This is a genomic window from Actinoplanes sp. CA-252034 (assembly GCF_050956125.1).
In the GTDB taxonomy this organism is placed as follows: domain Bacteria; phylum Actinomycetota; class Actinomycetes; order Mycobacteriales; family Micromonosporaceae; genus Actinoplanes.
The window spans coordinates 419,443-476,159 of the sequence record NZ_CP191846.1; the positions used below are offsets into that span (position 1 = coordinate 419,443).

54 protein-coding genes, 1 pseudogene and 2 riboswitches (2 of these 57 only partly in view) are annotated in these 56,717 nt (G+C 70.5%); of the genes and pseudogenes, 33 read left to right on the forward strand and 22 right to left on the reverse strand.

Going from position 1 to position 56,717, the window contains the following annotated elements:
* From thpR to ACQPZW_RS01975, 4 genes are all read right to left on the reverse strand, one after another.
* Positions 1–455, reverse strand: partial view of an RNA 2',3'-cyclic phosphodiesterase gene (gene thpR, locus ACQPZW_RS01960; RefSeq protein ID WP_433797395.1) — the 5' portion only. The gene continues 85 nt to the left of window position 1, outside the view; 455 of the gene's 540 nt are visible here — the first part of the coding sequence; its start codon is at positions 453–455; its stop codon lies off the left edge, out of view.
* A complete protein-coding gene (gene sepH / locus ACQPZW_RS01965) occupies positions 404–1,462 on the reverse strand; it encodes a septation protein SepH (protein ID WP_433793127.1) in 1,059 nt (352 codons plus the stop codon). Before sepH ends, thpR begins: the two co-directional genes overlap by 52 nt.
* 292 nt (positions 1,463–1,754) lie before the next feature.
* On the reverse strand, positions 1,755–2,882 hold the full coding sequence (serC, locus tag ACQPZW_RS01970; RefSeq protein ID WP_433793128.1) for a phosphoserine transaminase: 1,128 nt from the start codon (positions 2,880–2,882) through the stop codon (positions 1,755–1,757).
* Complete coding sequence (locus tag ACQPZW_RS01975) at positions 2,879–3,985, reverse strand: citrate synthase 2 (RefSeq protein ID WP_433793129.1); 1,107 nt, start codon at positions 3,983–3,985, stop codon at positions 2,879–2,881. Before ACQPZW_RS01975 ends, serC begins: the two co-directional genes overlap by 4 nt.
* 226 nt (positions 3,986–4,211) lie before the next feature.
* Between ACQPZW_RS01975 and pdxH the strand changes: the two genes are divergently transcribed.
* From pdxH to ACQPZW_RS02005, 6 genes are all read left to right on the forward strand, one after another.
* The gene (pdxH, locus tag ACQPZW_RS01980; RefSeq protein ID WP_433797396.1) at positions 4,212–4,835 is read left to right on the forward strand and encodes a pyridoxamine 5'-phosphate oxidase; all 624 of its coding nucleotides are present in this window, start codon (positions 4,212–4,214) and stop codon (positions 4,833–4,835) included.
* A gap of 29 nt (positions 4,836–4,864) precedes the next feature.
* Positions 4,865–6,127 carry an MFS transporter gene (locus ACQPZW_RS01985; protein ID WP_433793130.1) on the forward strand — a complete coding sequence of 421 codons (1,263 nt, stop codon included), beginning with the start codon at positions 4,865–4,867 and terminating at the stop codon, positions 6,125–6,127.
* 10 nt (positions 6,128–6,137) lie between these two features.
* The gene (locus ACQPZW_RS01990) at positions 6,138–7,058 is read left to right on the forward strand and encodes an aldose 1-epimerase family protein (RefSeq protein WP_433793131.1); all 921 of its coding nucleotides are present in this window, start codon (positions 6,138–6,140) and stop codon (positions 7,056–7,058) included.
* Positions 7,059–7,074: 16 nt separating this feature from the next.
* Positions 7,075–7,689, forward strand: coding sequence for a nitroreductase family protein (locus ACQPZW_RS01995; RefSeq protein ID WP_433793132.1), 615 nt, complete (start codon positions 7,075–7,077; stop codon positions 7,687–7,689).
* A gap of 50 nt (positions 7,690–7,739) precedes the next feature.
* On the forward strand, positions 7,740–8,036 hold the full coding sequence (locus tag ACQPZW_RS02000) for a type II toxin-antitoxin system VapB family antitoxin (protein WP_433793133.1): 297 nt from the start codon (positions 7,740–7,742) through the stop codon (positions 8,034–8,036).
* Between the two features lie 176 nt (positions 8,037–8,212).
* The gene (locus ACQPZW_RS02005; protein ID WP_433793134.1) at positions 8,213–9,007 is read left to right on the forward strand and encodes a DUF4230 domain-containing protein; all 795 of its coding nucleotides are present in this window, start codon (positions 8,213–8,215) and stop codon (positions 9,005–9,007) included.
* A 1,515-nt stretch (positions 9,008–10,522) separates the two neighbouring features.
* On the opposite strand, the gene ACQPZW_RS02010 is transcribed toward ACQPZW_RS02005, so the two are convergent.
* Entirely contained in the window at positions 10,523–10,720 is a 198-nt protein-coding gene (locus ACQPZW_RS02010; protein WP_364077355.1) for a PspC domain-containing protein, read from the reverse strand.
* Positions 10,721–11,448: 728 nt separating this feature from the next.
* Between ACQPZW_RS02010 and ACQPZW_RS02015 the strand changes: the two genes are divergently transcribed.
* The 4 genes from ACQPZW_RS02015 to ACQPZW_RS02030 all read left to right on the forward strand — a co-directional run bounded on the left by ACQPZW_RS02015 (position 11,449) and on the right by ACQPZW_RS02030 (position 16,497).
* Positions 11,449–12,741, forward strand: a complete 1,293-nt coding sequence (locus ACQPZW_RS02015; RefSeq protein ID WP_433793135.1) for an ABC transporter ATP-binding protein — start codon at positions 11,449–11,451, stop codon at positions 12,739–12,741.
* A gap of 82 nt (positions 12,742–12,823) precedes the next feature.
* Entirely contained in the window at positions 12,824–13,297 is a 474-nt protein-coding gene (locus tag ACQPZW_RS02020; protein ID WP_433793136.1) for an ATP-binding protein, read from the forward strand.
* A 78-nt stretch (positions 13,298–13,375) separates the two neighbouring features.
* Positions 13,376–14,110: a beta-phosphoglucomutase family hydrolase gene (locus ACQPZW_RS02025; RefSeq protein WP_433793137.1), complete on the forward strand. Its 735-nt coding sequence runs from the start codon at positions 13,376–13,378 to the stop codon at positions 14,108–14,110.
* Between the two features lie 23 nt (positions 14,111–14,133).
* Positions 14,134–16,497, forward strand: a complete 2,364-nt coding sequence (locus ACQPZW_RS02030; RefSeq protein WP_433793138.1) for a glycoside hydrolase family 65 protein — start codon at positions 14,134–14,136, stop codon at positions 16,495–16,497.
* Between the two features lie 56 nt (positions 16,498–16,553).
* On the opposite strand, the gene ACQPZW_RS02035 is transcribed toward ACQPZW_RS02030, so the two are convergent.
* The gene (locus ACQPZW_RS02035) at positions 16,554–17,585 is read right to left on the reverse strand and encodes a coiled-coil domain-containing protein (RefSeq protein WP_433793139.1); all 1,032 of its coding nucleotides are present in this window, start codon (positions 17,583–17,585) and stop codon (positions 16,554–16,556) included.
* A gap of 5 nt (positions 17,586–17,590) precedes the next feature.
* Positions 17,591–17,722: riboswitch (cyclic di-AMP (ydaO/yuaA leader) on the reverse strand.
* 207 nt (positions 17,723–17,929) lie between these two features.
* A riboswitch (cyclic di-AMP (ydaO/yuaA leader) is annotated at positions 17,930–18,147 on the forward strand.
* Between the two features lie 60 nt (positions 18,148–18,207).
* On the opposite strand from ACQPZW_RS02035, the gene ACQPZW_RS02040 reads away from it, so the two are divergent.
* Positions 18,208–19,179 carry a coiled-coil domain-containing protein gene (locus tag ACQPZW_RS02040; protein ID WP_433793140.1) on the forward strand — a complete coding sequence of 324 codons (972 nt, stop codon included), beginning with the start codon at positions 18,208–18,210 and terminating at the stop codon, positions 19,177–19,179.
* Positions 19,180–19,203: 24 nt separating this feature from the next.
* Here ACQPZW_RS02040 and ACQPZW_RS02045 read toward each other — a convergent pair whose 3' ends face one another.
* Both ACQPZW_RS02045 and ACQPZW_RS02050 read right to left on the reverse strand, forming a co-directional pair.
* Positions 19,204–19,974, reverse strand: coding sequence for an ABC transporter ATP-binding protein (locus ACQPZW_RS02045; protein ID WP_433793141.1), 771 nt, complete (start codon positions 19,972–19,974; stop codon positions 19,204–19,206).
* Entirely contained in the window at positions 19,967–20,863 is an 897-nt protein-coding gene (locus tag ACQPZW_RS02050) for an ABC transporter permease (protein ID WP_433793142.1), read from the reverse strand. The genes ACQPZW_RS02045 and ACQPZW_RS02050 overlap by 8 nt, the downstream gene beginning before the upstream one ends.
* A 187-nt stretch (positions 20,864–21,050) precedes the next feature.
* Here ACQPZW_RS02050 and ACQPZW_RS02055 point away from each other — a divergent pair, with 187 nt between their 5' ends.
* From ACQPZW_RS02055 to ACQPZW_RS02075, 5 genes are all read left to right on the forward strand, one after another.
* The gene (locus tag ACQPZW_RS02055) at positions 21,051–21,650 is read left to right on the forward strand and encodes a TetR/AcrR family transcriptional regulator (RefSeq protein ID WP_433793143.1); all 600 of its coding nucleotides are present in this window, start codon (positions 21,051–21,053) and stop codon (positions 21,648–21,650) included.
* Between the two features lie 120 nt (positions 21,651–21,770).
* Complete coding sequence (locus ACQPZW_RS02060) at positions 21,771–22,133, forward strand: Atu4866 domain-containing protein (protein WP_433793144.1); 363 nt, start codon at positions 21,771–21,773, stop codon at positions 22,131–22,133.
* Positions 22,134–22,176: 43 nt separating this feature from the next.
* On the forward strand, positions 22,177–22,803 hold the full coding sequence (gene pnuC / locus ACQPZW_RS02065; RefSeq protein ID WP_433793145.1) for a nicotinamide riboside transporter PnuC: 627 nt from the start codon (positions 22,177–22,179) through the stop codon (positions 22,801–22,803).
* Positions 22,800–23,903 carry an AAA family ATPase gene (locus tag ACQPZW_RS02070; RefSeq protein ID WP_433793146.1) on the forward strand — a complete coding sequence of 368 codons (1,104 nt, stop codon included), beginning with the start codon at positions 22,800–22,802 and terminating at the stop codon, positions 23,901–23,903. The genes pnuC and ACQPZW_RS02070 overlap by 4 nt, the downstream gene beginning before the upstream one ends.
* A 23-nt stretch (positions 23,904–23,926) precedes the next feature.
* Positions 23,927–24,490 carry a hypothetical protein gene (locus ACQPZW_RS02075; RefSeq protein ID WP_433793147.1) on the forward strand — a complete coding sequence of 188 codons (564 nt, stop codon included), beginning with the start codon at positions 23,927–23,929 and terminating at the stop codon, positions 24,488–24,490.
* Positions 24,491–24,494: 4 nt separating this feature from the next.
* Here the strand turns inward: ACQPZW_RS02075 and ACQPZW_RS02080 are convergent, their stop codons facing one another.
* Positions 24,495–24,950, reverse strand: coding sequence for a cysteine dioxygenase (locus ACQPZW_RS02080; RefSeq protein WP_433793148.1), 456 nt, complete (start codon positions 24,948–24,950; stop codon positions 24,495–24,497).
* 345 nt (positions 24,951–25,295) lie between these two features.
* Here ACQPZW_RS02080 and ACQPZW_RS02085 point away from each other — a divergent pair, with 345 nt between their 5' ends.
* The 3 genes from ACQPZW_RS02085 (at position 25,296) to ACQPZW_RS02095 (ending at position 27,781) form a co-directional block, all read left to right on the forward strand.
* Positions 25,296–26,393: a neprosin family prolyl endopeptidase gene (locus tag ACQPZW_RS02085; RefSeq protein ID WP_433793149.1), complete on the forward strand. Its 1,098-nt coding sequence runs from the start codon at positions 25,296–25,298 to the stop codon at positions 26,391–26,393.
* Positions 26,394–26,495: 102 nt separating this feature from the next.
* Entirely contained in the window at positions 26,496–27,065 is a 570-nt protein-coding gene (locus tag ACQPZW_RS02090) for a sigma-70 family RNA polymerase sigma factor (protein ID WP_433793150.1), read from the forward strand.
* Positions 27,062–27,781 (forward strand): anti-sigma factor family protein, encoded by a 720-nt coding sequence (locus ACQPZW_RS02095; protein WP_433793151.1) that lies wholly within the window; start codon positions 27,062–27,064, stop codon positions 27,779–27,781. The genes ACQPZW_RS02090 and ACQPZW_RS02095 overlap by 4 nt, the downstream gene beginning before the upstream one ends.
* 42 nt (positions 27,782–27,823) lie before the next feature.
* Here ACQPZW_RS02095 and ACQPZW_RS02100 read toward each other — a convergent pair whose 3' ends face one another.
* Positions 27,824–28,297: a response regulator gene (locus tag ACQPZW_RS02100; RefSeq protein ID WP_433793152.1), complete on the reverse strand. Its 474-nt coding sequence runs from the start codon at positions 28,295–28,297 to the stop codon at positions 27,824–27,826.
* 83 nt (positions 28,298–28,380) lie between these two features.
* Here ACQPZW_RS02100 and ACQPZW_RS02105 point away from each other — a divergent pair, with 83 nt between their 5' ends.
* The gene (locus ACQPZW_RS02105; protein WP_433793153.1) at positions 28,381–29,394 is read left to right on the forward strand and encodes an NADPH:quinone reductase; all 1,014 of its coding nucleotides are present in this window, start codon (positions 28,381–28,383) and stop codon (positions 29,392–29,394) included.
* On the opposite strand, the gene ACQPZW_RS02110 is transcribed toward ACQPZW_RS02105, so the two are convergent.
* Genes ACQPZW_RS02110 through pseB form a run of 6 tightly spaced genes read right to left on the reverse strand, consistent with a single transcriptional unit; the run spans position 29,381 to position 35,553 of the window.
* A complete protein-coding gene (locus tag ACQPZW_RS02110; RefSeq protein WP_433793154.1) occupies positions 29,381–30,379 on the reverse strand; it encodes a PseG/SpsG family protein in 999 nt (332 codons plus the stop codon). The two genes, ACQPZW_RS02105 and ACQPZW_RS02110, sit on opposite strands and share 14 nt — an antisense overlap.
* Positions 30,376–31,104, reverse strand: a complete 729-nt coding sequence (locus tag ACQPZW_RS02115; RefSeq protein WP_433797398.1) for a cytidylyltransferase domain-containing protein — start codon at positions 31,102–31,104, stop codon at positions 30,376–30,378. Before ACQPZW_RS02115 ends, ACQPZW_RS02110 begins: the two co-directional genes overlap by 4 nt.
* Positions 31,098–32,636, reverse strand: coding sequence for a hypothetical protein (locus ACQPZW_RS02120; RefSeq protein ID WP_433793155.1), 1,539 nt, complete (start codon positions 32,634–32,636; stop codon positions 31,098–31,100). The genes ACQPZW_RS02115 and ACQPZW_RS02120 overlap by 7 nt, the downstream gene beginning before the upstream one ends.
* Entirely contained in the window at positions 32,633–33,445 is an 813-nt protein-coding gene (locus ACQPZW_RS02125) for a hypothetical protein (RefSeq protein WP_433793156.1), read from the reverse strand. Before ACQPZW_RS02125 ends, ACQPZW_RS02120 begins: the two co-directional genes overlap by 4 nt.
* A 3-nt stretch (positions 33,446–33,448) precedes the next feature.
* Complete coding sequence (locus ACQPZW_RS02130; RefSeq protein WP_433793157.1) at positions 33,449–34,573, reverse strand: DegT/DnrJ/EryC1/StrS family aminotransferase; 1,125 nt, start codon at positions 34,571–34,573, stop codon at positions 33,449–33,451.
* A complete protein-coding gene (pseB, locus tag ACQPZW_RS02135; RefSeq protein WP_433793158.1) occupies positions 34,573–35,553 on the reverse strand; it encodes a UDP-N-acetylglucosamine 4,6-dehydratase (inverting) in 981 nt (326 codons plus the stop codon). Before pseB ends, ACQPZW_RS02130 begins: the two co-directional genes overlap by 1 nt.
* Positions 35,554–35,737: 184 nt before the next feature.
* On the opposite strand from pseB, the gene ACQPZW_RS02140 reads away from it, so the two are divergent.
* From ACQPZW_RS02140 to ACQPZW_RS02185, 10 genes are all read left to right on the forward strand, one after another.
* Positions 35,738–35,980: an acyl carrier protein gene (locus tag ACQPZW_RS02140; protein WP_433793159.1), complete on the forward strand. Its 243-nt coding sequence runs from the start codon at positions 35,738–35,740 to the stop codon at positions 35,978–35,980.
* The gene (locus ACQPZW_RS02145; protein WP_433793160.1) at positions 35,977–36,708 is read left to right on the forward strand and encodes an SDR family NAD(P)-dependent oxidoreductase; all 732 of its coding nucleotides are present in this window, start codon (positions 35,977–35,979) and stop codon (positions 36,706–36,708) included. The genes ACQPZW_RS02140 and ACQPZW_RS02145 overlap by 4 nt, the downstream gene beginning before the upstream one ends.
* Positions 36,705–37,919, forward strand: coding sequence for an AMP-binding protein (locus ACQPZW_RS02150; RefSeq protein ID WP_433793161.1), 1,215 nt, complete (start codon positions 36,705–36,707; stop codon positions 37,917–37,919). The genes ACQPZW_RS02145 and ACQPZW_RS02150 overlap by 4 nt, the downstream gene beginning before the upstream one ends.
* Positions 37,916–38,950, forward strand: coding sequence for an acyl-protein synthetase (locus ACQPZW_RS02155; RefSeq protein WP_433793162.1), 1,035 nt, complete (start codon positions 37,916–37,918; stop codon positions 38,948–38,950). Before ACQPZW_RS02150 ends, ACQPZW_RS02155 begins: the two co-directional genes overlap by 4 nt.
* The gene (locus ACQPZW_RS02160) at positions 38,947–40,128 is read left to right on the forward strand and encodes an acyl-CoA reductase (protein WP_433793163.1); all 1,182 of its coding nucleotides are present in this window, start codon (positions 38,947–38,949) and stop codon (positions 40,126–40,128) included. The genes ACQPZW_RS02155 and ACQPZW_RS02160 overlap by 4 nt, the downstream gene beginning before the upstream one ends.
* Positions 40,129–40,151: 23 nt before the next feature.
* Positions 40,152–41,099 carry a glycosyltransferase family 2 protein gene (locus ACQPZW_RS02165; protein WP_433793164.1) on the forward strand — a complete coding sequence of 316 codons (948 nt, stop codon included), beginning with the start codon at positions 40,152–40,154 and terminating at the stop codon, positions 41,097–41,099.
* A complete protein-coding gene (locus ACQPZW_RS02170; protein WP_433793165.1) occupies positions 41,096–43,354 on the forward strand; it encodes a hypothetical protein in 2,259 nt (752 codons plus the stop codon). The genes ACQPZW_RS02165 and ACQPZW_RS02170 overlap by 4 nt, the downstream gene beginning before the upstream one ends.
* Before the next feature lie 74 nt (positions 43,355–43,428).
* The gene (locus ACQPZW_RS02175; RefSeq protein ID WP_433793166.1) at positions 43,429–44,733 is read left to right on the forward strand and encodes a sensor histidine kinase; all 1,305 of its coding nucleotides are present in this window, start codon (positions 43,429–43,431) and stop codon (positions 44,731–44,733) included.
* Between the two features lie 28 nt (positions 44,734–44,761).
* Complete coding sequence (locus ACQPZW_RS02180; RefSeq protein ID WP_433793167.1) at positions 44,762–45,406, forward strand: LuxR C-terminal-related transcriptional regulator; 645 nt, start codon at positions 44,762–44,764, stop codon at positions 45,404–45,406.
* A 71-nt stretch (positions 45,407–45,477) separates the two neighbouring features.
* Entirely contained in the window at positions 45,478–47,679 is a 2,202-nt protein-coding gene (locus ACQPZW_RS02185; protein ID WP_433793168.1) for an MMPL family transporter, read from the forward strand.
* On the opposite strand, the gene ACQPZW_RS02190 is transcribed toward ACQPZW_RS02185, so the two are convergent.
* Positions 47,672–48,031, reverse strand: a complete 360-nt coding sequence (locus ACQPZW_RS02190) for a fluoride efflux transporter FluC (protein WP_433793169.1) — start codon at positions 48,029–48,031, stop codon at positions 47,672–47,674. The genes ACQPZW_RS02185 and ACQPZW_RS02190 overlap by 8 nt on opposite strands.
* Entirely contained in the window at positions 48,028–48,372 is a 345-nt protein-coding gene (locus ACQPZW_RS02195) for a FluC/FEX family fluoride channel (RefSeq protein ID WP_433793170.1), read from the reverse strand. The genes ACQPZW_RS02190 and ACQPZW_RS02195 overlap by 4 nt, the downstream gene beginning before the upstream one ends.
* Before the next feature lie 307 nt (positions 48,373–48,679).
* Here ACQPZW_RS02195 and ACQPZW_RS02200 point away from each other — a divergent pair.
* Positions 48,680–49,506 (forward strand): annotated as a pseudogene (locus tag ACQPZW_RS02200) (hypothetical protein).
* Positions 49,503–51,212 carry a hypothetical protein gene (locus tag ACQPZW_RS02205; protein WP_433793171.1) on the forward strand — a complete coding sequence of 570 codons (1,710 nt, stop codon included), beginning with the start codon at positions 49,503–49,505 and terminating at the stop codon, positions 51,210–51,212. Before ACQPZW_RS02200 ends, ACQPZW_RS02205 begins: the two are co-directional and overlap by 4 nt.
* Positions 51,213–51,253: 41 nt before the next feature.
* On the opposite strand, the gene pseI is transcribed toward ACQPZW_RS02205, so the two are convergent.
* From pseI to ACQPZW_RS02225, 4 genes are read right to left on the reverse strand one after another with little or no spacing between them, the layout of a single operon-like run.
* Positions 51,254–52,270 carry a pseudaminic acid synthase gene (pseI, locus tag ACQPZW_RS02210; RefSeq protein ID WP_433793172.1) on the reverse strand — a complete coding sequence of 339 codons (1,017 nt, stop codon included), beginning with the start codon at positions 52,268–52,270 and terminating at the stop codon, positions 51,254–51,256.
* Complete coding sequence (locus ACQPZW_RS02215) at positions 52,267–52,716, reverse strand: GNAT family N-acetyltransferase (RefSeq protein WP_433793173.1); 450 nt, start codon at positions 52,714–52,716, stop codon at positions 52,267–52,269. The genes pseI and ACQPZW_RS02215 overlap by 4 nt, the downstream gene beginning before the upstream one ends.
* Before the next feature lie 4 nt (positions 52,717–52,720).
* Positions 52,721–53,782: a glycosyltransferase family 2 protein gene (locus ACQPZW_RS02220; RefSeq protein ID WP_433793174.1), complete on the reverse strand. Its 1,062-nt coding sequence runs from the start codon at positions 53,780–53,782 to the stop codon at positions 52,721–52,723.
* 60 nt (positions 53,783–53,842) lie between these two features.
* Entirely contained in the window at positions 53,843–56,290 is a 2,448-nt protein-coding gene (locus tag ACQPZW_RS02225) for a putative bifunctional diguanylate cyclase/phosphodiesterase (RefSeq protein ID WP_433793175.1), read from the reverse strand.
* Between the two features lie 28 nt (positions 56,291–56,318).
* On the opposite strand from ACQPZW_RS02225, the gene ACQPZW_RS02230 reads away from it, so the two are divergent.
* Positions 56,319–56,717, forward strand: the start of a protein-coding gene (locus tag ACQPZW_RS02230; protein ID WP_433793176.1) for an APC family permease. 1,218 nt of this gene lie beyond the right edge of the window; only the first 399 of its 1,617 coding nucleotides appear in the window; it begins with the start codon at positions 56,319–56,321; its stop codon lies off the right edge, out of view.

Genomic DNA, 56,717 nt, shown 5'->3' on the forward strand with positions numbered 1-56,717 from the left:
GGGCCGGAGTAGTCGTCGAGAAGGGCGGCCAGGCGGCGATCGTACCGATAAGTGATCGTGAGATGCGGCCGGAACGGTCGCGCGTCGATCGGGAAGCCGGCGTCCGCCAGAGAGCGCCGGACGTCCTCCCGGAACCTTCCGAGCCACTCCAGGTCGCCGTGCACGCCCGTCCAGGTCACGGCCCCGAAACGACCCGCCCCGGCCAGACGTAGAGGGATCGGCCCGGGCGGGGGCACGTCAGCGAGGGCGGCCGCGACGACCGGCACACCGGATTGCGGCACGTCACCGAGGAAAGCCAGCGTGACGTGCCATTTCTCCGGTCGGCGGGCGGCCTGCGCCGGAAGGTGACGGCGCAGATGGTCGACGGCGTCCTCGGAGGGGAAGAGCGCGACGAAGAGCCGGCTCAGGAGGACTCGCGGGCGGCCGGACCGCCGCCGAACAACACGTCGTCCCAGCTGGGGAGCCGCTTGCGAGGCTTGTTGCCCTCCTCGCCGTCGTTGCTCGCCTGGCTGTTGGCCTGGCCCACCGTGCGGCGCGGGCGCAGCACCGCGAGCGACGGAACGGCCGGCACCTCTTTCGGAAGGTCGGCGTCGTCGTCGAAGGCCGAACCGGAACCGCCGCCGAGCAGCGCCGCGGCGCCGCCGGCGACCGGGCGCCGGGCGGGCGACTCCAGGCTGCGGCCGGACGAGCCCTCCAGCGGACGGTCCAGTGACGCGAGCAGGGCGTCGCGGCTGGCCCGAATCGAGTCGCGGGTCGAGCGGGCGGCGGCCGGGTCCGCGTTGGGCAGACCGTGACCACCACGGGTCGGCTCGGTGCTGCGGGCCGGGCCGGGCAGGCCGTGACCGCCGCGCTCCGGAGCCGGGTCCTGGCCGAGGATCTGGGTGGGCCGCTCGGCGCACAGATATTGCGCCATGTCGTCGTGCGGCGAGACCACCTGACGACCCTTGTCGAGGTCCCAGATCGCCTGCGCGGTGGCCTTGCCGGACGGCCAGGTGGCGACGATGCGCCAGGTGCCGTCGTCACGGCGGAACGCGTCCCACGAGATCTTCTCGGTGTCGATGCCGTGCTGCGCGAGCCGGCTGTCGACCACCTCGGCCAGCGGCTGACCGGAATCGGACGTCTTCAGTCGGGTGCGGCGGGCGTGCTGCGCCAGCATGGCGCGCTCCTGCAACACCGGGCCGGCATAGCGGAGCACCCGGTCGACCGGCACACCGGCGATGCGGGCCACATCCTCCGCGGACTCACCGGAACGGATGCGGGCCTGGATGTCACGCGGAGACAGGGTCGGCGTGCTGGCGTCGGACACCAGCACCGCGACGGCGCTGCCAGGGGTCGCCGGGCCCTCGTGGAGTGCACCAGAGATCCGGTCGTCGATGGGGAGAGCCAGGAGCCGGCCGACCTCATCGGCGAGCACCAGAGCGTGACCGTCCTCGGAAAGGGCGACGAAGCGTACCGGCCGCATGCGTTGCCTCCGTCCCGTCGCGATTGGCCTGGACATCCCGAGAGTCATCCACCCGGGCGCGTTTCGGAACACGGTACGCGCCTTGGTCACCCAATGGGGGTAAGCCACGCCGTCAAGATGCTGACCAGCGGAGATGATCTTCAACCTCCACTGCCAAATTCCCTCGAACCCTTTTAGGGGTACGGCCACCCCGTCGTCAACAGCAATGAGACTCGTCACTACCCATCCGGGCGACGCTCAATCCCACTCCGGATCGTTGCGCCGCCCTCCGGGCGTATGCGGGGGAGACGCCCTACCCCAACCGCTCCACGACATAGTCGATGCAGGTGGTGAGGGCGGTCACGTCGGACGGGTCGACCGTCGGGTAGAGAGCGACCCGCAACTGGTTGCGGCCCAACTTCCGGTACGGCTCGGTGTCGACGATGTCGTTGGCCCGCAACACCTTCGCGATCGCGGCGGCGTCCACACCGTCGGCGAAGTCGATGGTCGCGACCGCGGCGGACCGCAGCGCCGGGTCGGTGACGAACGGCTCGGCGAACGACGACCGGTCGGCCCAGCCGTAGATCGCGGCCGCGCTCTCCGCGCTGCGCTTGACCGCCCAGGACAGGCCGCCCTGCGCGTTCATCCAGTCGACCTGCTCGGCGGCCAGGAAGACGGTGGCCAGCGCCGGCGTGTTGTACGTCTGCTCCAGCCGGGACTGCTCGATCGCGGTCACCAGATCGAGGAACTGCGGAACATACCGCTTCGAGGCCTTGATCTCGAACGCCCGCTCGATCGCGGCCGGCGACATCAGGGCCAGCCAGATCCCGCCGTCGGAGCCGAGCGCCTTCTGCGGGGCCAAGTAGTACACATCGGTCTCGCGCACGTCGACATCGAGGCTGCCGCCGCCGGACGTGGCGTCGGTGAGCAGCAGCGCACCCGGGTCGGCGCCCTCGACCCGGCGGACCGGGACGGCCACACCCGTGGACGTCTCGTTCTGCACGGTGGCGTAGACGTCGACGCCGGCCTCGGCGGTCAGGTGCGACGCCTGCCCGGCGGGCGCACGGTGCACGGTCGGCTCGGCCAGGAACGGCGCGTCGGTGACGGCCTGCACGAACTTGGCGCCGAACTCGCCGAACTCGGCGAACTGCGCCTTCTCCCGGATCAGCCCGAACGTGGCGACCTCCCAGAACGCGCTGGTGCCGCCGTTGGCCAGGATCACCTCGTAGCCGTCCGGGATCGAGAAGAACTCGGCCAGGCCGCGCCGCAGACGGGCCACGTGGTCCTTCACCGTCTTCTGCCGGTGGGAGGTGCCCATGAACGTGCGGGACACCGCGGAGAGCGCCTCGACCCCCTCGGGACGGACCTTGCTCGGCCCGGAGCCGAACCGTCCGTCGACGGGTTTGATCGAGTCAGGGATCCGGATGTCAGTCACGGTCACACATTATGCGGGAGCTGATCCCAGCCCTCGACCTCCTGCGGCTTCCGCGGCTCCGCTCCCACATAGTGGAGACCCGGGCGCAGGATCCGGCCGAGACGCTTCTGCTCGAGGATGTGCGCGCTCCAGCCGGCCACCCGGGCGCAGGTGAACATCGACGTGAACATGTGCGCCGGGACCTCGGCGAAGTCGAGCACCACGGCCGCCCAGAACTCCACGTTCGTCCACAGGTGCTGCTCGGGCCTGCGCTCGTGCAGCTGGGCCAGCGCGGCACGCTCCAAGGCCTCGGCCACCTCGTAGCGCGGGGCGCCCAGGTCCTTGGCGATCCGGCGCAGCACCCGGGCACGCGGATCCTCGGCCCGGTAGACCCGGTGGCCGAAGCCCATCAGCCGCTCACCCTTGTCGAGCGCCTCCTTCACGAACGCGTCGGCGTCGCCGCTGCGTTCAACCGCTTCGATCATCTGCAGCACCCGGGTGGGGGCGCCGCCGTGCAGCGGGCCGGAGAGCGCGCCGATGCCCGAGGAGATGCAGGCCGCCGCGTCCGCCCCGGTGGACGCGACGATCCGGGCGGTGAACGTGGACGCGTTGAGCCCGTGCTCACAGGAGGAGATGAAATACGCGTCGACGGCCTTGACGTGACGCGGGTCCGGCTCGCCCCGCCACCGGCGCATGAACCGCTCCACGATGGTCTCGGCCTTGTCGATGTCCTTCTGCGGGACGGCCGGCAGACCCAGGCCGCGGGCCGCCTGCGCCACGAAGGAGAGCGCGGTCACCGACACCCGGGCCAGATCGCTACGGGCCTGCTCGTCGCTGATGTCGAACATCTGCGACAGCCCCCAGTACGGCGCGAGCATCGCCACCGCGGACTGCACGTCGACCCGGATGTCACCGGAGTGCACCGGCACCGGGAACGGCTCGGCGGGTGGCAGGCCCGGCCCGAACCGGCCGTCCACCAACAGGCCCCAGACGTTGCCGAACGAGACCTGCCCGATCAGATCCTCGATGTCGACGCCGCGATACCGCAGGGCGCCACCGTCCCGGTCGGGCTCGGCGATCTCGGTCTCGAACGCGATGACGCCCTCGAGCCCCGGCTTGAAGTCGGTCACGGCACTCCCTGTGGAACCGAACTGCGGTGGGTGATTCATCTTGCCCGCCGGGTAACCGCACGGTCGACCCGTCGCGATTGTGCTCTCGATGACACCCATCCTGGTTCAACTGACGTTTCGGGGCGGGGGACTTACGGTCGTTTCCGTCCCCCTGGATGCCCCACGGGGCTGCTGAGACGTGAGCGAAGGAGGCGGTGTGGCCACCGAACCGCCGTCACCGGCCGGGATGCGCCGGGATTACAACGAGTGGCCGCCACTCGTCGAGAAGGGCCTCGCCGCCACCTGGACCAGCCAGTTCACGGCCTGGTTCGCCGACGCGACGGCCTTCGGCCTGCCGGAGCCCAACGCGATGATCGTGGCCACGGCCGGCGAGGGGGCACGGCCGTCGGCGCGCACGGTCCTTCTCAAGGGGTACGACGAGGACGGTTTCGTCTTTTTCACGAACTATGAGTCGCGCAAGGGTACGGAGCTGGCGCTTCACCCGTACGCGAGTCTGGTCTTCCCCTGGTTTCCGATGCAGCGCCAGGTGATCGTGGCCGGCCCGGTCGAGCGCGTGACCCGCGAGGAGACCGAGGCGTATTTCGGTTCCCGGCCGCGCGGCTCACAGCTCGGCGCCTGGGCCAGCCCGCAGTCGCGCGTGCTGCCCGGCCCCGAGGCGCTGGAGGAGGGCCTGGCCGCGGTCGCCGAGCGGTTCGGTGACGGCCCCGTGCCGCCCCCGCCGCACTGGGGTGGACTGCGGGTGCGGCCGGAGAGCGTCGAGTTCTGGCAGGGCCGCAGCAGCCGCCTGCACGACCGCCTCCGGTTCCGCGACTCCGGCGACGGCTGGGTCGTGGAGAGGCTCGCTCCTTGAGCCAGGGCGTCAAGGAGCCTCGGTCCTGGATGATCGATACCCGTCCGCTGAGTGTGCCGACGTTCCGGCGGACATGGATCGGCAACGGGGCGTCGTTCTTCGGGTTCCAGTTCACCGCGGTCGCCGTGCCGGTGCAGATGTTCGCCATCACGGGCTCGCCCACCTGGGTCGGGCTGCTCGGGGTCGCGGGTCTCGTACCCCTGCTGATCTTCGGTTTGTGGGGTGGCGCCGCCGCCGATGTGGTGGATCGCCGCAGACTGCTGCTGACCAGCTCGGTGATCACCTGGGTGACCACCCTCGCGCTGCTCGCGCAGGCGGTGGGCGGGATACGCAGCCCGCATCTGCTGCTGGCGCTGACCGCGATCCAGGCGGCCGGGTTCGCGGTGAGCTCGCCGGCCCGGCAGTCGATCGTCCCGCGGATCGTGCCGGAGCCCCTGGTCCCGGCCGCGAACACGCTCAACTACACGGCCACCACGGCCGGTGGGGTGCTCGGACCGCTCGCCGCCGGCCTGATCATGGGCATCTGGTCGACCGACGCCGGTGTGGAGGTGGCCTACGCGCTGGACGCCCTGCTGTTCACCGTGACGTTCTGGGCGACCTGGAAGCTGCCGGCCATCCCGCCGGTGATCTCCCCCGCCTCCTCGTCGGCCCCTCCGGAGAAGCCCAGCGTGGGCCTGCGAGGCATCGCCGTCGGGCTGAAGTTCCTGGTCACCCAGCCGGTGCTGCTGCTCTCGTTCGCGGTCGACCTGGTCGCCATGGTGTTCGCCATGCCGCGGGCGCTGTTCCCGGCGGTCGCCGAGGAGCAGTTCGGCGGCGGCTCGGCGGTCGGCTGGCTGTACAGCGCCATCGCGATCGGCGCGATGATCGGCGGCCTGACCTCGGGCTGGATCGGCCGGGTCCGGCGGCAGGGGCTCGCCCTCATCGCCGCGGTGGTCGTCTGGGGGCTGGCGATCGGGCTGTCCGGCCTCGCCGACAGCCTGTGGCTGATGGTGGCGCTGCTGGCCGTCGCCGGGATGGCCGACCTGGTCAGCGCGGTCTACCGGCAGACGATCATGCAGACCTTCGCGCCCGACCACCTGCGCGGCCGGCTGCAGGGCGTGTTCACCGTGGTGGTGGCCGGCGGGCCGCGGCTCGGTGACCTGCGGGCCGGGGCCACCGCCGACCTGGCCAGCGTGTCCACTTCCTGGGTGGGTGGCGGCCTGGTCGCCGCGGGACTGGCCGTGGTCCTCGGGCTCACCTCGCCCGCGCTGATCCGATACCGGCCCGAGCAGGCTCCGGCGGACGACCGATAGTGTCGCGGGTATGAGCGCAGAGTCAGCCGCCAAATCCGGCGTCCAGTGGTCGATCGAGGCGGACGGCCACCGGGCCGTCCTGGTGGAGGTCGGCGGGACGCTCCGGTCGTACTCCGTGGACGGCGTCGAGATCCTCGACGGATTCGGCACGGACGAGATCTCCCCCGGATCGGCCGGCCAGATCCTCGCGCCCTGGCCCAACCGCATCCGCGACGGGCAGTACGAGTTCGAGGGGCAGTCCTACCAGCTCGCGCTCACCGAGCCGCCCCGGCGTACGGCCATTCACGGCCTGGTCAACTGGTCCCGGTGGCGGGCCGTCGAGCAGACCCCGGCCTCGGTGACCCTGGAGTACGCGTTGCCCGCGCAGGTCGGCTACCCGTGGTCGCTGCTGCTGCGCTCCCGCTGGACGGTCTCGGCCGACGGGCTCCGGTGCGACCAGGAGGTGGTCAACACCTCGGAGGCCAACGCGCCGTGGGGGTATTCGGTCCACCCGTACCTTCGGCTGCCCGGCGTCGCGGTCGACGACACCGTGCTCCACGTGCCGGCCAGGTCCCGGATCCAGGCCGACGCCCGCCTGCTCCCGATCGGCGCCTCCAAGATCGCCGGCACCGAGTTCGACTTCTCCGAGGCGCGCCGGATCGGTGACCTGGTGCTCGACACCGCCTTCGGCGACATCGACTTCGACGCCGACGGGATCACCACGGTCACCCTGGCCGGCCCCGGCGCGGAGAAGCCGATCATGATCTGGGCCGACGACAAGTTCCGCTACTGGCAGGTCTTCACCGCCGACACGCTGCACGGCGAGCGGTTCCGCCGGTCGATCGCGGTCGAGCCGATGACGTGCCCGCCGGACGCCTTCCGGACCGGCCGTGACCTGATCGTCCTGGCGCCCGGCTCCACCTGGGCCGCCTCGTGGGGTGTCCGTTACTGATGGGGCTCTTCCGCTGATGGATTTCGACGAGGTCGTCCGCCGCCGGCGGATGGTGCGCAGCTACGACCCCGATCGCCCGATCACACCCGAGCTGGTCGACAAGATCGTGCGGCACGGGCTGCGGGCGCCGTCGGCCGGATTCAGCCAGGGCTGGAGCTTCCTGGTCCTGACCTCGGCCGAGGACCGCGCCCTCTACTGGTCGAGCACCGCCGACGGCAGCGGCAACGGCGGCTGGCTGGAGCGGATGCGGGCGGCGCCGTTGATCATCGTGGCGCTGTCCAACAAATCCGCTTATCTCGACCGTTACGCCCAGCCCGACAAAGGCTGGACGGATCGGGACGAGGCACGCTGGTCCGCACCCTACTGGGACATCGACACCGGCTTCGCCGCCCTGCTCATGCACCTCACGGCGGTCAACGAGGAGCTCGGCTCGTGCTTCTTCGGCCTGCCCGCGGTCAGGGTGGAGGCGTTCAAGGAGGCCTTCGGGGTGCCGGCCGAGTTTCATCCGATCGGGGCGCTCACCATCGGGTACCCGGCCGCCGACAAGAGGTCACCGTCACTGCGGCGCGGCCATCGTCCGGTGGTCGACGTGGTGCATCATGGCCGGTGGGCTTCGTCAGACGAGATCTGACCGGCCCGCGGGTACGCTGGCATACGGTTCTCACGGAAAGGGCAACCGCCGTGATCTTCAGAGCGGTCCGGGATGGAGCCCCGTACCCCGATCACCAGACCACGCTCAAGGAGTGGGCGGAGATCCCGCCACGCAAGGTGTGGCTGGCCGATCTGATCACCACCAAGCGTGAGTTGGCGCTCGACAAGCTTCTCGCCGAGGACTCGACCTTCTACGGCGACCTCTTCCCGCACGTCGTGGAGTATCAGGGCTACCTCTACCTGGAGGACGGTCTGCACCGTGCGCTCCGGGCGGCCCTGCAGCAGCGCAAGGAGATCCACGCCCGGGTGCTGATCCTCGAGGGCTGACCGGTTCGGCGGGTTACCCACATCGGGAGGCCGGTCATGGCTCTCCGGTCGCGGATTGTTGTACCCCTCCGTGAGGTCGGTCATGGCTCTCCGGTCGCGAATCGTCGTATGCCTCCGTGAGGTCGGTCATGGCTCTCCGGTCGCGGATTGTCGTACCCCCTCCGTACCGTTAGGGCATGGCCGAATCGCCCACCCCCGATCACCCCACCAGCGAGTATCCGGCCGTGCCTGATCGGCCGGCCGCTGCGGAGACCAGCGCCGAGCCTCCCACCAGCCAACTCACGGCCGTCCCCGACCGGCCTGACACCACCCCGCCCGCACCCGGGCCGAGTGGGTTCGCGCGGCTGCTGATCTTCGTCGGTTTCGTCTTCGCGCTGATCGTCGCCTCCTGCCTGGGCCTGCGCGCGATCAATGTGCTGCCCACGTTCGACAACCCGTTCGCCGAGGAGACGACCGACCGCAGCCAGCCGGTGCTGCTGCAGTCCATGCGCGACCTTCAGCGTTACGTTGCGGCCGACGGCACCTTCCAGGTGATCGTCGACCTGCAGGAAAACCGTGACAACATCCCCGATTTCCTGATCAACAGGCGCACCCTGTTCGTCGGTTCCGGCACGGTCGAGACCTACGTGGACTTCAGCACCCTCTCCGGCGACGGGCTCAAGATCGACGAGGAGAAGAAGACGATCGAGCTGACCCTGCCCGCCCCGCAGCAGTCGACGGCCGCGCTCGACATGGAGCGCAGCTACGTGGTGGCCGAGGAGCGAGGCTTGTTCAACCGGATCGGCGACGCCTTCCGCGACGACCCGAGCAAACAGCAGCAGGTCTACCAGCTCGCCCAGCAGCGGATCACCGAGGCGGCCCGGGCGAGCGAGCTGGACGAGCGGGCCCGGGAAAACACGCAGCGCATGCTGGAAAGCCTCTTCGCGCGGCTCGGCTACACCACCGTCACGGTGTCGTTCGCCAGCCCATGAGCGTGACGGCACCGTCTTCGCACGCCGGCCGGTAGCCGAGGGCGTCGCCGCCTTGTCCACCGTCCGGCGGGCGGGGCGTTACTGCCTTGTCCACGGTCCGGCGGGCGGGGCGTTACTGCCTTGTCCACGGTCCGGCGGGCGGGGCGTCGCCACCCTCGGCGTGTCGGCCGGGTTGGTGGGCGTTGCCGCCCGCGGCGTTTCGGTTCGGTTGGTGGGGTGTTGCCGCCCTCCCCGTTTCGGTGGGTCGGCGGGGTGTTGCCGCATGCGGCGGGTTGGTGGCGTGTTGCAGCCTTCCACGCTTTGGTCGGTTGGTGAGATGTTGCCGCCTTCCTCGCGCTCTGGCCTTCCTCGCGCTCTGGCCTTCCTCGCTGCTCTCGGCGTGTCGGCTGGTTGGTGGCCTTGGCGTGTCGGCTGGGTTGGTGAGGTGGTCGCCGCCCTTCACGTGTCGGTCGGTTGGCGGGTGCTGTCGGCCCTGACACGTCGGTCGGTGGACGGGGTGATGCCTCTTGCTGGCGGCGTTGCTGTCTTAGTCCGCCGGTTGGTGTTGCCCCACTTGGTGCGGCGGCATGGGCAGGGGGTGCTGCTGTACTGCCCTGGGCTCGGGGGCGGCGGCGGGTGAAGGCGCTGCGGGTTTCCTTCATCGGCCGACGAGTGGGCCGCGGCCGCTCTGTCGAAGGCGGCCGGCCTAAGGAGGCGGGCCACTCCCCGGACGTCGTTGCCGGGGGAGTGGCCCTTCTCGTTTGGCTCCGGGCATCCCGTCACGGGGGTAGGGGCGGGATGCCCGGAAGTCTCGCGGTCGTCGACGGCTACCCGTTGACAACCGCCAACGACGATGACTGAGGGCTTTCCTCGATAGTCATCCGTCGGCTGGCGCAGCCCCTGGGGCGCTCGCCTCGGTGGTCTCGACCTGTGTAGCGGACGATCTCGGCCCGTGCATCGGGTGAGCCTGGGCTGTGGAGCAGTGATCGTTTGCTTGGGCTGAGGCGATCTTCGCTTGTGGGACGGGTTGTCGTTCCCAGGTGCGGGGACGACGCCCGCTTGTGCCGCGGGGGATCGTCCGCCTGTGGGGCCGCTCGCCTGTGTGACCGTTCGGGCCTTGGTGAAGCGGGCGACTTCGGTTGGTGGAGCGGTGATCGTTCGCCCTGTTGCGACGTGCGCTTGTGCAGCGCTAGCGACTACTCGTCTGTGCGGGGGCACCTATGTCTGTGCGGCCCTGGGAGCCGCTTGCCTGTGCGGTGTGGCCGAGAGGCTCGCCCTTGGTGGGGCGGGCGACGTCCGCCTGCCTGTGCGGCCCGGGCGACCGCGTGCCTGTACGGTGCGGCCCAGCGTTCGCCTTGGTGCGGCGGGCGCCGTTCGCTTGTGGGGTGCGGCCGACGGTTCGCCTTGGTACGGCGGCCGACCCGTGCCTGTGCGGCGGCCACCCGTGCCTGTGCGGCGGCCACCCGTGCCTGTGCGGTGCGGGTGACCGCCCGCCTGTGCGGTGAGGCTTCACTCACCGCACAGGGCGGAGTGGCTTTACTCGCTCGGCATCAGGGCCCAGAGGGCCAGGTAGATCAGGATCTGCGGGCCGGGCAGGAGGCAGGAGACAACGAAGAGGAGCCGCACCATCCCGGGCCGCATCCCGAAACGCTGGGCCAGGCCGGCGCATACACCGGCGATCCGGCGGTTGTGGCGGGGGCGGGAGAACGAGCGGGTCCTGAGGGGGCTGGTCACTTCATCCACTCCTTCGGCGGTGGCCTCGGCTTCCTGCCGTGGCCACTTCGACGGTAGGTACGGGAGGGGCGCCGTCCCTCGTTCCCGAGGTGGATGCCGGCGGTTCGGCTCCCGTAGGGGTTACCCGTACCCCGCCAGGCCTGCTGCTAACCCGAAGCCTCGTCGGCCCTGGTGGCGGGCAGGGTGCCGGCGCCCTAGATCGCCGGGGTCATCGTTGAGCAGGGGTTTCCACACACAGTGTTCGGATCGTCACACCTGACGGTTCCGCCGTATGCCGTGGCTTCGCGCCGCGAAACGGCTCCGGACCCGGTGCGGCGGCCGCGATCCGTCGCTGCGCGGGAGGCTTATGGCTGTGCCTCGTGAGCCGTTGGCGTTGCGTGAGTTCGCCTAGGCCGGATGGCTGTCGAGGATCAGCCCCTGGGGTCGGGCGAGCCGCCGAGTCGTGGGGGAGGCGCCCGTGAGGCGCCTTGTGGCCCGGCGCCGGGTCCGCGTCGCGGTGTAGTGCGTGCATGTGTGGTGCGGTCGTCGGTTGGTGGCCGTACCTCCGAAGAAAGGGTGTGAACGTGCACACCGAAGACCTGCGATGTTCAGGTATCTGTAATTGATTGATCACTATGCGCAAATGGCACTTTCGCCCGATGGTGAACCATCGAAGGCACTCGCAGAGTTAGGGCCCGATCGCCGACCGTCGTGGGCTCGGGGTCGCACTCGATCGCGGGAGGTTGACGGTGTCCACCGTCGCGCTCAAAGACGTCACCAAGATCTGGCCGGACGGCACCTACGCCGTCGACAATGTCAGCCTGGAGGTGCAGGACGGCGAGTTCATGGTGCTGCTCGGCCCATCCGGCTGCGGCAAGTCGACCGTGCTGCGGATGATCGCCGGGCTGGAGGATCCCACGCGGGGGGAGATCCTTCTCAATGGTGAGCCGGTGCTGGAGCTGCCGCCCCGCGACCGCAGCATCGCCATGGTGTTTCAGGACTTTGCGCTCTATCCGCACATGACGGTGTCGGAGAACATCGGCTTCCCGCTCAAGCTGTCCGGCATCGAGACGTTGCCGCGCCAGGACCGGGTGGACGCGATCGCGGGCGCGCTCGGTATCGGCGAGGTGCTCGGCCGCCGGCCCAGTCAGCTCTCCGGCGGTCAGCGACAGCGGGTGGCGATGGGGCGGGCCATGGTGCGTCGACCAGGGATCTTCCTGATGGACGAGCCGCTGTCCAATCTCGACAGCGGTCTGCGGGCCGAGTTGCGGGCCGAGATCAGCAGCATGACCCGTGAGCTGGGCGTGACCACCATGTATGTCACGCACGACCAGGCCGAGGCGCTGACCATGGCCGACCGGGTCGCGATCATGCGCAAGGGTGTGCTGCAGGACCTGGGCACGCCGACCGAGGTCTACCGGCGCCCGGCGACGCTCTACACCGCCGCGTTCCTCGGCTCGCCGAAGATGAACCTGCTGGAGGCCGCGGTCTACGTGCACCTGGACCGCTACATCGCGTTGAGCTTCGGCGAGCAGACGTTGTACCTGCCGTGGAGCGATCCGCGGGCCCGGGCGGTGGCCCGCTATCACGGCGAGCGGATCGTGGTCGGCATCCGGGCCGAGGCGCTCACGCCGGTCACCCCGGACACGCAGGGGCACGTCTTCCAGGGGCGGATCCGATACCTGGAGCACCACGGACACGAGTCCCTGGCATATCTGGACATCGGCGCCACCGCCATCGTGGTGGACGAGATCGGCGCGGCAGTCACCGACACCCGGGGTCAGAGTGGTGGCGCCTTCAAACGGATCGGCGGGGCGCTCCAGCGGCTGACGCGCCCGGGCGCCGCGGAAGTGGCCCCTGAGGGCCCCGGTGGAGTCGCGACCGACCCCGGCCGGCACCACCGCAAGCCGGCTGAGCTGGCCGTCCGCCTCGCGCCGTATCCGCAGGTCTCGCACGGTCACCCGCTCGCCGTCTCGGTCCGGATGGACGCCGTCCACTTCTTCGACCAGCGCGGCGACCGCATCGATGTGGGCTGGCGCTGATCGTTCCTTCGGCGCCACTTCCGGGCGGGTTCCTCGGATGCCTCCCGCCACCGGTCGGCCACAGCGCGTAGGCTGCACCACGGTGGAGGACAGGATCGGCCAGAGCGTGCGTTCGGCTCTCGACGGGGAGCCGAGGGTCGATGCCGCCCCGCCGCGGGAGTGGCCGGTGCTGCTGGACCGCGCCTTCGGCCCGGACGACATCGCGGTTCTGCGGCACGAGGCGATCCGGCTGCTCGCGGCGGCGGGTCTGGCCGGCGACCGGCAGGACGCTTTCGTGCTGGCCGTCAACGAGGTGCTCACCAATGTCGTGCTGCACGCCGGTGGCAACGGCCGGGTGGTCCTGAAGATCGAGGACGGTTCGGTGTGGTGCGTGGTGACCGATTCCGGTCCGGGGATCCCGGGTCCCTATCTGGACGGCCTGCACGCTGCGGAGGCGTTGGAGGTCGGCGGGCGCGGATTGTGGCTGGCGCATCACCTCTGTGACGAGGTCACCACGGCGACCGGGCCGATCGGGACGTCGATCGGACTGCGGATCATCTTGGATTCCGCAGCTTGAACCACTTGTAAACCATCGTGGAAATGTGAAGCTGCCCTTCGCCTCTCGCCCGGGATCGGGTCCGGCTACATTGGGCGCGTGCTCGGACTTCCTTCACAGGTGACCGCTTGCCTATTCGATCTTGACGGTGTGCTCACGCAAACCGCGCTGGTGCACAACGCTGCGTGGAAACAGACGTTCGACGTGTTCCTGAAATCGTGGGCCGATCGACATGAGCTACCTTTCGTGCCGTTCGATTCCGCAGCCGACTACCACAAATATGTCGACGGCCGTCAGCGTGCGGACGGGGTCCGTACGTTCCTGGCCTCGCGGGGCATCACGCTGCCCGAGGGTGACCCCGACGACGCCCCCGATCGGGAGACCGTCAACGGCGTCGGCAATCGCAAGAACCTGCTCGTGCTACAGAAGATCAAAGAAGGCGCCGTTCAGGTCTACCCCGGATCGGTGGAGTATCTGAAGGCCGCCAAGGCCGCCGGTCTACGCCGCGCGGTCGTGTCGGCGAGCGCCAACTGCAAGGACGTCCTGGAGGCGGCCGGGATCGCCGACCTCCTGGAGGCCCGCGTGGACGGGGTCGTCGCGCGTGAGCTGGGTCTGCCCGGCAAGCCCGCGCCGGACACCTTCCTCAAAGGCGCCGAGCTGCTCGGCGTCGACCCGGCGAACTGTGCGGTCTACGAGGACGCGCAGGCGGGCGTGGCTGCCGGACGGGCCGGCGGTTTCGGCATCGTGATCGGTGTGGACCGGGTGGACCAGGCTGAGGCGCTGCGGGAACATGGCGCCGACGTCGTGGTGAAAGATCTAAAAGACCTCCTCTGAAATCGGTTACGAGAGGCACGACCGTGATCCGTGAACGGGCTTACCCCGTCGACCCTTGGCACATCCGGGAGACCCGGCTCGATCTGGACCTGCTGGCCCAGTCCGAGTCGGTGTTCGCGCTCTCCAACGGCCACATCGGGATACGCGGAAACCTGGACGAGGGCGAGCCGCACGGCCTGCCGGGCAGCTACCTGAACTCGTTCTACGAGTTGCGGCCGCTGCCGCACGCCGAGGCGGGATACGGCTTCCCCGAGTCCGGCCAGACCATGGTCAACGTCACGAACGCCAAGCTGATGCGCCTGCTCGTCGACGACGAGCCGTTCGACGTGCGCTATGGCGAGCTGCGCTCCCACGAGCGCTGCCTCGACCTGCGGGCCGGCACGCTGGAACGGGTCGTCGAGTGGGTGTCGCCGGCCGGCCAGGGCATCCGGGTGCGGACCGTGCGGCTGGTGTCGTTCACCCAGCGCGCCGTGGTGGCCTTCCTCTACGAGGTGGAGCCGCTGGACGCGTCCACCCGGCTGATCCTCCAGTCCGAGCTGGTGGCCAATGAGCAGTTGCCGCCGATGAGCAAGGACCCGCGGGTCGCGGCGGTGCTGGACCGCCCGCTACAGGCCGAGGAGATGCTGGAGCAGCCCACCGGCGGCATCCTCGTGCACCGCACCAAGGCCAGTGACCTGCGGATGGCCGCGGCCATGGAGCACCTGGTGGAGACGCCGGGCCGGCACGCCATCACCACCGAGGGCCACCCGGACTGGCTGCGCACCACGGTCGCCTGCCGGCTGGAGCCGGGGCAGAAGCTGCGGGTGGTCAAGCTGGCGGCGTACGGCTGGTCCAGCATGCGCTCGCTGCCCGGTCTGCGTGACCAGGTCGGTGCGGCCCTCGCCAGCGCCCGCCTGGACGGCTGGGAGGGCCTGGTCCAGCAGCAGAAGGACTACCTCGACGCGTTCTGGGACCATTCGGACGTCAAGGTCGAGGGCGACTCGGAGGTGCAGCAGGCGGTCCGTTTCGGGCTGTTCCACACGCTGCAGGCCGGCGCGCGGGCCGAGCAGCGCCCGATCGGTTCCAAGGGCCTCACCGGGCCGGGGTACGACGGCCACACCTTCTGGGACGCTGAAACGTTCGTACTGCCCGCTCTGACCTACACCCAGCCCTCCGCGGCGGCCGACGTGCTGCGCTGGCGGCACTCGACCCTGGACCTGGCCCGGGAGCGGGCACAGACGCTCGGCCTGCAGGGCGCCGCGTTCCCGTGGCGGACCATCCGCGGGCAGGAGTGCTCCGGGTACTGGCCGGCCGGCACCGCGGGCTTCCACATCGCCGCCGACATCGCCGACGCCGTCCGCCGTTACGTGCAGGCCACCGGCGACTACGACTTCGAGCGTGAGGTCGGCCTGGAGCTGCTGGTGGAGACGGCACGGCTGTGGCGGTCGCTGGGCCACCACGACCGGCACGGCCGGTTCCACATCGACGGCGTGACCGGGCCCGACGAGTACACCGCCGTGGTCAACGACAACATCTACACCAACCTGATGGCCCAGCAGAACCTGATGACCGCGGTCGAGGCCTGCAAGCGCCACCCGGACCTGGCCCGGCGGTTCGGGGTCGACGACGAGGAGACGGCCTCCTGGCGGGACGCGGCGGCGGCCGTGCACATCCCGTACGACAAGGAGCTCGGTGTCCATCAGCAGTGCGAGGGCTTCACCCGGCTCCAGGAGTGGGACTTCGAGAACACCCCGCCGGAGGGGTACCCGCTACTGCTCAACTACCCGTACTTCGACCTGTACCGCAAGCAGGTGATCAAGCAGGCCGACCTGGTCATGGCGATGTACATCCGGGGCGACGCGTTCACGCCGGAGGAGAAGGCACGCAACTTCGCCTACTACGACGCCCGGACCGTACGGGACTCGTCGCTCTCCGCCTGTGTCCAGGCCGTGATGGCGGCCGAGACCGGGCACCTGGAGCTCGCGCACGACTACCTGGGCGAGGCCGCCCTGATGGACCTGCACGACCTGCACCAGAACGCCCGGGACGGGGTGCACGTGGCATCTCTGGCGGGCACGTGGATGTCGCTGGTCGCCGGGCTCGGTGGTATGCGGGACTTCAACGGTCAGCTGTCGTTCGCCCCGCGCCTGCCCAGCCGGATCAACCACCTGGAGTTCTCGCTGCTCTGGCGTGGTCTGCGACTGCGGGTGAGCGTGACCTCGGACGACGTCACCTACTCGCTGCGCAACGGCGGCGGCCAGGCCCGGCTCACGCTGCTGCACCACGGCAAGGAGTTGGAGGTCACCCAGGTCCGTCCGGTGACGATGCCGATCCCGGCGGCGGTTCCGGCCGGTCCGGCGCCGGCCCAGCCGCACGGCCGGGCACCGGTGCGGCGCTCGCTGCACTGACCTACGGAGAACGGCCCCCGTCCGCGAGGACGGGGGCCGTTTCGTTGCGCCGGGGCTCAGAGCATCGATACGTGCACGTGGTCGGTGTGGTCACTGACCCCGTGGTAGTTGCTCCAGCCGTTCGCCGGGAACCAGATCTTCTTGTTCCAGATGACGTAGTAGATGCCCAGCGCGTCGGCGTTACGCACCAGGAACGCCATCAGGTTGTTGCCGTACCTGAACTCCTTGTCGGTGTCGAACGTCGAGAACCCCGACTTCTGCAGCGACCAGTCGCAGGCGCGGCCCTTGGGGTGCTCGAACGGCCCACCGTCGCGGTGGCATCCGACGAAGTTGCTGAAGCCGGCCTTCTTGGTTTCCTTGTACATGTGCAGCGTGCGCTTGGTGACGCAGCCGTTCGTGGTCGGGTCCTTCTCGGTGCAGCCCTCGGCCGAGAAGCCACCGCTGGAGTTGCGGGGCGCCGGAGCGGCCTCGGGCGAGTCGGCGACCACCAAACCGTTGGTGACACCCTTGCCGCCGACCAGGGCCAGCGCGTCGGTCGCGGCGTCCTTCTGCTTCTTCATCGCGGCGGCGTCCTGCTGCTGCTGCTTCACCTCGGCGTCGAGCCGGGCCTTGCTCTCGGTGATGGTCCGGAGCGCCTCGTTGAGTTCGCGCAGCTTGGCGTCGTGCAGCCGGTTGATCTCCTCGAGGGAGACGGCCTTCTCCAGGAAGTCGCCCGAGGAGTTCGCGTTCAGCAGGTAGCCGATCGAGCTCAGGTTGCCCGTCATGTACTGCTCTTTGGCGATCTTGTCGACCTCGGGGATCAGCACGTCCCGCCGGCCCTCGGCCTGCTTGATCTGGTTGGCGAGCTGAGCCTGGGCCTTCATCGACTTCTCGACCGCCGCCTTGGCGGACACGTAACGACGGTTGGTGTTCTCGATCACATCCGAGAGAATCGCGTTCTTGTCGTTTCCGTCCTGCTCCTGCTCTTGAGCAGTGGACGAGGGGCCGCCGGGCTCGGCCGAGGCCGGAGACGAGGGTGCCGCGAGCATCACGACAGCCACCAGCGGCGCCAGGGCAAGTATCAGCCACCGGCGGGGACTTGCGGTCATCAACATTCCTTCCGTGTCACCGCCGACCGAGTTAGCTGACGGGTTCGGGACGGAAGCAATCCCTACCGCAAACTGCGGATACACCCCAGTGACCTGGTTCCCCGGCTCGCCTTTCGACGATTGGGCGGTGGCCTGCCGGCAACTCGGGGGCGGTGCCGTCCTGGCAGGACCGGCGGCCAGTTTACCCGAGATATCGCCGTGGATCAGACCCTGGGAACGGTCAAAAGTGTCACCTCGCAACGACCTTCCGTAATTGCAGTCACGGCCTGTGTCGACGCAATTGCGGGGCGTGCGATAACTGTCGATCTGTCGATCGAGTGGGTATGGTCGGTGCGGTTCCCGCACGGGAGCCGCCGCCTAATCGCCGTCAATGGCGAGCCGGGGAACCACTGTGCAACCTATTCGCGATGGTGGAGAGCATCGTCGTGGACCTGCCGAAAGCGAAGCTCCAGGTCGGTCGTGAATAGGTCGCATCCCTGGGGTGAATCCGCCACCCAGCGGTAGGGATCTCCTTCGTCCCGAACCCGTCAGCTAACCCGGTCGGCGGCCGACGGAAGGAAATGCCTGTGCAGCAGAACACTGCGCGGCGAATAGCGGCGTTGCTGGCGCTGCTCATCGCCGCGTGCGGACTGGCCGTCGCCCCGACGCCGGCCACCGCGGCCCCCGGCTGCTCGCCGCTCCCGGCGACTCCGGTGACGACGGCGAGGGTGGCTCCGCGTCACTGATCGACAAACTCGAGAAGGCCTCCAAGGGGTTCGTGGAGGCCAAGGCCAAGCTCAAGACGTCCAAGGAGCAGCAGGCCAAGCTGACCGCCGACCTCAAGCGGATGGACGCCGACCTGGGACCCCAGCAGGACCGGCTCGACCTGCTCGCCACCCAGGCGTACACCGCGGGCCGTGGCGGGCCGATGGCGGCGCTGCTCACCTCCGACTCGGCCGAGGGCTTCCTGGGCCGGGCCGAGACGCTGGCGATCGTGGCCGCCGACCAGAACCGGGCGATCCAGGACCTGAAGACCACCCGGGATACTCAGCAGAAGGCCAAGGACGCCCTCGACATCGCCATCAAGGACCAGCAGAAGCAGGTCACCGTCATGGCGAAGCAGAAGCAGCAGGCCGAGGCCGCTCTGAAAGCCGCGAACCAGGGCAACGACGCCGGATCGTCGTCCGACGGCGGCGACAGCGCCGACGCGGCGCCGGGCCCGAGCGGCAGCGGTTGCAACCAGACCGACCCGACCGGGACGGGCGGCTGCGTCACCTCGACGCTGCTGCACGCCTACAAGGAGGCCCGCGCCGACGGGTTCACCCGGTTCACCAAGTGCTGGCGCACGCAGAACAGCGGCGAGCACCCCAAGGGCCGGGCCTGTGACTTCTCCGCCGAGAAGGGCACCTTCGGCGGCGACGCCACCGGGGGCGACAAGACGTACGGCGACAACCTGGCGAACTACTTCATCAACAACGCCGACGATCTGAACGTGCTCTACGTGATCTGGTACCGCCGGATCTGGCTACCGAGCAGTGGCTGGAAGTCGTACAGCGGGGCGGGTGGCGACCCGTCCAGCGACCACACCAACCACGTGCATCTGTCGGTCAACTAGCGCGGCACACGAGGGGTACGGGGCCTACCTGCGGGAGAAGGCCTCGTACTCCTTCATCACCTCGGAGGTCGAGCCGTCCGCCCGGATCTCGCCGGCCTCCAGCCAGATGCAGCGCTCGCAGGTGTCCCGGATCGACTGCTCGCTGTGGCTGACCAGGAACACCGTGCCGGCCTCCTGGCGCAGCTCCCGGACCCGTGCCTCGCTGCGCTTGCGGAATTTCGCGTCACCGGTGGCCAGTGCCTCGTCGATGAGCAGCACGTCGTGCTTCTTCGCGGCGGCGATGGAGAACCGGAGCCGGGCCGACATGCCCGAGGAGTACGTCCGCATCGGCAGGGTCGAGAAGTCGCCCTTGTCGTTGATGCCGGAGAACTCGATGATCTCGTCCCGTTTCGCCTGCACCTCGGCCGGCGACATGCCCATCGCGAGGCAGCCCAGCTCGACGTTGCGGTCGCCGGGCAGCTCGTTCATCAGGGCCGCGTTGACACCGAGCAGCGACGGCTGCCCGGAGGCGTAGATGGCGCCGCTGGAGACGGGCAGCAGCCCGGCCACCGCGCGCAGCAGGGTCGACTTGCCCGAGCCGTTGGTGCCGATCAGGCCGATCGCCTCGCCCTTGTAGGCGATGAAGCTCACACCCTTGACCGCGTGCACCTCACGGACGTTCGCGTTCTTGGAGCGGGTGGTGAGGCGCTTGAAGCTGGCGAGCGGGCTGGAGCTGACCGAACCGGCCTGGTGGATCTTGTAGACGATGTGGGCCTCGTCGGCGATGACGGTGGGGATGCGCTCGTTGTCAGCCACGGCCGTAGCCCTTCTCTCCACGCCAGAAGTACAGGTAACCGAGGATGCCGACGACCAGGCTCCAGATGGTCGCCTCGATCCACAGGACGGTGGGGGTGTTGGCGAGCACCGCCTCCTCGAGCAGCGCGTGCCGCGCCAGCTCGATGAAGACGAGCAGCGGGTTGGCCTCCACGACCTGGAGCTGCCAGCCGCTCAGCACTTCCCCGAACTTGGTGACCGGGTAGAGCACGGCCGAGCCGTACAGCCAGAAGCGCATGACGAACGGGATCAGCTGCCTGACGTCGCGGACCTTGGAGCCGAAGCGGGCCATGAACAGGCCCAGCCCGAGGTTGAAGATCGACTGCAGGAGCAGCAGGGGCGCCAGGAGCAGCCACTGGAAGGTGATCGGCTCGCCGGTGATCAACACGATCCCCATCAGGACGAAGAGCGCCACGATGAAGTTGCGGATCTCGACCAGCGCGGCGGACAGCGGCAGGCTGGCGCGCGGGAAGTGCAGCGCGCGGATCAGGCCGAGGTTGCCGGTGATCGCGTTGGCGCCGGTCTGGACCACCGACTGGGTGAACTGGAAGACGAACACACCGATGCAGAGGTACGCGATGAAGTTCGGCATCTCCTGGTGACCGCCCAGGACCAGACCGAAGATCACGTAGTAGACCGCGGCGTTGATGATCGGTGTGAGCACCTGCCAGACCGCGCCGAGCTTGGTGTTGCCCAGCGAGGACGTGATCTTCGCGCTGGCGTGTGCGCGGATGAAGTGCCGGTACGCCCAGAGGGTCCGCGAGTACTCCGAGAGGCTGGGAAGCCGCCCGGAAGCGCTCAAGCCGTTGCGCCGGGCCAGCTCCTTGAGGGAGAGGCCGGCGTCGGCCGAGGCGACCGCCGTCTCTGTCATGGGGTGGTGCTCCGATCTGGTCGGCCCTTGGGGCGCGGCGGGATCCGATGCCTGGTGCGAGGACACAGCATGCAGCATGACAGGCCCTCCACCGCGTCGATGGAACGGGTTCGTATCGACGCGGCTGTGACGGTAGCTGACCAAACGGCGGAACGCAACCGTTACGTCGTAGCGCTATAGTGACCGGGTGGCGACGATAAAGCGCGCACCTGCCGGAGCGGCGGTGCTCCGAGGCGACATCACCGTGGCGATTCGCAACGCGGTCATGAAAGAGCTGGCAGAGGTCGGTTACGGCCGGCTGTCCATCGAGGCGGTTGCCCGTCGTGCCGGTGTCGGCAAGACGGCCATCTACCGTCGATGGAGCAACAAGCTCGAAATGGTAATGGAGATAATCTCCGATGTCGCGGAACGAAAAGTTCCACTTCCCGACACCGGGAGTTTCTCCGGCGACCTCTCGTTGCTCCTGATGATCGTCAGCACGGCCCTCCAGCACCGGGTGGCCTCCCAGATCATCCCGGACCTGATGGCCGAGGCGGCCCGTAACCCGCAGATCGCGGAGACGCTCCAGCGTGCCCTGCGGACCCACCAGCAGGCCGTCGGCGAGAAGCTGATCGGCCAGGCGGTGGCCCGGGGCGAGCTGCCCGCCGGCACCGACCCGGACGTGGCCGTCGACCTGATCATCGGGCCCCTCTACTGGCGGCTGGCCGTGGCCCGGGAGCCGATCGAGGAGGATTACCTGGAGAAGTTCACGGTCGCGGTCACGGCGGCGCTGCGGGCCACCGGCTGATCGTCCGCACCCGTTTGCCCACCGGTTCGCTCCCCATCGCAACTCAGGAAAACCAGGGGCGCGAGCCGTCGGTGCCGACCGGAGAGGCCGACCCGCCGCCGAACCGGAGAGACCGACACCATGCCCACGTCCTGTGACCTCCACGTCGATCTCACCGTGCTCGACGCCGCCTCCGTCCTCGCCATCGCCATGGGCGGGGCCGCGGATCCGTACGCCGGCTCCGCGCTCACCCACCCCCTCGTGATCACCGACGCGGCCGTGATCGGCGCCTGGCGCAGTCCGGACGGCGCGGTGAAGCTCCAGTTGCGCCGGGACGGCACCTACGCCGGCGAGGTGGCCGGGCGCCGCCGGCAGGCCCGTGGCACCTACCGGCTCGAGGGGGAGTCGGTCGTGCTGCGCGACGACTCCGGCCTCCAGACGCCGGTGCACGTGCACGAGGGCGAGCTGGAGATGGCCGGCCACCGCCTGCGCCCCACCGCCTGAAACCGGCTTCCCCGGGGGCGTCCGGACCATGGATGCTGACCCCGTGATCGATTGGCTGAACAGTCCGGCCCTGGTGGCCTTCGGCGTCGCGACCTCTTGGGCGGAGGTGCTCGGGTTCCTCACCGGGCTGGTGAACGTCGGCCTGCTGGTGCGCCGCCACATCCTCAACTGGCCGGTCGGCGTCCTCAACGTGCTCCTGCTGATGCTCGTGTTCTGGAGCGCCGGCCTGTACGCCGACGCCGGCCTCCAGATCGTCTACGTGGTCCTGGGCTGTTACGGCTGGTGGGCCTGGCTCTACGGCGGCGCGGACCGGACCCGTCTGGTGGTCCGCTCCACGACCCGTGCCGAGTGGCTCGGCCTGGCCGCCGCCGGGGTGCTGCTGACCGCGGGGCTGTGGCTCTTCCTGGACCGGCTCACCGGGTCGACCGTCCCGCTGGCCGACGCGCTGACGACGGCGCTCTCGCTGCTCGCCACCTACGGCCAGACCCGCAAACTGGTCGAGAGCTGGTGGATCTGGATCGTGGCCGACGTGATCTACATCCCGCTCTACGGCTACAAGGGTCTGTGGCTGACCGCGATCCTCTACGTGGCCTTCATGATCCTCTGCGTGCTGGGTCTGCGGTCCTGGCGTGCCGTCGAGCGATCCCAGCGGCCGGCGGTGCGGGCGTGAGGTATGGGCACGGCCTGATCGTCGGCAAGTTCTACCCGCCGCACGCCGGGCACCATGCGCTCATCGACGCGGCCGCACAGGCCTGTGAGCGGGTCACCGTGGTGGTGGCGCCGTCCTCCCGGGAGAGCATCCCGCTGGCCGACCGGCTGGCCTGGCTGCGGGCCGAGCACGGGCCCCGCGTCCGGTTCGCCGGCGTGCTGGACGACCACCCGGTCGACTACGCCGATCCGGCGGTCTGGGAGCTGCACATGGCGGTCTTCCGGGCGGCGGCCGGCACCGACCGGGTGGACGCCGTCTTCTCGTCGGAGGCGTACGGGACGGAACTGGCCCACCGCTTCCACGCCGAGGCGGTGCTGGTCGACCCGGACCGCGGCCGGATCCCGGTGTCGGGGACGGCGATCCGGGCCGACCCGGTCGCGCACTGGGACCGGCTCCGCGCGGGCGCCCGGGGATGGCTGGCCCGGCGGGTGATCGTGGTCGGCGCCGAGTCGACCGGCACCACCACGACGGCACGCGCCCTGGCCCGGCATTTCCGGCTGCGCGGCGGGGTCTGGGCCGGCACCCGGTGGGTTCCCGAGTTCGGCCGGGAGCTGACCGAGCGCAAACTCGCGGACCTGCGCAAGGACCGGCCGGAGGCGACCGTCTTCGACGTGACCTGGGATCGCGCGGACTTCCGGGCGGTGGCCGCCGAGCAGAACGCGGCGGAGGACGCCGCCGCCGGAGCGGGCTCGCCGGTGCTCTTCGGCGACACCGACGCCTTCGCCACCACGATCTGGGAGGAGCGCTATCTGGGCAGCTCCTCGCCGGAGGTCCGCGAGTTCGTCCGGTCTCCCGATCTCTACCTGCTCACCGACTGCGCGGGCGTGCCGTTCGAGGACGACGGCCTGCGTGACGGCGAGCACCTGCGGCAATGGATGACCGATCGGTTCCGGTCCTGCCTCGCGGCCGGCGACACCCCATGGCAGGAGCTGACCGGGGGTACGGCCACCGCTTGCGCACCGCGGTGGAGGCGGTCGACGCCGTACTCGCCCAGGGGTGGACGTTCGCCGAGCCGATACGGCCGGGGCGCTAAGGACGGGCCGGGCCCCGCCGATCGGTGAGGGACACCGACCCCGGGGGATTGATGCGGCACACCAGGATCGCGCTCGCGCTGGCGGCGGCCTCGCTGACGCTGGGCGGCTGCGCCGCGCTCGGAGCCGGTGGCGACAAGGCCGGTGACTCGTCGGCGACGGCCGGTGCCGGCAAGCAGTGGATCCTGGTCGACCAGGGCAGTCCGACACCGTCTCCGGCGGCGACCGTCGGCAGGCCGACCGCCACCGCCGAGGTGTCGCTCGCCGCCCCGTCCCCGGACCCGAGTTGCACCAGGATCTGGCCGCGGACCGAGCCGGTGATGATCCCGGTCGAGGTGACGCCGGGAGCCGGGTCGCTGACCGTGGAGTGGCCGACCCAGGGCGGCTCGAACTACCGGGTCACCGCGGTGCTCCAGGGCGTCGTGGCGGGCCCTCAGCCCGAGCCGGTGTGGCAGGACGTGCCGGCCGCGACCGGATGCTCGGTACGTGCCACGATCACCGGGCTGACCTCGGGAGCGGCCTACATCGTCTGGCTGGACGCGCCGAACACCGGCCGCGAGCGGGACGGCACCCGGCACCTCTACAGCGGCCGCTCGGGTGTGGTCTACCCCCGGTAGCGGGTCACCACTGGGAGCCGGCGCGCTCGACGGTCAGGACATCCAGGCGGTCCGGGCCGAGACGGTACTTGGTCATGGTGGTGAGCGCCGGGCCGTAGACGTGCACGCTCACGGCCGGCCGGCTGGAGCGGTTCTCGATGCGGTGGATGTGGTGGCTGCCGAACCGGCGGCCGGCCCCCTCGCCCAGCTCGCGGGAGACGACCCGGGGCGCGCCGTCGCGAACCGCCACGGTGTCCTCGGCGAGGGTCCCGGCGTGCACGTGGAAGGCGCCGGCCGAGCCGCCGTGGTCGTGGATCTCGGTGCCCTGCCCGGGCAGCCAGGTGAGCAGCCAGACCTCGTGGTCGTCGGCCACGGCGAGACGGTGGTACCACCGTTCGACCGGATCGAACCGGGGTGTGACGGCCCACGCGGCGGCAGCGGCCGAGAAGCGCTGAGCGATGGCGAGGTGATCGAGCGTCACGGTGGCCTGCCTCCTCTATAAACCCTATAGACGTGATAGGTTTTATCACATGATCGACCGCCGTGTCTGCGGAACCCCGGATGTCTTGTCGACGGAAAGAAGCTTGTCGAGCTTTGCCTCTTTCTGGAGAGGGTGCGAAAAACTTCGTTCCGCAACCATGGCGACACACTGGGTGCATTAAATCGGTCGATGTGTCACCAGATCGGCCTAGCCCGATCGTCCGTTCCGCCGAAATACGCTGCTCAGACGGTCCCTACCCAATAGTGAACGCTATAGGGTGACCCTCGCGCCCGGAAAGGGCCGCCGGAGGCCCCCCTCCGTTGTCCCGACAACGAGGACGGACACGTGTTGAAGTCTCGCCGCGGGCTGCTCGCCGCCGGCATATCCGCAGTCGTGATCGGCACCATCGGGGTCGTCTCGACTCTCAACGCGGGCGCCGAGGAGATCCCGGAGAGCCCGGCCCCCGCCGCGGCCCCGGCCGAGGTGGAGGAGTCGGCTCCCACCCCGCCGGCCCGTCTTCCGTGGGGCGCGAGGCCCGAGGCCATCCAGACCGGCCGGGACGGGGCGAGCAGCAAGTCGCTCAAGGCATCCGGTTTCGACGCCGCCGCTCCCGACGCGAGTGGCGACGAGGCCGAAGAGGCGTACGCGCCGAAGGGCCGCACCTCCCGTAGCGGATCCCTCAAGCGGGAGACGACCCACGTCGTGCCGCCGGCGCCTCCGGGGATCAACTCGAAGGCGGCCGCCGACGCGACGGTGGTCTACCACTACAACGTCGCCTCACAGGACGTCGTCACCCAGGGCGCCTATGCCAACCTGACCATCCACAAGCCGACGCTGGCCAAGAACGACTTCCACACGCTGGCCGAGGTGGCCGTGGTGTCGAGCAAGGACAAGATCGACCAGGTCGTCGAGGTGGGCTGGACGGTCGACCGGGTCGTGAACGGCGACGACGACCCGCACCTGTTCGTCTACTCCTGGGTCGACAACGTGCCCCAGTGCTACAACGGCTGCGGCTTCGAGCAGTACAGCAAGAACATCCGGCCCGGCGACACGCTGCCGTTGGACGCCACGAAGCGGTTCGGCGTCGAGTTCCACGACAACGCCTGGTGGATCGCCTACGACTCCGAGTGGGTCGGTTACTTCCCGGCCAAGCACTGGACCATCGACTTCTCCAAGACGACCCTGGTCAAGGTCTTCGGTGAGGTGGCCGCGGACAACTTGGAGCCGTGCACCCAGATGGGCAACGGCGTCATCGGGAAGGCCGAGAACACCACCGCCGCCCGGATCGGCAGCATCTCGCTGATCGGGACGACGACGGCGGTGGAGCCCACCTTCTACACCGTGGGCTCCACCGAGTACACCCTGGCGAAGCTGAGCGCACGGACGTTCAGGTACGGCGGCGGACCGGACCTGGAGAAGCGCGCGGATTGCAAGGCGTCCTGATCGACGTCCTCGTGGCTCACTGATGCCCGGTCCTCGAAAGAGGGCCGGGCATCGACCTTTTCCAGATTTGCGGGCCACGCTTGAACCGGTCCACATGCCACGATGTACATCCGGGTGGCCGGGCCGAACCCGAGGGGAGAGCTGGCGCCGATGAAGCGACGGGTGAACCCCGACGAGCAACTGATGACCGCGCTCTACACCGAACACTATGCCGTCCTGATCAACTTCGTCTCCCGGTACGTGAACGACCGGCACAAGGCGGAGGACCTGGTTCAGGAGACGCTGTTACGAGCTTGGAAGCACATCGACCACCTCGACCCGGAACCGGGACGGACCAGGTCGTACCTGCTCACCATCGCTCGCAACGTGGTGACCAACGCCTGGCGCGCCGAACAGCGCCGGCCGAAGCTGGTCGCCGATGAGAACGCGGTCAACTCGGTGCCGTCGGCAGACAATGTCGATCAGATGGTGGAAGGCTGGCTGGTGGCGGAGGCGCTCGAACGCCTGTCGCCGGAACACCGGGCGGTGATCCAGCAGATGTACTACGAGGGGCAGAGCGTGGCGGACGCGGCGCGAAGACTTTCGGTGCCCGAGGGCACGGTGAAATCGCGCGCGTATTACGCCGTACGCGCGCTGCGTACCGTCTTCGAGGAGATGGGGATGCTGCGATGAGCGACCTCGACGACCACCAGACACTGCACCGACTGCTGGGTGGCTACCTCCTGGGCGGTCTGGACGAGACGGACACCGAACTGCTCGACGCCCACCTCGCCGACTGTGCGGAGTGCCGGGCCGAGCTGGACCGGCTGTCGTCCGTACCGGAGATGCTGCAGAAGATGCCGGACGCGCGTCACCTCGGAGGTGGCGCGGCGCTCGCGGTCAGTCCGGCCGCCAGGCCGAGCTCGCAGAACATCGAGACTCTGCTCAGCCGGATGCGGGCGGAGAAGTTCAAGGAGACCCGGGTCAACCGGATGCGGTGGCTGTCCGTCGCCGCGGTCACGCTGTTCGCGGCGGCCGGTGTCACCTACGGGATCTTCGCCAACGGCAACCCACCGAACGATCCCGTGGCGCAGCCGACCGCAAGCGTGCAGCTGATCGACGCGCGGTTCCAGCCGGCACCGGGGAGCGGCCTGACCGGCGAGGCGAAGCTCACCCCCAAGAAATGGGGTGTCGAGGTGTCGCTCGACGTGACCCGGATCAGCGGGAACGGGCCGTTCCTGTGCCTGGTCCGCAACCGGAGCGGGCAGACCGAGCAGGCCGCGGTCTGGGGTGGCACCCCCGACGGCGAGGCGAAACTGACCGGCGCCAGCTCGACCCAGGCCACCGACGTCGAGGCGATCCTGATCACCGACAAGGACGGGAAGGTCCTCGGCACGGCGACGGTCTGACGGCGGGACCCGCTTGCCGGGCGGGTTCCCGCCGAGTAGTGATCAGGCGGTGTACCGGTAGGGGACGGCCGCGGGCTCGTCGACGAGCGCGTGCCGGGTGGCGAGCAGAGCGGCCCGGGCCGCCGCGGCCGCGCGCGCCACGGCGCTGGGGCGGGTCCGCAGCAGGGTCTCCATGCGGGCGGTGAGGTCGTCCCGGCTGAACGGTTTGGGCAGGAAGTCGTCGGCCCCGGCGTGCAGCGCGGTCATCACCTGGTGACGGTGCACGTCGGCGCTGATCACCATGATCGGCAGCAGCTCGGTCTCCGGGGAACTGCGGATCTGGCGGCACAGCTCGATGCCGGAGCCGCCCGGCATGCGCACATCGATCAGGGCGACGTCGATGCCGCCGTCGGAGAGGCGGGCCAGGGCGCCGGCCGAGTCGGCGGCGGTCACCACGTCGTAGCCGATCCGGCGCAGCGCGAGGGTCAGCAGTTCTCGATGGTCGACCTCGTCGTCGGCGATCAACACGGTGGGCACGGGTACCTCCGAGAATGTGGCGGACTGCCGTCACTACTGTTCGGCAACCCGGCGGGGCCACTGAGCGCGAATAGGGTGGGGGTATGCGTGCTGCCGTATTCGCCGAGCCGGGTCCCGCCTCCGTCCTGCAGATCGTCGACCGTGAGCTGCCGCTTGCCGGTGCGGGGGAGGTGCGTGTCCGGATCGTGCTCTCCGCGGTGAACCCGACCGACACCGGCACCCGGGCGGGCCGTGGCGTGCCCGACGGGGTGGCTCCACCTCGGGTGCCGAACCAGGACGGCGCGGGTGTGGTGGACGCTCTCGGGGTCGGCGTGACCGATCTGGAGCCGGGCGACCGGGTCTGGGTGTGGGACGCCGGGTACGGCCGGGAGAACGGCACCGCCCAGGAGTACGTGGTGCTGCCCCGGCACCAGGTGGTCCGGATGAACGACGACGTCCCGTTCGAGGTCGGCGCCGATCTGGGCATTCCGGCGCTCACCGCGCACCGCTGTCTGACCGTCGCGGCGGACGGTCCGGCCCGGCTCGCGCCCGGCGCTCTGGACGGCTGGACCGTGCTGGTCGCCGGGGGTGCGGGCGCTGTCGGCAACGCGGCGATCCAGCTGGCCAAGTGGTCCGGCGCCACGGTGATCACCACGGTCAGCTCGAAGGAGAAGGCGGTCCTGGCACTGGCCGCCGGTGCGGACACGGTGATCGACTACCGGGAGGAGGACGTGGCCGCCCGTGTGCGTGAGGTCAGCCCGGAGGGCCCGCGTCTGATCGTCGAGGTGAACACCGACAATCTCGACACCGACCTGGACGTGCTCGCACCGGGCGGCAACATCGCGATCTACGTGGGCGGGAAGTTCAGCGTGCCCAGCTTCAAGGCGATGGTGAAGAACGCGAGCCTCGACTTCGTGCTGACCTACACCACCACGCCCGAGGAGAAGGCGAACGCGGTCGCGGCGGTCGCCGAGGCGGTCAACACGGGAGCTTTCCGGGTCGGTGACGATGCCGGGCTACCGATCCTGCGCTTCCCGCTGGAGCGGGTCGCGGAGGCCCACGAGGCCGTCGAGAGCCATGTGGTCGGCAAGGTCGTCATCGACGTCACCGCACCCTGAGCAGGGCGTCCGCCACCCGCTCGACACCGCGGCCGTCGACCGCTTCCCACCCCCGGACGGCGAGAGCGGTCCGGTCGCCCGGCTTCAGCAGCAGACGTCGCAGCGTGGTCACGGCGTCGTCGTCGAACGCGCCGAGACGGCCGATGCCGGCCGCGTAGCCACGGGCGACGGTCCGCTCGTACCCCTGGATCTGATTGTCGACGACCTGGACCAGCGCGGCGGCCCGCCCGAGGCAGAGCAGCTCCCACGTCGAGGTGCCGCTGGCGCTGACCACCAGATCGGCGCCGGCGAGCAGCTCGGGAAGGCGGTCGGTCGGGTCGATGATCTCGAACCGCTGGCCCTCACCCGCCGGGACCGCGAGCAGTTCGGCGCGCAGGCTCGCGTCGGCGGCGACGACGGTCGCGTCGAAGGGCGCCGCAGCCTCCGAGAGCAGCCGGGCGACCTGCGGCGCGGCACGGTAGGCGTCGGTTCCGCCGAAGAAGGCCACAACCTTGGGGGTACGGTCGAACGAGCTCACCGGCGCCGCAAGAGGCCGGAGACGCCGCACCGACGAACGCAGCAGCGCATAGTCGAGACCGGCCAGCCGCACGTCACCGACGTCGAGCACGGCATCGAGGTTCTGGTCGACGTAGATGTCGGCGTCCTGCCCACGTGGGTCACCGTCCACGATGGCCAGCACGGTCGTCCCCGCCGCCCGCACGGCCTTGCTGTGCGCCGGTGGCAGCGTGTACGAGTCGACGACCAGCGCGTCCAGCCGGAGCCGCCGCACCGCCGAGACCAGCCCGATCTCGTCGAAGGGCGCCGGATGCCAGGGCAGGCCGCGCTGTTCGAGCTGCGCCCCGGCCCACGCCACCCCGCCGAGGTCGCTGAGGAAGTGCACGTCGACACCCCGGCCGACCAGTTCCTCGGCGAGTGCCACACACCGCACGAGGTGTCCCACTCCGGTGAGCGCCCCGGCGTCACACCGGATCCCGACAGCGGTCACGCCTGCTCCAGGTCCTTCTGCATGATGTGCGCGTTGAGCTCGGCCAGCGCGGGCTGCCCGCCGAGCCAGTCGGCCACCTCCCGGACCGCGATGGGCGCGTCGCCGAAGTGGTCGACGATCGCCTCGATCAGCTGCCAGTCGTCCTCGGTGTCCAGGGTGAGCCGCAGGTACGACATGTCCGGCTGCACGGTCAGCCCGATCAGGTCGAAGTCGGCGGGGTGGGTGTAGACGTACGACGTCACGTGGGTGCGGTGGTGGTCGTACGCCAGCTTGTCGATCTCCTTGAGCACCGCGGCCCGGATCACCTCGACGTCCAGGCCGCGCGGCAGCGTCCGGGTGATCGACGTGGTCAGGTAGTCGACACCGGCGGCCGCGAACACCCGGTACGCCCGGGCGACGAGCCGCGGGTCGAGCAGCGGGCAGTCGGCGGTGAACCGGAGCACGTCGTCGACGGTCCGGGTCTCCAGCACGCCGAGGAACCGGGTGAGCACGTCGTCGACCGGCCCGCGGTAGCAGTCCACCCCGATCGCCGCGCACTCGGCCTCGACCGCGTCGTCGTCGGGCAGGATCGTGGTGGCCACCACCAGGTCGTCGACGACGCCGCTGGCCCGGGCGGCCCGGACCACCCGGTCGAGGACGGTGCGTCCGCCCAGGTCGCGCAGCACTTTGCCGGGCAGCCGGGTGGAGCCCATCCGGGCCTGGATGATGCCGAGGGTGCTCATGATCGTCCTTTTCGGATGCGGTTGCGGGCGGCGCGGGCCAGGACGAGCCCGGCTTTGGCGGCGCGATAGCCGAGGTTGCCGCTGAACGCGGCGATCTGTGTCTTGGCGCGGCCCAACTCGGCCTCACGCTTGTCCAGCTCGATCTCGAAGAACCGGCACCGGTCCTCGGCGTCGGCGAGCCGCTGCCGCAGCGTGTCGAGCTGGATCTCCTGCTCGCGGCGGCCGTGCGGGCCGTCGGCGCCGGGTGCCTCGGGCGCGGTGTCGAGGCCGGCGGCCCCGGCGAGCACGGCGATGAGGCGGGCCAGGTCGGTCACGCCGGGCCAGGGGTGGTGATATCCGCCGGTGATCAGCGTGTGCGCGAACCGGGCCAGCACGTCCGGCTGGTCCGGCACGGACGGGTCCAGCGGGGCGTACCGGTCGCCGTCCACCAGCACGTTGCCGGCGGCGACCATCGGCAGTTCGGTCATCCAGCCGGTGAGCAGCCGGCGCAGCGCCGGCAGGTCGTGTTCGAGGGCAGCGGTGAGCAGCCGCTCCTCCAGCAGTCGTCCGGTCGGAAGAGGCACGGCCGTCATCGGGGATCCCGGCCGGCTCTCCGTGCCGTCTCCGGTAGCCGGCGACAGCACCGGCGACCAGCCGCGAACGACGCGCCGCAGCCAGCCGCGGTCCGGGGTGCCGATCAGCTCGGTCACCGACCCGGACGGGCCGGCCGTCAACGCCTGTGGCAGGGACATCGCGGCCTGGCCGGGGCGGGCGGCCCGTTGGGCGACGACCAGCCAGGCGGGCGCCAGCTCGGCGCCGATCCCACGGCGCACGGCCGCGGCGGCCAGGCGGCGCGGGTCGCTCAGGACGGGTTCGTCCGCGTAGACGGGGGAGACCGCCGCCGCGGCCAGAGCAGCCAGCGCGTCGAGTGGTCCGTGACGCAGCGTCTCCGGCGTGGCCAGTAACGACGGGCTCTGCGGGAGCGGCCAGGCGGCGGCCAGCGCGGTGACCGGCAGGCCTTCGGCGGCGAGTGTGGCGGCCAGCCGGTCCGGACGGCCGGGCGCGTCGCCGAACTCGCCGATCGGGCGCCACGCGTCCCCGGAGCGGGCCGCGGTCGGTGTTCCGGCGGCGACGAGCCGGTGCACGCCCAGCTCGTTCTCGACGGCGAGCAGGAGTGTGCCGCCGGGCCGCAGAGCGCGGGCCAGGATCCGCACCGACTCGGCCCACGCGAGCGGGGTGTCCTCCGGGGAGCAGAGCCGGCCGACGCCGTCGAGGGCGACCACCACGTCGTACCGGTCGGCGTCGGTGAGCTTGGACAGGGTGCCGCAGAGCACCGTGACGTCGGGGATCGCGGTGGCCTCGGGTTGCGACCGGACCAGGCAGGTCACGTCGCGGCGCTCGGCCAGCGCGCCGATCAGGCCGATGTCGTGCGGCCCGGCGACCAGCACCCGGATGCCGGTGGGCAGGCGTTCGAGCAGGTGCCGGAGAAGGACGCCGCCCGCGGGTGGGTGCTCCTCGGAGTACTCCGGCATCTCGCCGCCGATCATCCGGATCATGCGGACGCCCAGCCCAGCATCGCGCGCAGCTCGGCCGGGGAGGCCAGCCAGCCGTCGCCCAGCTCGGCGAGCACGATCTCCCGGGCGGTCATGGAGTTCGGCGCGGCGCCGTGCAACTCCGGCCACTCGCGCCGGATCCGCTCGGCCGTCGGGGTGTCCTCCCGGTCCAGGTACATCGGGTCGCCGTAGACCGCGGGCTCAGCACCGGCCGCGGCGCCGTAGAAGATCGCCGTGCTCAGCCGGTTGGACGCCACCCGGCGGTGTCTACGCAGCTCAGCGAGCTGGCCGCGCAGGAAGTCGGCGTCGGTGCGCATCCGCATGTACCCGCGGTAGCCGTGGCAGATGACCCGTCCCGCCCGTTCGTAGAGCGCCCGGACCCGCCTGTCCTCGTACTCGTTCCAGTACAGGCAGAACGTGATCGGCCCGTCCTCGGTCGCGCTGATCTCGTCGATCAGCCGGTGATGGTCACCGCTGACCTTCTGCCCCTCCCATCCGTGGAACGGGTACCAGATCGTCCCCTCCCGTTTCTCCGCCGCGGTGTCGTCCGGTGTGGACCGCAGCAGGTAGAGGAAGGGGGAGCCGATCACGGTGGCCTGCGGGCGGCCCATCGACCAGGCGCGCCGGCGGGTCCGCTCGGACCACACGAAGATCGTGCTCCCGGGCGCGTACGGCGTACCCCCGCCGAGACCGTCGACCACGTTCCACCCGTGCTGCAGGTAGCCGTCGATCCGTGGCGGGGTGGCCGGGTCCAGTCCGCAGTATCCGGCGAGCACGTGCGCGTGACCGTAGAAGTGGTTGCCGTGGTGCACCCGCTAGCTCCCGAGGATCCCGCGCAGTGTGTCGACGACGCGATCCTGGTCGGAGTCGCTCAGGTCGTAGAAGAGCGGCAGCGACAGCTCCTCGGCGTAGAAGGCCTCGGCGACCGGGCACATGCCACGCCGGTACCCGAGGTCCTCGAAGACCGGGTGCCAGTAGACCGGGATGTAGTTGACCTGCACTCCGACTCCGGCGGCGCGCAGCCTGTCGTACACCTCACGCCGGCGGCCGTCGAGGATGCGTACCGGATAGAGGTGACGCATCGGGTCCACATCGGGACGCCCCGCCGGGGGCCGGAGGCCGGGAACGTCGGCGAGCGACTCGTCGTAGCGTGCCGTCAGGTGCGCGCGGCGCGCCTTGAAGTCGTCGAGGCGGCGGAGTTGGGCGGAGCCCAGCGCGCACAGCACATCCGGCAGCCGGTAGTTGAGGCCGAACTCCTGCACCTCGTAGTACCAGCCACCCTCGTCGGTACGGCGCAGGCGTTGCGGATCACGTACCGATCCGACGGTCCGGAAGTCCCGCAGGCGCTGGACCAGCTCCGGCCGGGTGGAGACGACCGCCCCGCCCTCGCCGGTGGTGAGGTTCTTGGTCGGGAAGAACGAGAATGTGGTGAGGTCGGCGAGGGTGCCGACGGGACGCCCGCGATAGGTGGACCCGATCGAGTGCGCCGCGTCCGCGATCAGGATCGCGCCGGCACCGTCGGTGATCTTCCGTAGCCGGTCGTAGTCGGCCGGCACACCGGCGTAGTCGACCGCCGTGATCACCCTCGTGCGGGGGCCGGCCACGGCCTCGACCGCGACCGGGTCGAGGTTGGCGGTGTCCTCCTCGATGTCGGCGAAGATCACCTTCGCGCCGAGCATGGCCGCGCCCGACGCGGTGGCCACGAACGTCATCGGCGTGGTGATCACCTCGTCACCGGGCCCGACCCCGGCCGCCGCGTAGGCCGCGTGCAGCGCCGTGGTCCCGTTGGTGACCGTGACGGCCGGCGCCCCGGCCACCGCCTCGATGTCGGCCTCGAACCGTGCGACCCGCGGGCCGGTGGTCAGCCAGTCACTGCCCAGGGCGGCGACGACCGCCTCCACGTCGCCGGCGTCGATCGACTGTCGTCCGTAGGGCAGCATCAGTCCTCCGCGAGGAGGTCGCGCATCTCGTCGACCGAGAGCCACAGGTCGTTGTTGTCCGAACGGTAGTTGAAGCCGTCCGGAACGTCCTCGCCGCCGGGCGGGGTCTCGTAGCCCCAGCTCGCGACGACCGGCTGCACCACGTAACGGTCCTTGAACCGCAGGGTCCGGCGGCTGTCGTCGGCGGCGATCATCTCCTCGTGCAGCTTCTCGCCGGGACGCATGCCCATCTCGTGGGTGCCCGCGCCCGGCGCGACCGCCTCGACCAGGTCCATGATCCGCATGCTCGGGATCCGCGGGACGTAGAGCTCGCCGCCCTGCATCACGTCGAAGGAGTCGACGACGAATTGGACCGCCTGGTCCAGGGTGATCCAGAACCGGGTCATCCGCTTGTCGGTGATCGGCAGGCTCTTGCCCTCTTCGGCGAGCTTGCGGAAGAACGGCACGACCGAGCCGCGGGAGCCCATCACGTTGCCGTAGCGGACCACGGCCAGACGGGTCGGGTGGGTCGCGGCGTAGTGGTTGCCGGCGATCACGATCTTGTCGGCGGCGAGCTTGGTCGCGCCGTACAGGTTGATCGGGCTCGACGCCTTGTCGGTGGAGAGCGCGACGACCTTCCTGACCCCGTGGTTGATGGCCGCGTCGATCACGTTCTGGGTGCCGTTGATGTTCGTGGCCACGAACTCCGACGGGTTGTACTCGGCTGTGTCGACCTGCTTGAGGGCAGCCGCGTGCACCACGTAGTCGATGCCGTGCATGGCCCGGTCCAGGCGCTTCTCGTCGCGGATGTCGCCGATGAAGAAGCGCAGACGCGGGTCGTCGCCGAACATCTGGCGGACCTCGTACTGCTTCAGCTCGTCGCGGGAGAACACCACGATGCGGGACGGGTCGAGATGCGTCAGCGCGTACTTCAGGAAGGCCTTGCCGAAGGAACCGGTCGAGCCGGTGACAAGGATCGAGGAGCCGGCGAGTTCAGACACGAGATTCTCCGGGGGGTTCAGCGGGGTTACGAGGCGGAAGCATAAACAGCTCGGAAGGCATTTCCATCGAGCGCGGAGAAATGCTGCGTGCAGTTCATTCTCAGTTCAGCCGCGATTGGTCGTGGCGACCGGGAAGCTGCGGGATCGTAGTCCTCCTCTGAACAACCCACCCTGGAGTAATACCGTGACTGAGCTGCAGAGACTACGCGAGGCGTTCCGTACCGCCCTCGATCTCCCGGCGGACGAGCCCGTGGACGACCTGCGCTATCAGGACAACGAGAAGTGGGATTCCCTCGCGCACATGTCACTTGTCGCCGCCATTGAAGATGAATTCTCGGTAATGCTCGACACCGACGACGTCATCAATATGTCCAGCTTTGCGGAGGCCGCGCGAATCCTCGGTAAATACGGGGTGGACGTCAAGTGAGCGTCGCCCTGGTCACCGGGGCGTCCCGCGGAATCGGCCGGGCTGTCGCACAGCGCCTCGCCGGGCAGGGCTACGACCTGGTGCTGCACGGCCACGACCCGGAGCGGATCGCCGCGACGGCCGGGGAGATCTCCGCCAAGTTCGGTGTCACCGTCGTGCACGCGGCCGGTGACATCGCCGACCCGGCGACCAGCAAGGCACTGGCCCGGCTCGCCTTCGAGACCTTCAAACGGCTCGACGCGCTCGTGGTCAACGCCGGCACGCACGCGGCCGGGATGCTCGGCATGACGCCGGACGCCACGGTCGAGCGGCTCTTCGCGGTGAACGCGGCCGGTGCGGCGTACACCCTGCAGAACGCGGTCCGGCTGCTCGCCCGTGGGCAGAGCCCGGCAGTGGTCCTGACCGCCTCGATCACCGGTGACCAGGGTGTCGCGGGGCAGGCCGTCTACGCCGCCTCCAAGGCCGCGGTGGCCGGCCTGACCAGGTCCGCGGCGAAGGAGCTCGGCCCGCGCGGCATCCGGGTCAACGCGGTCGCACCGGGCTTCATCGCCACCGACATGCTGGACACGCTGGACGAGGCCGGCCGCGCCGACCGGATCGCGCACACCGCCCTCGGCCGTCTCGGCACCGCCGACGAGGTCGCCGACGTGATCGCCTTCCTCCTCTCCGAGCAGGCGCGATTCGTCACCGGCCAGATCCTCGGGGTCGACGGGGGACTGACACTGTGAACCTGCTCCACCCCGCCGCGCGGGTCGTCGACGCGGCCACCGGCTCGGTTCTGACGCCCGCGCTGATCGACGCGGCCGCCGACGACATCGCCGGGCAGCCGATCGTCTTCCTGCCGATGCGGACCACGCTGGAGGCGGTGGCCCGCTATCTCGCGGCGCTGCGCCTGGGCAAGCCGGTCCTGCTGCTCGACCCGGATCTCGACCACACCTCGCTCATCGCCCGCTACACCACCGGCGACGTGCACCCCGACCTGGCACTGCTGCTCACCACCAGCGGCTCCACCGGCGATCCGAAACTGGTCCGGCTCTCCCGGGCGGCGGTGCTCGCCAACGCCGGGCAGGTGGCCGACAGCCTCGGCGTCACCGGCGACGACGTCGCGATCACCACGCTGCCGCTCTTCTACTCCTACGGGCTGTCGGTGCTGCACTCGCATCTGCTGCGCGGGGCGACCGTGGTGCTCGAGCGCACCGGGATCATGCGGAAGGACTTCTGGGCCGCGGTCGACGAGCACGGGGTCACCTCGCTGGCGTTCGTGCCGTCGCAGTACGAGATGTTGCGGCGACTCCGCTTCGACCCGGCCCGGTACCCGTCCGTGCGTACGCTCACGCAGGCCGGCGGCCGTCTGCGCACCGACCTGGTGACCGACTTCGCCGCCCGGATGGACGCCGTCGGCGGCCGGATGTTCGTGATGTACGGGCAGACCGAGGCCGGGCCGCGGATGGCGTGCCTGCCGCCCGACCGGCTCGCCGACAAGCTCGGCTCGGTCGGCCGGGCGATGCCCGGCGGGGCCTTCACCATCGAGGATGGCGAGGTCGTCTACCGCGGGCCCAACGTCATGATGGGGTACGCCGAGACAGCCGCCGACCTGGCCCGAGGCGACGACCTCGCCGGCGTGCTGCACACCGGCGACCTGGGCCGCCTCGACGACGATGGGTTCCTGTCCATCACCGGCCGGCGCAAGCGGATGGCCAAGGTCTTCGGCGTCCGCATCAACCTCGACGACGTGGAGCGGCACTTCCCGGTCGCGGCCGTGGCCGGTGACGACAGGCTGCACGTCTTCACCACCGACGTCGATGTCCGCGCGCTGCGAAGCAAGATCGCCGAGTGGCTCGGCACCCACTTCACCGGGGTCGACGTGCGCACGATCCCGTCCCTGCCGCTGCTGCCCAACGGCAAGACCGACTATCGGGCGCTGGAGGCGTCGTTGTGAGTGTCTTCACACTGTCCCAATCGGACAAGGAGAAGCTCCTCCTGCCGGAGCTGGTGGATCTCGTCGAGCATCATCGGCGGCACTGCGCTCCGTATGATCGGATCCTCGCCGCATCGCGCGTATCCACCCTGTCCACCATCTCCGAGTTGCCGTGGCTGCCGGTCCGGCTCTTCAAGACCCTGGAACTGAAGAGCATCCCGGACGACGAGGTCTTCAAAGTGCTGACCTCCAGCGGTACGACGGGTGAGGTGAGCCGGATCCATCTGGACAAGGCGGCCGCCGCCACCCAGACCCGGCAGCTCGGCGCCACCCTGCAGACCGTGCTCGGCCCCAAGCGCCTGCCGATGCTGATCGTCGACACGAAGTCGATCCTGAAGGACCGCCGCTCGTTCAGCGCCCGCGGAGCCGGTGTGCTCGGCATGGCGACCTTCGGCCGGGACCACGTCTGGGCGCTCGACGACGAGGGCGCGGTCGACCTCGACGGCCTCCGCGGCTTCCTGGAGAAGCACGGCGACCAGCCGTTCCTGATCTTCGGGTTCACCTACCTGGTCTGGCTGCACCTCTACGAGATCGCCCGCGAGCACGGCCTCGACCTGGGCAACGGCATCCTGATCCACTCCGGTGGCTGGAAGAAGCTGGTCGACCGGGCCGTCTCCCCGGAGGAGTTCCGCAGACGGCTGGCGGCCGTCGGGCTCACCCGGATCCACAACTTCTACGGCATGGTCGAGCAGATCGGGACGATCTTTCTCGAGGGTCCGACGGGTGGATCGCTGTACTGCCCCGACTTCGCGGACGTCGTGGTTCGCGACCCGGAGACCTGGGCGGAGCTCCCGCCCGGCAAACCGGGCCTCCTCGAGGTGGTGAGCACGCTGCCCACCTCGTACCCCGGTCACGTGCTGCTCACCGAGGACCTCGGCGTCGTGCACGGCGTCGACGACGGGGACTGGCCCGGCAAACGCTTCTCGGTCCTCGGCCGGCTGCCCCGCGCCGAGGCCCGGGGCTGCTCGGACACGTATCGGAGTGCCGCATGATCTTCCGCTTCGGGGTCGAGGGCGACCTGACCGCGCCGTCGGCCGACCGGCTCACCGTCGGTGACCCGCGAGTGGTCGACTTCCTCGCCGCGCTCGCCCGCAAGTTGCTCGCGCCCACGGTGGCCCGGCGTTTCCCGGAGTTGGGCTCGCTCGGCTACTTCCTGCGGCCGGCCGAGCTGAGGCGGTCGGTCGAGGCGATGGCGACCCGGCCGGACGCCCTGGTCTTTCCCCGGGGCAACGTCTTCCACCTGCCACCGGCCAACGTGGACACGATCTTCGTCTACTCCTGGGCGATCTCTGCGCTGGCCGGCAACCACAACATCGTCCGGATCTCGTCGCGGTCCGCCGGCGCGGCCGAGGTGATCCTGGAGGCGCTGAACGAGGTCGACGCGGACCCGGTGATCGCCCGCACCCAGCGGATGATCACCTACGGTCACGACGACACGGTCACCGCGGCCCTCAGCAGATGGTGTGACCTGCGGGTGATCTGGGGCGGCGACCGGGCCGTCGACACCATCCGCAAGCATCCGTTGAAGCCGTCGGCACGAGACCTGACCTTCCCCGACCGTACGTCGTGGGCGGTTCTGTCCGCGCCGGGCTGGCGGGCCGCCGACCCGGACGCACGCCGGGCCGCGGTGGTCGGGTTCGCCAACGACGCGTACTGGTTCGACCAGGCCGCCTGCTCCTCCCCGCGGACGGTCTTCCTGATCGGCGGCGGGGACACCACGGGCATCCGGGCCGAGTTCCTGGAGTTGCTGCTCGACGTCGTCGACCGGCGCGGCTGGACCGTCGACCCGGCGATGGCGGTGGAGAAGCGGGTCAACGCGTACGAGCTGGCCGCCACCGGCGCCGCCACCGCCCTCGACTTCCCGGACAACCGGCTGACCGCGGTCACCCTGGCCGGCGTGGAGGCGGCGCCCCGGCGCTGGATCGGTGCGGGCGCGTTCCCGTTCGCCGAGGTCGACTCCCTCTCCGACCTGGTGCCGGCGATGAACCGGCAGGACCAGACCGTCAGCCATTTCGGTTTCACCCCGGCCGAGCTGCGCGCCTTCGCCACCGAGCTGGGCGGTCGCGGCGTGGACCGGATCGTCCCGTTCGGATCGGCGCTGACCTTCGGCGCGATCTGGGACGGCTATGACCTCAAGCGCGAATTCACGAGATTGACGACGCTGCAATGACTGCTTTGTCAGTAGTGATCCCTATGTACAACGAGGAAGCGGTCATCCCGGCCCTCGTCGCACGGCTGCGGCCCGTGCTCGACTCCCTCGACGTCACCTACGAGGTCGTCGCGGTGGACGACGGCAGCGCCGACGCCACCGCCAGGCTCGTCGAGCAGCACCGCCAGGACTGGCCGGAGCTGCGGCTGATCCGGCTCCGCCGCAACAGCGGACACCAGGCCGCCCTCACCGCGGGCCTGCACCGGTCGTTCGGCGAATGGGTGGTCAGCATCGACGCCGACCTGCAGGACCCGCCGGAGACGATCCGCGACATGCTGCGGACGGCCCGGGAGGAGAACGTCGACGTCGTGTACGGCGTACGCAGCGACCGGACGACCGACACCGTGTTCAAGCGGAACACCGCCGGCCTCTACTACCGTCTGATGCGCCGGATCGTCGGTCCGGATCTGCCGTCGCAGGCCGGTGACTTCCGCCTGGTCAGCCGCTCGGTCGTGGACGTGCTGCGGCGCATGCCGGAACGCGTCCCGGTCTACCGCCTGCTGATCCCGTCACTCGGCTTCTCGTCGGGCTCGGTCGGCTACACGCGGGAGCGGCGTGCCGCCGGCGAGACGAAGTACCCGCTGCGCAAGATGGTCGCCCTCGCCTGGGACAGCACCGCCGACTTCACCGCGGCCCCACTGCGGCTGGCCACCTGGCTCGGCATGGCCGCCTTCGTCGCGTCCCTGGTGGCCATGGTCTTCGGTCTGGTGGTGTGGGCCAACGGCACGGTCATCCCGGGCTGGACCTCGCTGTTCCTGGCGGTGCTGCTGTTCGCCGCGGTCCAGTTGATCTGCCTGGGCCTGCTCGGTGAGTACGTGGCCCGCATCTACCGCACCCTGCAGAGCCGTCCCGCCTTCCACGTCGGGTCGGACTCGTCCGAGACACCCGTCCCGGTCGTCCCGGCCCAGCGCACTCCGGCCGCCACGCCGTGACCCGTGCCGCCCTGGGGCGGTTGCTGCCGTGGTTCTTCCCGGCGGCCACCGCCTTCGCCGTCCTGCACTTCTTCGGGACCCCGGATCGCCAGATCGCCCTCTACGCGGTGTATTTCCTGGCCGCCGTCGTCGTGCCCGGCACCCTGGTCTTCCGTGCCCTCCTCGGTTCCCGCGGCAACTGGCCGGAGGACCTCGGCCTGGGCGCGGCCACCGGTCTGCCGGTCCTGCTGGGCGGCTGGGCGCTGGCCGCCGCCACGGGGGCGCAGCAGCTGCTGATCGGCTGGCCGCTGCTGGTCATCGGAGTCTTCGCGCTGGTCCCGCGGCTGCGCCGGCACTGGCGGATCAGCGAGCCGGACCCGCTGCCGATCGTCTGGTCGTGGGCGGTCGCCGCGGTGCTCACCCTGGTCGCGCTGTGGGGCGTGTCGGTGTTCGAGACGAATCCACTCCCGCCCGCCACCGGGGTCATCTACCAGGACCTCTACTACCACCTGGCGCTCGTGCACGAGATGACCCGCACGATGCCGTTCCAGGTGCCTCAGCTCGCCGGGGACGAGCTGCGTTACCACTACCTCTCCGACGCTGACATCGCCACGGGCAGCATGATCACCGGGATCCCGCCGGTGAACGTACTGCTGCGGCTCTGGATCCTCCCGGTCACGGCGACCGCGGTGGTGACCTTCGCGGCGGTCGGGCGCACGGCCGCCGGGCGCTGGCAGGCCGGGGCGATCGCGGCGGCCCTCGGATTCGCCGGCCACGCCCTCACCCTGGGCAGCCCGACCGGCCCCGTGAACGGCGGGCTTCCGGTGTCGCTGGTCAGCCCGTCGCAGACGTACGCGATGCCGTTGATCGGTCTCTTCACCCTGGCCGCTCTGGAGGCCCTGCGTGGCCGGTCGCTGCGCTGGGCGTGGGCGCTGTTGCCGGTTCTCGCCCTGATCTGTGCGGGAGCCAAGTCGAGTGTGCTGCCGCCGCTCGCGGCCGGTGTCGGCCTCGCCGGGGTGGTGCTGTTCTGGCGGCGCCGGCGCATCCCGTGGCCGGCCGTGGGCCTGCTCGGCGCGATCGTCTTCGGGATCCTGCTCGGTCAGAGGCTCTTCGCCGGTGGCGGGGCGAGCACCCTCGCCGTGCAGCCGCTGCAGGCGCTGCACTGGGTGAAGCCGTACAACACGACGCTCGGCCGCAACGACGGGCTCGGCCTGGGCGGGTTCCTGCTGCCCGGCATGGAGCGGGCGTCGGTGGCCGGCTGGCTTTTCATCCTCGGCCTGGTCGGGTGGTGGGCGCTCATGCAGGCGCCCCGCCTGATCGGCCTGCTGCTGCCGCCCGCCGGGCCGGAGGGTGCCGTCGACCGCACCGATCCGGGACGCTGGCTGCTCGGCGGCATCATCGTGGCCGGCGCCGGTGGACTGTGGACCTTCGCGCACCCGTCGCTGAGTCAGGGCTACTTCTACACCGGCGTCGTCCCCGCCGCGGCCACCCTGACCGCGTGGGCCCTGGCCGATCGGGTCCGGAACTGGTGGATCGCCCTGGCCGGAGCGATGGCCGGCGCGGCCTGGCAGCTGTTCGCCCCGACATTCGGCGCGCCGGCCCGGCCGTCCGTCGCCGGGTGGGCGTGGGCGCTGGCCGCTCCGGTGCTGACCACCGCCGCGGTGATGGTCGTGGCGATGCTGATCGCGGTGGCGGTCTGGCGGTCCCGGGCGGTCCGGGCGCTACCCGTCCTGCTGATCGCCGCGGTCGCCGGGGGCAGCGTCGCCAACGCGGCCTACCAGATCGGCGGGAGCGCGGTCACCGTCCCGCCGAAGCGGACCACCGTCACTCCCACGACGATCACGGCGGCCGAGATGCGGGCCGCGCTGTGGCTGGACGAGCACGCCGGGGCGGAGGACCTGGTCGCCACCAACGTGCACTGCTCACCGATGGGATCGCCGGTCCGGTGTGACGCCCGGGGCTTCTGGGTCGCCGGGCTCGGTGGGCGACGGGCCTTCATCGAGAGCTGGGGATACGCCGACGAGGCGGTGGCCGCGCACGGGCGGGACGGGCTCACCTACACCCGGCAGCCGGCGCCGGACCGGGGGCGGTTCGAGCTCAACGAGCGGGTCTTCCGGGACGGCGCCTCGGCCGATGTCGCCCGGTTGCGCGACGAGTACGGCGTACGGTGGCTCTTCGCCGACAAGCGGGCCGGAGCCGTGTCGCCGAACCTGGCCGTGGTCGCCGAGCTGCGGCACTCGGGTGGACCGGTGTCCGTCTACGAGCTGACGCGATAGTCGGGTTAACCCTACCGCCGGGCGGGCGGTCTACGGGATCGCCGGGGAGGCGCCGAATGCCTAGCGTCTACGACATGACCACCGCATACGCCGACCCGGCGCCCACCCGTAGCCCTGCCCGGCGCTACCTGCGCCAACTGGGCATCGACACCCAGTACGTGCTGCTGGGCTTCCCGATCGGCCTGATCACGCTGGTCCTCGGGATCACCGGATTCGCCGCGGGCATCGGCACCGCGATCATCTGGATCGGCCTGCCGGTCCTGGTCGGCACGCTGATGATGGCCCGCGGGTTCGCCATGGCCGAGCGCGCCCGGATCGGCCCGGTCCTGGGCCTGAAGAGCACGCACCCGATCTACCGGACCAACCGTGGCCAGGGCTTCCTGCGCCGCACCTTCGGGCCGCTGGGCGACGGGCAGACCTGGCTCGACCTGGTCCACGCGATCTTCCGGTTCATTCCGAGCACCATCGGCTTCTGCTTCGTCGTCGTCTGGTGGGCGTTCGCCCTCGCCGGTCTCAGCTACCCGCTCTGGGACTGGACGGTGCCGAACCCGCCGGACAACCGCGGGCTGCACGAGCTCCTCGGCTTCGAGGACACGATGGCGATGCGGATCCTCTTCAACTTCGCCGTCGGCGTGTTCTTCGCCGGGACCCTGTCCTGGGTGGTCCGCGGTGTCGCGCTGATGGAGGCGTGGTTCGCCCGGGCACTGCTGGTCAGCGTGTACGAGCTGCGCCGCCAGGTGGCCGATGCCGAGCAGGCGCGCGACGTGGCTCAGCTGCAGAAGGCGGCCGCCGTGTCGGCCGAGGCGGTGGCCCTGCGCAAGCTGGAGCGCGACATCCACGACGGCCCGCAGCAGCGGCTGGTCCGCCTCGCCATGGACCTGGGCCGGGCCGAGCAGCAGTTCGCCGCCGACCCCGACCGGGCCCGGGAGATCGTGGCCGAGGCGCTCACCCAGACCCGGGAGACCCTGGACGAGCTGCGCGCCCTGTCCCGTGGCATCGCCCCGCCGATCCTGGTCGACCGGGGCCTGCAGGCGGCGCTGACCGCGCTGGCCGGCCGGTGCACGATCCCGGTCGACCTGGACGCGCCGGCGATGGAGCGACTGGACCCGGGTGTCGAGTCGACCGCCTACTTCGTGGTGGCCGAGGCGCTGACCAACGTCGCCAAGCACAGTCACGCCAGCGAGGTGCAGGTCAGCGTGCAGCGGATCGCCACCGGCCTGATCGTGACGGTCGCCGACGACGGGGTGGGCGGGGCCAGCCTGGCCAAGGGGCACGGCCTGGCCGGCCTGGACGACCGGGTGCGGGCGGCCGGGGGAGTCCTCGCGGTGGACAGCGCGGAGGGTGAGGGGACCCGGCTCACGGCGGCACTGCCCCTCTGAACGAAAGAGGATCTGACAGCATGGGCGCATGCGGGTGGTCATTGCCGATGATGCGGTGCTGTTGCGAGAGGGCCTGATCCGGCTCGTCGAGGAGAACGGGCATACCGTCGTCTCGGCTGTCGGTGACGGGCCCTCGCTCGTTCAATCGATCAAGGAGCATCGTCCGGACGTCTCCATCGTGGACGTCCGGATGCCGCCGTCACACACCGACGAGGGGCTGCGGGCGGCCGTCGAGGCGCGGACCGCGGTGCCGGGCAGCCCGATCCTGGTGCTCTCCCAGTACGTCGAGGTGTCGTACGCCGATGATCTGCTGGCCGACCGCCGTGGGGCGGTCGGCTATCTGCTCAAGGACCGGGTGTCGCTGGTCGCCGAGTTCCTCGACAACCTCCGGCGGGTGGCCGAGGGCGGCACCGTGCTGGACCCCGAGGTGGTCGCCCAGCTGCTGGTCCGGCGCCGGCGGGACGACCCGATGCGCAGCCTCACCCCGCGCGAGCGTGAGGTGCTGACGCTGATGGCCGAGGGCATGTCGAACACCGCGATCGCCCGCAAGATGGTGGTCACCGACGGTGCGGTGGAGAAGCACGTGCGCAACATCTTCACCAAGCTCGGCCTGCACCAGGACGAGGAGCAGCACCGACGGGTCCTGGCGGTGCTGGCCTACCTCCAAACGTAGGGCTAGCCCTACCGCGGACCGGGGTGTCCGCCGTATCGATCGGCCACTTCGGAATCCATAGCGTCTTCCCCATGGAGAACAGGGAAAACGTCAAGGGAATCGCGGCTCGTGTCGCGATCTGGAGTGCCCGCCATCGGGCGCTCGCCATATTCGGCTGGATCGCCTTCGTCATCGCGACGGTGGTGCTCAGCGCCCAGATCGGCACCCGGCAGGCGGACGAGGGCACCGCCGGGCACGGCGACTCGGGCGACGCCGACCGGATCGTCGCGGCGGCCGGCTTCCCCGAGCAGCCGGCCGGCGAGATGGTGCTGATCCAGAACCGGGCCGGCACGGACCGGGTGGCCGCTGCGGAGGAGGTCACCCGCGTCCTCGGAACGGTGCGGGACGTCACCGACGTGCAGGCGCCGATCGACTCGGCGGACGGCCGGTCCACGCTGATCGCCTTCAGCATCGCCGGCGACCCCCAGACCGCGGAGGAGCGGGTCGGTCCCGCCATGGAGGCGGTCGCCCGGGTGCAGAGCGCCCACCCCGATCTCCACATCGCCGAGGCCGGCGGGGCGAGCGCCGACCAACTCGTCACCGAGGAGCTGGAGGGCGGGCTCAACCGGCTGGGGATGCTCTCCATCCCGGTGACGCTGGGCATCCTGCTGGTGGCCTTCGGCGCGGTGGTCGCGTCGTTCCTGCCGGTCCTTCTCGCGATCATGTCGGTGGTCGCGGCGATCGGCCTGATGGCGGCGGCCAGCCGGTTCGCTCCCGCGGTCGACGAGACGACGCACGTCATGCTGCTGATCGGCCTGGCCGTCGGTGTCGACTACTGCCTGTTCTACATCCGCCGGGAGCGTGACGAGCGCCGCCGGGGCGCCGACCCGCACCAGGCGCTGATGATCGCGGCGCAGACCTCGGGCCGCTCGGTCTGGGTCTCCGGCCTGACGGTCATGATCGCGATGGCCGGCATGTTCTTCACCCAGGACGTCGTCTTCGTCAGCTTCGCCGCGGGCACCATCCTGGTGGTGGCCACGGCCGTGCTCGGCTCGCTGACCGTGCTCCCAGCGCTGCTCTCGGCGCTGGGCGACCGGGTCGACGCCGTCAAGATCCCCGGGCTGTACCGGCGCAACAGTGACGGCCGGGTGTGGAACGCGCTGCTCAACGTCGTACTCGCCAAGCCGTTGATCTCGGCGATCGTCGCCATCGCCGCGCTTGCCGCACTGGCCTACCCCGCGCTCGATCTGAAGACCCGGGGCCAGGCCGTCCAGGACATCTCGCCGGACGCTCCGGTGGTGCAGACGTTCCTCGCCATCGGCGAGGCCTTCCCGAGCAAGACCACGCCGGCCCAGATCGTGGTGAAGGACGACTCGGTCGGGACCGCCGAGTTCGAGCAGACGCTCACGGCGTTCAAGGCGGCCGTCGCCGGCAGTGGCGGGAAGCTCGTCGAGCCGGTCGACGTCGAGATCAACCCGGCCGGCACCGTCGCGGTCGTCTCGGTCGGACTGGCCGGCAAGGAGAGCGACGATGTCGCGGTCGACGCGCTGAACCTGCTGCGGGACCGGGTCGTGCCGGACACGTTCGGCCGGATCGGCGGCGCCACGGCCCTGGTCACCGGCTCCACCGCGGGTGGTGTCGACTACAACGACCAGCTGTCCAAGACCCTGCCGCTGGTGTTCGCCTTCGTCCTCGGACTGGCCTTCATCCTGCTGCTGGTGTCGTTCCGGTCGGTCGTGGTCGCGGTCACCGGGTTGCTGCTGAACCTGCTGTCGGTCGCGGCCTGCTACGGCATGCTGGTCTACGTCTTCCAGTACGGGAACTTCGAGGACCAGCTCGGCTTCGTCTCCGGCGGGGGCATCACCAACTGGATCCCGATGTTCCTCTTCGTGATCCTCTTCGGGCTCTCGATGGACTACCACGTCTTCGTGGTCAGCCGGATCCGTGAGGGTCACGACCGGGGGCTCTCGACCCGGGACGCGGTCCGCGAGGGCATCGGCCGGACCGCCGGCGTGATCACCAGCGCCGCCGTGGTGATGGTCGCGGTGTTCGCGCTCTTCGCCACGCTGCCGCTGACCGCCACCAAGGAGCTGGGCGTCGGCCTGGCCGCGGCGGTCCTGCTGGACGCCACGATCATCCGGGCGGTGCTGCTGCCCGCGGTGATGACGCTGCTCGGCCGGGCGAACTGGTGGCTGCCGAAGTGGCTGGGCTGGCTGCCGCAGGTCGCGCACGAGCCGCCCGCGCAGGTCACCACCGCCCGCACGGACGAGCGGGAGCCGGCCCTCGTCAGCTGAGCATGTGCCCCAGGGCGCCGCCGATCACGGCGGCGCCCATTCCGGCCGTGATGCTGAGCAGTGCGTAACCGCCGGCGGCGAGGATCTCCCGGCGCCGGGTCAGGGTGAGGATCTCCCAGCTGAAGGTCGAGTACGTGGTGAGCGCCCCGCAGAACCCGGTGCCGAGCAGGGCCACCGCTCCCGGCGCCAGCGGCAGTCCGAGGACCAGGCCGAGGACGAACGAGCCGGCCACGTTGACGGTCAGTGTGCCCCAGGGGAAGGCCGCCCCGAACCGGGCCCGCATGACGCGGTCGGTCAGGTAGCGCAGGGGCGCACCGACCGCCGCGCCGAGGGCGACCAGCAGGGCGGTCATCGGGCCACGGCGCTTCCGGCGGCGACCGCCACGAGTGCGCCGATCAACGTGGCGACCAGGTAGACGAGGCCGGCCCGGGAGACCTCGGCGATCGCGGTGGAGAACGTGGTGTAACCGCCGAGGAATCCGGTGCCGAGCAGCAGGCGCGGCAGCGGCCGGCGGGTGCGGGTGTAGAGGACCCCGATCAGGAAGCAGCCGGACACGTTGATCACCCAGGTGGACCAGGGGAAACCATCGGGAGGGTACGGCCAGGCGCTGGCGAGGCCGTAGCGGGCGAGGGCGCCGAGCACTCCACCGGCGGCGACGGCGGCCAGGTCGACGGGGCGCACCTCGGTATCCATCACCCGGGACGTTAGCCGACGGTCGGGTGGCCGGCCGGGGGGACGTGGCGGCGCCCACCCCGGCCGGTTCCAGGCGCTCCTGCTGGGGAGCGAGCCTGTCCGTCCACTTTAGATCACGATCTTGATAGTCCGCTGTGCGGCCCGGGTGGGGGCGCCAGCCTGAACTCTGGCTGTCGAGGTGGTGACTTCGTGATTGTCTGCCGGCGGAATCGATCTCAGAATGCTTTCAGAGGCTGACAAAACCGGCACATTCGTCGTCGAAAAAGCTGATAACGTGCGGCTCCGCACGCGGATGGAGCGGAAGACGATGCACCACGCCAATCACCACTACGGGCACTCGCACATCCTGGCCCGCTACTGCGGGATGCCGGAGCCGCTGCATCCGCCGAGGATCCAGGGCTACCTCCAGCACGGCTGGAACATCGGGGACGGCTTGGCGCCCGGTACGCCGTACGTCTCCGGCACGCCCCTGCTGGTCTGGTCCGAGGAGACCCGCCGCCGATCCTGGTCGCAGGGCCGCCGCGACGTGGTCGTGGTCGGCGCCCCGTTCGCCTACCTGGTCGAGATGACGCCCCCGGCCACCGAGGCCGGCGAGGGGACCATCTTCTACCCTTCCACGGGTGGGAGGGCCAGCAGGTCCACGGCGACCACCAGCGGCTCATCGACGAGGTGAAGGCGACCGAGAGCGGCCCGATCACCGCCTGCCTGTACTGGAACGAGTACCGCATGCGCTCGGTCCGTCACCTGTACGAGCGGGCCGGGTTCCGGGTCATCTGCCACGGCTACCGTGGCTTCTGGTGGCGCGACCACAACCGCGACTTCCTCGTCGGGCAACTCGCCGAGCTGCGCCGGCACCGCCGGGTCGTCTCCAACAGGCTGTGCAGCGCGATCTGGTACGGGCTGCTCGCCGGCCGGGAGGCGGCCGTCTACGGCGACCCGATGGTCCTGGACAACGCCGACATGACCTTCGGCGGCGAACCCCGCCTGCACCGCCAGTGGCCGGAGCTCTACGGCCGGGAGACCGACTTCGAGACCTGCCACCGACTCGCCCGGATCCAGCTGGGCGCCGACGAACTGGCCGGCCCGGACGAGCTGCGCAAGCTGCTGGGCTGGCCGAAGGAAGGGTACGTGTGATCCCGGACCGTCCGGACCTGGCCGCGGCGCTCGCCGCCCCACCCCTGACCAACCTGGTCCGTGCGGGTGGTGAGATGTTCAACTGGAGCGACCGGACCGGCCCGCGCAACGCGCTGCTCGGGCACCTGGTCGCCGAGTCGAGCGGACCGGGCCGTACCGTGCTGATCGCCGGGCCGCACCCGGCCGAGCTGGTCGCCGCACTGGCCGCCGGCGGCGCCGAGGTGACCTGGGCTCTGCGCTCGCTCGCCGACGCGGAACGGGCCGCCGGCGCGCACCCGGCGATCACCGTGGTGTCCGGCGCCTTCGGCAAGATCGATCTCACTCCGGGGTACGACCTGGTGGTCGCCACCGACGGCGTGCGGCGTCTCAACTCCGCCGAGGGCGAGCAGCTCTCCACCGGTGAACTGCTCGACCGTCTCGCCGGCGCGCTGCGCCCCGGCGGCACCCTGATCCTGATGCACGACAACCAGCTGGGCGTGCACCACACCGTCCGGCTCGACCCGGGCAGCCGGTTCCGTGACGACGCCGCCTGGCACCCGGACGAGGCCGACGCCGGCCCGCCGTCACGTGCCCACCTGACCGCCCACCTGACCGGGGCCGGACTGGCGATCGACGCCGCGTACGCCGCCTTCCCGGAGCCGGGCGCCCCGGCCGTGCTGGTCGGTGGCGACGCGCTCGGCGACGTCGGGTCCCCGTCGCGGCCCTGGCTGGCCACGGTCCTGGCGCAGGCGTACACCACCGCCTTCCGCGGCCGTCCGGTGCTCAGCGACCCGCGCAAGCTGATCGGCCGCGCGCTGCGGGCCGGCGCCGAGGACACCGTGGCCGGCGGCTGGCTGGTCGTGGCCCGCGCTCCGGGTGCGGGCGACCGGCCGCGGCACCGGCACGACGTGCTGGTCGGCGATGTGAACGGGGTCTACGCCGTCGGGGCGGACGGCCCGCGGATGCTGGCCCCCACCGAGGAGTCGTACGAGATCCACGGGCTGCGCCGGGTCGAGGTGATCCAGCCGGTCGCCGGATACCAGTGGGAGGAGCGGCTCCTGGAGCTGTGCGCCGCCGCCGACGTGCGCGGGCTGCGGCAGGAGATCGCGCGGTACGAGTCCTGGCTCGGCGCCGGCCCGGTCGCCGGCCCGGAGGCGCTCGCCGACTTCTCCGGTATCGGGGTCACCGGTGACGGACCGGTGGTGCTGTCCGCACGCTGGGAGCCGGCCGAGCCGCTCCCAGCCGATCTCGTCCTGGTGCGCACGCTGTGGCAGTTCGCGGTCCGGCTGATCACCTGGGGCCGTCCGCATCCGTGGCCGATCACCGCGAGCGCCGCCGACCTGGCCGCGATCCTGGTCGGGATGGCCGGTCGGAGCCTGACCGACGAGGAGCTGCGGTCCGCGATCGACCTGCAGGTGGCGATCGACGGCGCCGAGTTCGGCCTCGACCAGGCCGGCCTGCAGGCGCAGCGACTGGCCCTGCTCGCCGTGCGGCCGGGCACCGCGCCGGTCGACGTGGCCGGCTATCACGAGCTCACCGAGGCGCTCTGGCGGCAGCGGTACGAGGCCGGTCACCTGCTCGCGATGATGGAGTGGAACGAGCAGATGATCCAGTCCCGGGACGCGGCGCTCAGCCGGATGGACTGGGAGCTGCAACTGCTCCGGCGTGGCTGGGGCGCTCGCGGGATCATGCTGGCGAAACGGGCGTACAAGAAGGTCAAGAAGTAGCGTGAGGGGCGGCCGCGGCCGCCCCTCACGGTTTCAGTTCCTCAGATCAGATCCCAGGTCAGCGGTGTGCCCTTGGCCGCGTCCACGGTGAAGGCCCGGCCCAGCACGGTTCCGATCAGGTCCGGCTCGAGCCCGCCGGTCGGCCGGATCGAGCGGACGTTCTCCTCGGTGACCGGGTCGCCGGCCCGCACGTCGGTGACCACGTAGAGCGAGCGGCGGAACCGCAGGCTCTCCCGCTCCGCCTCGGTCGGGCCGATCGCCGTGGTGCCGAGCGCCTGCCAGGCCCGCTCCGACTCGGTGACCAGCAGCTTCAGCTCGGCCTGGTCGAGGGAGAACGCGGAGTCCACGCCACCGTCGGCCCGGTCCAGGGTGAAGTGCTTCTCGATCAGCACCGCGCCGTAGGCGACCGCGGCGATCGGCACCCCGATGCCCATCGTGTGGTCGCTCAGGCCGATCGGCAGTCTCAGCGCCTCGGCCAGCACCGGGATGCGCCGCAGGTTGGTCTCCTCCGGCGGGGCCGGGTAGGAGGCGGTGCAGCTCAGCACGGTGATGTCGGTGGCGCCGGCGCCCTGGGCGGCCTCGACCGCCGAGGTGATCTCACGGAGCGTGGCCATGCCGGTGGAGATGATGAGCGGCTTGCCGGTCGAGGCGGCCAGCCGGATCAGCGGCAGGTCGGTGATCTCCGAGGACGCGATCTTGTACATCGGCGCGTCCAGCTTCTCCAGCAGCTCGACCGCGGTCCGGTCGAACGGGCTGGAGAACGGCGTGATGCCCCGCTCCCGCGCGCGCTCGAAGATCGGCGCGTGCCAGTCCCACGGGGTGTGCGCCCGCTCGAACAGCTGGTAGAGGTAGTCGCCGCCCCACAGGTCGTGCCCGGCGGAGATCTGGAACCGTGGGTGCTTGACGTCCACGGTCATGGTGTCCGCGGTGTAGGTCTGGATCTTGATGGCGTCGGCGCCGGCCTCGGCCGCGGCGTCCACCAGGGCCAGCGCCCGGTCGAGCGAACCGTTGTGGTTGCCCGACATCTCCGCGACGATGTACGGCTTCCTGTTGCTCATCTGCTTCTCTCCGTCCAGACGACCGTCTTCGGCACGCCGTCGACCAGCCGTTCGTATCTGCGTGTCTCGCGGAACCCGAACCGCCGGTGCAGCGCGAGGACCTGCGTGTTCTCGGCGAGCGTCTCGCCACCGAGGGTGTCCAGGCCGAGCGGGCCGAACGCGTGCTCGACGGCCTCGGACTCCAGCCGCATCCACGCGGGCAGCAGGCGCCGGCCGAGACCCTCCACGTCCAGGTAGAACGACCAGGTGGAACCGTCGAAGATCACCACTCCGGCCGGGACGCCGTCCTCCTCGTAGATCAGGACGTCACCACTGCGCCGAGCCCACCAGGCGGCGTGCTCGTCGGGCCGGATCTCGTGGGTGGTCAGGCTGACGGCACGCACCGACGGGTGGTTGCGCCAGGGAAGGACCAGGTCACGGTCGGAGTCACGGGCGGGTCGAAGCACGCCGTCAAGGTATGGAGGTGGTCTTGACCCGCTGTGGCGCGGAGGGGATGTCCGGGGAAACCGCAGGTGTCCGTTGGGTGCCCCGGCGACGCAGGCCGGCCACCCGGTATCCGGCGCGCAGGGCCGCGTAGAGGGTGTAGCTGTTCGCCGCGACCAGGCGATGCTTGAGTCCCGCGGCGCCGGCCGGCGGGAGATAGCCGGCCGGGCGGTGCCTGCGGTACAGCGCCGCGATCTCCCGGAAGAACGCGCGACGGCGGCTCGGGTGCATCCGGTTCTCGTTGCCGGCCACGACGAGCAGGTGGCTGATCATCAGGGTGAAGACGCGGATGCGCAGCGCGGGGTCGACGCCGGCGTCGTCCAGCCAGGCGTAGAAACGGTCCCACTGCCCGAACGCCTCGAAGTGCCGGTCGCTGCGGGTCGCGGTGATCGCGCCCTCCCGGCCGATGCGGTAGTGATAGCAGACCCGGTTCAGCACGTCGAGGCGCTCGGCGGCGATCAGGACCGGGTTGCTGAACGGGACGTCCTCGTACCACCCGGCGGGGAAACGCAGATCGTGCTTGGTGAGGAGATCGCGCCGCATGATCCGGTTCCAGGCGGTGTGCTGCAGCCCGATCAGCCGGAGCCGGTCGGGCGTGCCGGCGAGCAGGGCCGAGCTCGCGTCGGTCTGCAACCGGCCGTCGTGGTGCAGCCGCAGATGGTCGATGAGCAGCACGTCCGGCTCGGTCTCGTCCAGGCGCTCCAGCACGGCCCGCACCGAGCCGGCCGGCAGGACGTCGTCACTGTCGACGAACCACACATGACGGCCGCGGGCCTCGGCCAGGCCCGCGTTGCGAGCCAGACCGAGGCCGACGTTGCTGCTCAGGTGAAGGACCCGCAGGCCGTGGTGACGAGCGGCGTACGCGTCGAGCATCGCGCCGCAGTCGTCCGGTGAGGCGTCGTCGACCGCGATGACCTCGACCGCCGCGTTCTCCTCCGGGGTCAGACCGGCGCGGATCGAGTCCAGGCACTGGTGGAGGTAGTCCTCGACCGCGTAGACCGGCACCACGACGGTCAGCACAACGTCCATGGCGACCACCGTCGACCCCGCACGTTAACCCGAAGGGAACCGCAGTCGTCGCGAGCGGGTCTACTGGGGGTCGGCCACACTCTCGAGGACGGCCGCTCCCTCGGGGTCGCCCTTCTCCTGGTCGGCCTTCTCCGGGTCGGCCTTCTCACCGGTGTCGGTCGGGAACAGCAGCTCCTGCATCGCGTCGCTGGTCAGCGGCTCGGCGAAGTAGTAGCCCTGGCCCAACTCGCAGTTGCCGTCGGCCAGCTCACTGAGCTGCCCGGCGTCCTCGATGCCCTCGGCGACGGTGGAGAGCTGCAGCGCCTGGCCGAGCTGGATGATCCCGAGCGTCAGAGCCGCGGCGGCCGGCACGTCGCCGACGTCGTCCACGAAGGACTTGTCGATCTTGATGATGTCGACCGGGAACCGGCGCAGATACGCCAGCGACGAGTAGCCGGTGCCGAAGTCGTCGATCGCCAGCCGTACGCCCAGGGCCTTGATCGCGTGCAGCCGCTCCAGGGTCTCCTGGCGGTGGTCCACCAGCAGCGACTCGGTCAGCTCGATCACCAGGCGGTGCGCCGGCAGCCCGCTGTCGGTCAGTGCCGCGCCCACCACCTCGGGCAGGTCGGCACGGTCCAGTTGCACCGCCGACAGGTTGACGCTGACCGTCAGCCACTGCTCCATCTTGCGCTGCGCGTTCCAGTGGGCGGCCTGACGGCAGGCCTCACGCAGCACCCACTCGCCGATCGGGACGATCATCCCGGTCTCCTCGGCCAGCGGGATGAAGTCCAGTGGCGGGATCATCCCGCGCTCCGGATGCTGCCACCGGACCAGCGCCTCCAGCCCGGAGATCTCCCCGGTGGCCAGCCGCACGATCGGCTGGAACCGCAGCTGGAACTCGTGCCGGAGCACGGCCCGGCGCAGGTCCGCCTCCATCTCCAGGTGCTTCTGGAAGGACTCGCGCATCGACGGCTCGAAGATGGCGTACTGGTCCTTGCCCTTCTTCTTGGCCTCGAAGAGCGCCAAATCGGAGCGGACCAGCAGCTCCTGGGCGTCGAGCTCGCCGGGCGCGCCGAAGGCAAGCCCGATGCTGCAGGTCACGAACGTCTCGCGGCCGTCCAGGTCGAACGGGTCACGCATCGCCGAGACGATCCGCCGGGCCACCGGCAGGGCGGCCTCCAGCGAGCCGGTCTCGGGCAGCAGCACGGCGAACTCGTCGCCGCCGAGCCGGGCCGCGGTGTCGTCGGTGCGCAGGCAGTCCCGCAGCCGGTCGGCCACCAGGGCCAGCAGCTGGTCGCCGGCGGTGTGCCCGAGCGAGTCGTTGATCATTTTGAACCGGTCGATGCCGATCAGCAGCGCGGCGACACCGCCGGGCCGGGCCGCGCCGAGGGTGTTCTCCATCCGGGTGACGAACAGCGAGCGGCTGGCCAGCCCGGTCAGCGCGTCGTGGAACGACGCGTTCATCTCGCGCAGCGTCCGCGCGTCGGCGACCGCGAGGCCGGCGTGCTCGGCGAATGCCAGCAGCATCTCCTGCGAGGCCTTGTCCCACGTGCGCGGCTCGGTGTGCGACCCGGCGAACATGGCTCCGACGACCACGCCGTTCTCGTGCACCGGCACGGCGATCATGCTCTTGATCCGGTTCGCCACCATCTCCGGCACGGCGATCGGCGAGTTGGTGTAGTCGTCCACGGCGACCAGCTCGTCGCCCATGATCGCGAGCCCGGCGACAGCGAGGGACGTGACCGGGATCCGCTGCATCCGGGCCAGCACCTCGTCCGGGATGCCGGACCCGGAGACCAGGCTCATCCGGCCCGGCTCGTCGCTCTCCAGCACGGCCAGGCCGGCGATGTCGACGTTCAGCAGGTCGGCCACGCCGGCGGTGACCCGGTCCAGGATCCGGCGCAGCGGCTCCCGCCGGGCGATCGCCCGCTGCACCGTGCTCAGCTCGTCGAAGAGCCGCTGCCGACGCTGCAGGGAGTCGATCAGGCGGTTGTTCTCCTCGGCGTGGAGGCGCTCCGCCTCGACCAGGTGCAGCGCCTGCAGGCTCAGCTCCAGCACCCGGGCCATGCCGCGGAGCAGGCACACCTCCTCGTCGGTGAAGGCGCCGGAGCGGCGGCCGAGCACCAGCATCCCGGAGGAGGTGCCGCCGAGCGGCGCGACCGCGAGCGAGTAGACGACCTCCCCGGCGCGCAATGTCGCGGGACGGCCGACCTGGTAACCGGCGGTGAGCGCGTAGACCGGGATCTCGTCGGCGGGCAGACCGACCGCCGCGGCTATTCCGCCGTCGATCGTCAGTACCGCGAGATCGGCCCCGAGGGCACGCGACGCGCACTCGACAGCGGCATGCTGGGCGGCAGCCTCGTCGGGTCGGTCGGCTACGACGGCGAGGAACTCCGTCAGTTGCTGAGTGGCGAGCACGTGGTTGCAGTCGGCGGGCGGACCGCTCAGCTGAGGGAAACGCGCACGCTGGTCGGCGTTCGTGCCAACCTGGTCACGAACGGTCAGTGCGCCGACACGTACGGTTGTCAAAATCGATGGGCTACGACTGAATAGATCCGTGGAGACAACCGACACGGGTCTGGCATCCGGCCGGGTGGGCGCCGCCTCCATCGCCTTCGCCGGCGTGGCCGCGACCGCCCCCATGGTAACTCTGGTCACCGTCGTCCCGGCAGCTCTCGCCGACGGTGCCGGGCCGCTCGTGCCCTGGTCGTTCGCCGTGGCCGGGCTGGCGCTCCTGCTCTTCTGCGCGGGGCGGGCCGCGATGATCCGGCGGTTCCCCAGTGCGGGCGCGGCGTACTCGCAGGTCGCCCACGGGCTCGGCCGTCCCGGTGGCGTCGTCGCCGCGTGGCTGGCGATCGCCGGCTACCAGGCGATCCAGTTCGGTCTCTACGCGCTGGCCGGTCTCACCGCCGCGCCGCTGCTGAGCAGCCTCGGTCTGACCGCGCCGTGGTGGGTG

Bases quoted from the DNA above. Each gene is read 5' to 3' on its own strand.
- sepH (WP_433793127.1), bottom strand. From the start codon at position 1,462: ATGCGGCCGGTACGCTTCGTCGCCCTTTCCGAGGACGGTCACGCTCTG.
- pdxH (WP_433797396.1), top strand. From the start codon at position 4,212: ATGCGCCGGGATTACAACGAGTGGCCGCCACTCGTCGAGAAGGGCCTC.
- ACQPZW_RS01985 (WP_433793130.1), top strand. From the start codon at position 4,865: ATGATCGATACCCGTCCGCTGAGTGTGCCGACGTTCCGGCGGACATGG.
- ACQPZW_RS01990 (WP_433793131.1), top strand. From the start codon at position 6,138: ATGAGCGCAGAGTCAGCCGCCAAATCCGGCGTCCAGTGGTCGATCGAG.
- ACQPZW_RS01995 (WP_433793132.1), top strand. From the start codon at position 7,075: ATGGATTTCGACGAGGTCGTCCGCCGCCGGCGGATGGTGCGCAGCTAC.
- ACQPZW_RS02005 (WP_433793134.1), top strand. From the start codon at position 8,213: ATGGCCGAATCGCCCACCCCCGATCACCCCACCAGCGAGTATCCGGCC.
- ACQPZW_RS02035 (WP_433793139.1), bottom strand. From the start codon at position 17,585: ATGACCGCAAGTCCCCGCCGGTGGCTGATACTTGCCCTGGCGCCGCTG.
- ACQPZW_RS02050 (WP_433793142.1), bottom strand. From the start codon at position 20,863: ATGACAGAGACGGCGGTCGCCTCGGCCGACGCCGGCCTCTCCCTCAAG.
- ACQPZW_RS02060 (WP_433793144.1), top strand. From the start codon at position 21,771: ATGCCCACGTCCTGTGACCTCCACGTCGATCTCACCGTGCTCGACGCC.
- ACQPZW_RS02075 (WP_433793147.1), top strand. From the start codon at position 23,927: ATGCGGCACACCAGGATCGCGCTCGCGCTGGCGGCGGCCTCGCTGACG.
- ACQPZW_RS02090 (WP_433793150.1), top strand. From the start codon at position 26,496: ATGTACATCCGGGTGGCCGGGCCGAACCCGAGGGGAGAGCTGGCGCCG.
- ACQPZW_RS02095 (WP_433793151.1), top strand. From the start codon at position 27,062: ATGAGCGACCTCGACGACCACCAGACACTGCACCGACTGCTGGGTGGC.
- ACQPZW_RS02105 (WP_433793153.1), top strand. From the start codon at position 28,381: ATGCGTGCTGCCGTATTCGCCGAGCCGGGTCCCGCCTCCGTCCTGCAG.
- ACQPZW_RS02120 (WP_433793155.1), bottom strand. From the start codon at position 32,636: ATGATCCGGATGATCGGCGGCGAGATGCCGGAGTACTCCGAGGAGCAC.
- ACQPZW_RS02130 (WP_433793157.1), bottom strand. From the start codon at position 34,573: ATGCTGCCCTACGGACGACAGTCGATCGACGCCGGCGACGTGGAGGCG.
- ACQPZW_RS02160 (WP_433793163.1), top strand. From the start codon at position 38,947: ATGATCTTCCGCTTCGGGGTCGAGGGCGACCTGACCGCGCCGTCGGCC.
- ACQPZW_RS02165 (WP_433793164.1), top strand. From the start codon at position 40,152: ATGTACAACGAGGAAGCGGTCATCCCGGCCCTCGTCGCACGGCTGCGG.
- ACQPZW_RS02175 (WP_433793166.1), top strand. From the start codon at position 43,429: ATGACCACCGCATACGCCGACCCGGCGCCCACCCGTAGCCCTGCCCGG.
- ACQPZW_RS02180 (WP_433793167.1), top strand. From the start codon at position 44,762: ATGCGGGTGGTCATTGCCGATGATGCGGTGCTGTTGCGAGAGGGCCTG.
- ACQPZW_RS02185 (WP_433793168.1), top strand. From the start codon at position 45,478: ATGGAGAACAGGGAAAACGTCAAGGGAATCGCGGCTCGTGTCGCGATC.
- ACQPZW_RS02190 (WP_433793169.1), bottom strand. From the start codon at position 48,031: ATGACCGCCCTGCTGGTCGCCCTCGGCGCGGCGGTCGGTGCGCCCCTG.
- ACQPZW_RS02195 (WP_433793170.1), bottom strand. From the start codon at position 48,372: ATGGATACCGAGGTGCGCCCCGTCGACCTGGCCGCCGTCGCCGCCGGT.
- pseI (WP_433793172.1), bottom strand. From the start codon at position 52,270: ATGAGCAACAGGAAGCCGTACATCGTCGCGGAGATGTCGGGCAACCAC.
- ACQPZW_RS02220 (WP_433793174.1), bottom strand. From the start codon at position 53,782: ATGGACGTTGTGCTGACCGTCGTGGTGCCGGTCTACGCGGTCGAGGAC.